Origin of the sequence: Stappia indica, from assembly GCF_020177335.1 — a bacterium.
GTDB classification, from domain to species: Bacteria; Pseudomonadota; Alphaproteobacteria; order Rhizobiales; family Stappiaceae; genus Stappia; species Stappia indica_B.
In genome coordinates, this window is record NZ_JAIVMG010000020.1 from 1 (window position 1) to 53,558 (window position 53,558).

Annotated in this window: 45 protein-coding genes and 1 pseudogene; 28 read left to right on the top strand and 18 right to left on the bottom strand. The window is 63.8% G+C overall.

Features of this window, described 5'->3' with window-relative positions:
* Positions 1-502 precede the first annotated feature (502 nt).
* Genes LC062_RS19850 through LC062_RS19860 form a run of 3 tightly spaced genes read left to right on the top strand, consistent with a single transcriptional unit; the run spans position 503 to position 5,341 of the window.
* Positions 503-1,486 (top strand): HlyD family secretion protein, encoded by a 984-nt coding sequence (locus LC062_RS19850; RefSeq protein WP_224912771.1) that lies wholly within the window; start codon positions 503-505, stop codon positions 1,484-1,486.
* Positions 1,483-4,212, top strand: coding sequence for a ribosome-associated ATPase/putative transporter RbbA (gene rbbA, locus LC062_RS19855; RefSeq protein WP_224912773.1), 2,730 nt, complete (start codon positions 1,483-1,485; stop codon positions 4,210-4,212). The genes LC062_RS19850 and rbbA overlap by 4 nt, the downstream gene beginning before the upstream one ends.
* A 1-nt stretch (position 4,213) precedes the next feature.
* On the top strand, positions 4,214-5,341 hold the full coding sequence (locus tag LC062_RS19860) for an ABC transporter permease (RefSeq protein ID WP_224912775.1): 1,128 nt from the start codon (positions 4,214-4,216) through the stop codon (positions 5,339-5,341).
* A gap of 39 nt (positions 5,342-5,380) precedes the next feature.
* Here LC062_RS19860 and LC062_RS19865 read toward each other — a convergent pair whose 3' ends face one another.
* The gene (locus tag LC062_RS19865) at positions 5,381-6,952 is read right to left on the bottom strand and encodes a phytoene desaturase family protein (protein WP_224912776.1); all 1,572 of its coding nucleotides are present in this window, start codon (positions 6,950-6,952) and stop codon (positions 5,381-5,383) included.
* Positions 6,953-7,063: 111 nt separating this feature from the next.
* Between LC062_RS19865 and LC062_RS19870 the strand changes: the two genes are divergently transcribed.
* Genes LC062_RS19870 through LC062_RS19890 form a run of 5 tightly spaced genes read left to right on the top strand, consistent with a single transcriptional unit; the run spans position 7,064 to position 13,651 of the window.
* The gene (locus LC062_RS19870) at positions 7,064-7,855 is read left to right on the top strand and encodes a cyclase family protein (protein WP_181760626.1); all 792 of its coding nucleotides are present in this window, start codon (positions 7,064-7,066) and stop codon (positions 7,853-7,855) included.
* A 6-nt stretch (positions 7,856-7,861) separates the two neighbouring features.
* Positions 7,862-9,460, top strand: coding sequence for a phytoene desaturase family protein (locus LC062_RS19875; protein ID WP_224912778.1), 1,599 nt, complete (start codon positions 7,862-7,864; stop codon positions 9,458-9,460).
* The gene (locus LC062_RS19880) at positions 9,457-9,945 is read left to right on the top strand and encodes a MarR family winged helix-turn-helix transcriptional regulator (protein ID WP_224912780.1); all 489 of its coding nucleotides are present in this window, start codon (positions 9,457-9,459) and stop codon (positions 9,943-9,945) included. Before LC062_RS19875 ends, LC062_RS19880 begins: the two co-directional genes overlap by 4 nt.
* An 8-nt stretch (positions 9,946-9,953) precedes the next feature.
* Positions 9,954-12,104 (top strand): thiamine pyrophosphate-dependent enzyme, encoded by a 2,151-nt coding sequence (locus tag LC062_RS19885; RefSeq protein WP_224912783.1) that lies wholly within the window; start codon positions 9,954-9,956, stop codon positions 12,102-12,104.
* Positions 12,101-13,651 carry an indolepyruvate oxidoreductase subunit beta family protein gene (locus LC062_RS19890; RefSeq protein WP_224912784.1) on the top strand — a complete coding sequence of 517 codons (1,551 nt, stop codon included), beginning with the start codon at positions 12,101-12,103 and terminating at the stop codon, positions 13,649-13,651. The genes LC062_RS19885 and LC062_RS19890 overlap by 4 nt, the downstream gene beginning before the upstream one ends.
* A 59-nt stretch (positions 13,652-13,710) precedes the next feature.
* On the opposite strand, the gene LC062_RS19895 is transcribed toward LC062_RS19890, so the two are convergent.
* From LC062_RS19895 to LC062_RS19920, 6 genes are all read right to left on the bottom strand, one after another.
* On the bottom strand, positions 13,711-14,484 hold the full coding sequence (locus LC062_RS19895; protein ID WP_224912785.1) for a DeoR/GlpR family DNA-binding transcription regulator: 774 nt from the start codon (positions 14,482-14,484) through the stop codon (positions 13,711-13,713).
* 19 nt (positions 14,485-14,503) lie between these two features.
* Complete coding sequence (locus tag LC062_RS19900; protein WP_224912786.1) at positions 14,504-15,574, bottom strand: ABC transporter ATP-binding protein; 1,071 nt, start codon at positions 15,572-15,574, stop codon at positions 14,504-14,506.
* A gap of 21 nt (positions 15,575-15,595) precedes the next feature.
* Entirely contained in the window at positions 15,596-16,471 is an 876-nt protein-coding gene (locus LC062_RS19905; protein ID WP_224912787.1) for a carbohydrate ABC transporter permease, read from the bottom strand.
* Entirely contained in the window at positions 16,471-17,373 is a 903-nt protein-coding gene (locus LC062_RS19910) for a carbohydrate ABC transporter permease (protein ID WP_224912788.1), read from the bottom strand. The genes LC062_RS19905 and LC062_RS19910 overlap by 1 nt, the downstream gene beginning before the upstream one ends.
* Before the next feature lie 84 nt (positions 17,374-17,457).
* Entirely contained in the window at positions 17,458-18,762 is a 1,305-nt protein-coding gene (locus tag LC062_RS19915; RefSeq protein ID WP_224912789.1) for an ABC transporter substrate-binding protein, read from the bottom strand.
* A 17-nt stretch (positions 18,763-18,779) separates the two neighbouring features.
* Positions 18,780-19,124, bottom strand: coding sequence for a hypothetical protein (locus LC062_RS19920; protein WP_224912791.1), 345 nt, complete (start codon positions 19,122-19,124; stop codon positions 18,780-18,782).
* On the opposite strand from LC062_RS19920, the gene LC062_RS19925 reads away from it, so the two are divergent.
* The 9 genes from LC062_RS19925 (at position 19,095) to LC062_RS19965 (ending at position 29,296) form a co-directional block, all read left to right on the top strand.
* Positions 19,095-19,874, top strand: coding sequence for a phosphodiesterase (locus LC062_RS19925; protein WP_224912793.1), 780 nt, complete (start codon positions 19,095-19,097; stop codon positions 19,872-19,874). The genes LC062_RS19920 and LC062_RS19925 overlap by 30 nt on opposite strands.
* A 622-nt stretch (positions 19,875-20,496) precedes the next feature.
* A complete protein-coding gene (locus LC062_RS19930) occupies positions 20,497-21,783 on the top strand; it encodes a TackOD1 domain-containing metal-binding protein (RefSeq protein WP_224912795.1) in 1,287 nt (428 codons plus the stop codon).
* Positions 21,783-23,084: a glycosyltransferase gene (locus LC062_RS19935; RefSeq protein ID WP_224912796.1), complete on the top strand. Its 1,302-nt coding sequence runs from the start codon at positions 21,783-21,785 to the stop codon at positions 23,082-23,084. The genes LC062_RS19930 and LC062_RS19935 overlap by 1 nt, the downstream gene beginning before the upstream one ends.
* Positions 23,085-23,093: 9 nt before the next feature.
* Positions 23,094-24,221 (top strand): HlyD family secretion protein, encoded by a 1,128-nt coding sequence (locus LC062_RS19940; protein ID WP_224912798.1) that lies wholly within the window; start codon positions 23,094-23,096, stop codon positions 24,219-24,221.
* 89 nt (positions 24,222-24,310) lie between these two features.
* Positions 24,311-25,189 (top strand): hypothetical protein, encoded by an 879-nt coding sequence (locus LC062_RS19945; RefSeq protein WP_224912799.1) that lies wholly within the window; start codon positions 24,311-24,313, stop codon positions 25,187-25,189.
* Positions 25,190-25,477: 288 nt separating this feature from the next.
* On the top strand, positions 25,478-26,527 hold the full coding sequence (locus LC062_RS19950) for a M29 family metallopeptidase (protein ID WP_224912801.1): 1,050 nt from the start codon (positions 25,478-25,480) through the stop codon (positions 26,525-26,527).
* Positions 26,524-27,354 carry an alpha/beta fold hydrolase gene (locus LC062_RS19955; protein ID WP_224912803.1) on the top strand — a complete coding sequence of 277 codons (831 nt, stop codon included), beginning with the start codon at positions 26,524-26,526 and terminating at the stop codon, positions 27,352-27,354. Before LC062_RS19950 ends, LC062_RS19955 begins: the two co-directional genes overlap by 4 nt.
* The gene (locus LC062_RS19960) at positions 27,354-27,647 is read left to right on the top strand and encodes a YciI family protein (RefSeq protein WP_224912805.1); all 294 of its coding nucleotides are present in this window, start codon (positions 27,354-27,356) and stop codon (positions 27,645-27,647) included. The genes LC062_RS19955 and LC062_RS19960 overlap by 1 nt, the downstream gene beginning before the upstream one ends.
* 11 nt (positions 27,648-27,658) lie before the next feature.
* The gene (locus LC062_RS19965) at positions 27,659-29,296 is read left to right on the top strand and encodes an FAD-dependent monooxygenase (RefSeq protein ID WP_224912807.1); all 1,638 of its coding nucleotides are present in this window, start codon (positions 27,659-27,661) and stop codon (positions 29,294-29,296) included.
* A gap of 15 nt (positions 29,297-29,311) precedes the next feature.
* Here LC062_RS19965 and LC062_RS19970 read toward each other — a convergent pair whose 3' ends face one another.
* Positions 29,312-29,770 carry a MarR family winged helix-turn-helix transcriptional regulator gene (locus LC062_RS19970; RefSeq protein ID WP_224912808.1) on the bottom strand — a complete coding sequence of 153 codons (459 nt, stop codon included), beginning with the start codon at positions 29,768-29,770 and terminating at the stop codon, positions 29,312-29,314.
* A gap of 159 nt (positions 29,771-29,929) precedes the next feature.
* On the opposite strand from LC062_RS19970, the gene LC062_RS19975 reads away from it, so the two are divergent.
* The 3 genes from LC062_RS19975 (at position 29,930) to LC062_RS19985 (ending at position 32,729) form a co-directional block, all read left to right on the top strand.
* Entirely contained in the window at positions 29,930-30,931 is a 1,002-nt protein-coding gene (locus tag LC062_RS19975; RefSeq protein ID WP_224912810.1) for a TRAP transporter substrate-binding protein, read from the top strand.
* A gap of 80 nt (positions 30,932-31,011) precedes the next feature.
* Complete coding sequence (locus tag LC062_RS19980; protein WP_224912811.1) at positions 31,012-31,446, top strand: TRAP transporter small permease; 435 nt, start codon at positions 31,012-31,014, stop codon at positions 31,444-31,446.
* Positions 31,443-32,729, top strand: coding sequence for a TRAP transporter large permease (locus LC062_RS19985; RefSeq protein ID WP_224912812.1), 1,287 nt, complete (start codon positions 31,443-31,445; stop codon positions 32,727-32,729). Before LC062_RS19980 ends, LC062_RS19985 begins: the two co-directional genes overlap by 4 nt.
* A 130-nt stretch (positions 32,730-32,859) precedes the next feature.
* Here the strand turns inward: LC062_RS19985 and gdhA are convergent, their stop codons facing one another.
* From gdhA to LC062_RS20000, 3 genes are all read right to left on the bottom strand, one after another.
* Positions 32,860-34,209, bottom strand: a complete 1,350-nt coding sequence (gene gdhA, locus LC062_RS19990) for an NADP-specific glutamate dehydrogenase (RefSeq protein ID WP_224912813.1) — start codon at positions 34,207-34,209, stop codon at positions 32,860-32,862.
* A gap of 572 nt (positions 34,210-34,781) precedes the next feature.
* On the bottom strand, positions 34,782-35,186 hold the full coding sequence (locus LC062_RS19995) for a GFA family protein (RefSeq protein WP_224912815.1): 405 nt from the start codon (positions 35,184-35,186) through the stop codon (positions 34,782-34,784).
* 48 nt (positions 35,187-35,234) lie between these two features.
* Positions 35,235-36,461: a YbfB/YjiJ family MFS transporter gene (locus LC062_RS20000; protein ID WP_224912817.1), complete on the bottom strand. Its 1,227-nt coding sequence runs from the start codon at positions 36,459-36,461 to the stop codon at positions 35,235-35,237.
* 200 nt (positions 36,462-36,661) lie between these two features.
* On the opposite strand from LC062_RS20000, the gene LC062_RS20005 reads away from it, so the two are divergent.
* Together LC062_RS20005 and LC062_RS20010 are read left to right on the top strand one after the other, a co-directional pair.
* Entirely contained in the window at positions 36,662-37,216 is a 555-nt protein-coding gene (locus LC062_RS20005; RefSeq protein WP_224912842.1) for a TetR/AcrR family transcriptional regulator, read from the top strand.
* A 362-nt stretch (positions 37,217-37,578) separates the two neighbouring features.
* Positions 37,579-38,499, top strand: coding sequence for a LysR family transcriptional regulator (locus LC062_RS20010; RefSeq protein WP_224912818.1), 921 nt, complete (start codon positions 37,579-37,581; stop codon positions 38,497-38,499).
* A 282-nt stretch (positions 38,500-38,781) separates the two neighbouring features.
* On the opposite strand, the gene LC062_RS20015 is transcribed toward LC062_RS20010, so the two are convergent.
* A complete protein-coding gene (locus LC062_RS20015; RefSeq protein WP_224912819.1) occupies positions 38,782-39,786 on the bottom strand; it encodes a methyltransferase domain-containing protein in 1,005 nt (334 codons plus the stop codon).
* A 133-nt stretch (positions 39,787-39,919) separates the two neighbouring features.
* Complete coding sequence (locus tag LC062_RS20020) at positions 39,920-40,300, bottom strand: cupin domain-containing protein (protein ID WP_224912821.1); 381 nt, start codon at positions 40,298-40,300, stop codon at positions 39,920-39,922.
* Between the two features lie 220 nt (positions 40,301-40,520).
* Here LC062_RS20020 and LC062_RS20025 point away from each other — a divergent pair, with 220 nt between their 5' ends.
* The 3 genes from LC062_RS20025 to LC062_RS20035 are packed head-to-tail and all read left to right on the top strand — an operon-like array spanning position 40,521 to position 44,618.
* Positions 40,521-41,930: a KamA family radical SAM protein gene (locus LC062_RS20025; protein ID WP_224912823.1), complete on the top strand. Its 1,410-nt coding sequence runs from the start codon at positions 40,521-40,523 to the stop codon at positions 41,928-41,930.
* A 1-nt stretch (position 41,931) separates the two neighbouring features.
* Positions 41,932-43,815, top strand: coding sequence for an FAD/NAD(P)-binding protein (locus LC062_RS20030; RefSeq protein ID WP_224912824.1), 1,884 nt, complete (start codon positions 41,932-41,934; stop codon positions 43,813-43,815).
* Complete coding sequence (locus LC062_RS20035; protein ID WP_224912826.1) at positions 43,812-44,618, top strand: N-acyl homoserine lactonase family protein; 807 nt, start codon at positions 43,812-43,814, stop codon at positions 44,616-44,618. Before LC062_RS20030 ends, LC062_RS20035 begins: the two co-directional genes overlap by 4 nt.
* A gap of 27 nt (positions 44,619-44,645) precedes the next feature.
* Here the strand turns inward: LC062_RS20035 and LC062_RS20040 are convergent, their stop codons facing one another.
* Positions 44,646-45,122, bottom strand: coding sequence for a YaiI/YqxD family protein (locus tag LC062_RS20040; protein ID WP_404829757.1), 477 nt, complete (start codon positions 45,120-45,122; stop codon positions 44,646-44,648).
* A gap of 275 nt (positions 45,123-45,397) precedes the next feature.
* Here LC062_RS20040 and LC062_RS20045 point away from each other — a divergent pair, with 275 nt between their 5' ends.
* The 3 genes from LC062_RS20045 to bioB all read left to right on the top strand — a co-directional run bounded on the left by LC062_RS20045 (position 45,398) and on the right by bioB (position 47,693).
* Positions 45,398-46,066, top strand: a complete 669-nt coding sequence (locus tag LC062_RS20045; protein WP_224912828.1) for a GntR family transcriptional regulator — start codon at positions 45,398-45,400, stop codon at positions 46,064-46,066.
* An 80-nt stretch (positions 46,067-46,146) separates the two neighbouring features.
* Positions 46,147-46,707 carry a biotin transporter BioY gene (locus LC062_RS20050; protein ID WP_224912830.1) on the top strand — a complete coding sequence of 187 codons (561 nt, stop codon included), beginning with the start codon at positions 46,147-46,149 and terminating at the stop codon, positions 46,705-46,707.
* Positions 46,704-47,693: a biotin synthase BioB gene (bioB, locus tag LC062_RS20055; RefSeq protein WP_224912832.1), complete on the top strand. Its 990-nt coding sequence runs from the start codon at positions 46,704-46,706 to the stop codon at positions 47,691-47,693. Before LC062_RS20050 ends, bioB begins: the two co-directional genes overlap by 4 nt.
* Positions 47,694-47,731: 38 nt before the next feature.
* Here bioB and LC062_RS20060 read toward each other — a convergent pair whose 3' ends face one another.
* From LC062_RS20060 to LC062_RS21610, 4 genes and pseudogenes are all read right to left on the bottom strand, one after another.
* Positions 47,732-51,088, bottom strand: a complete 3,357-nt coding sequence (locus LC062_RS20060) for an error-prone DNA polymerase (RefSeq protein ID WP_224912834.1) — start codon at positions 51,086-51,088, stop codon at positions 47,732-47,734.
* The gene (locus tag LC062_RS20065) at positions 51,085-52,569 is read right to left on the bottom strand and encodes a Y-family DNA polymerase (protein WP_224912836.1); all 1,485 of its coding nucleotides are present in this window, start codon (positions 52,567-52,569) and stop codon (positions 51,085-51,087) included. The genes LC062_RS20060 and LC062_RS20065 overlap by 4 nt, the downstream gene beginning before the upstream one ends.
* On the bottom strand, positions 52,484-53,071 hold the full coding sequence (locus LC062_RS20070) for an ImuA family protein (RefSeq protein WP_224912838.1): 588 nt from the start codon (positions 53,069-53,071) through the stop codon (positions 52,484-52,486). The genes LC062_RS20065 and LC062_RS20070 overlap by 86 nt, the downstream gene beginning before the upstream one ends.
* 127 nt (positions 53,072-53,198) lie before the next feature.
* Positions 53,199-53,357 (bottom strand): annotated as a pseudogene (locus tag LC062_RS21610) (SGNH hydrolase domain-containing protein); the annotation flags it as partial.
* Between the last annotated feature and the right edge of the window lie 201 nt (positions 53,358-53,558).

Sequence of the window (53,558 nt, forward strand, 5' to 3'; positions counted from 1 at the left end):
CGACAGCTCAAGGCGCCGGCCAAACCCCGGCGCCGCCGTCGTTGTGGGAGCTATATACCCACCGCCCCCGCAAACCGTCAAGCCCGACACCCAGAAAAAAACGCAAGACCCCAAAAAACACACCAAGCACACCCAACCCCTTGTGAACAACACACCCCGACAAACACAAAAATACAAACAATCTCAACATCTTGAAACTATCAACAGCCGCAAATCCCCAGCCAAACGCCACCGCAACAGCCCCCGCTTCCCCCGCCAAAACCCACCCAAAACACCCAAAACGCACAGCCAAACAAACCACAAACGTCAAACAAACGTCATCGGAAGCCGCCAGGATCAACGATTAAACTCAAGAGAACCGCGACACGTTGCCCACCGCTCCGCCACACGCCGGTGCCCCGTTGACCCAGGTCAACACATGACCGAGGTTTGTTCGCTATTCCCCTGTCCAGGGATGGGCCCCAGCACCGCTGATCGGCGCCCGGTTTTCAGCGAGAGAAGAATGTCCAAGACCCACTGGCTTATATTGCTTGTCCTATCGGCCGCTCTTGGCCTGGCGGGCTTCTTTGCCTGGCAGCACTACGCGGCGCCTTTACTCCCAGAAGGGATCGTCTCATCCAACGGGCGCATCGAGGCAGAGCGCATCGACGTTTCCGCCAAGCTTCCGGGCCGCGTGGCCGAGGTCTTCGTCTCGGAAGGTCAATGGGTGACCGCCGGCACCCTGGTCGCGCGGCTCGACACGCTGGAGGTCGACGCCCAGCTGCATCAGGCTGAAGCCATGGTCAAACAGGCGGAACAGCAGAAGCTCCAGTCAGACGCCCTTCTGAAGCAGCGCGAGGCCGAACTGGAGTTCGTCAAGCTGGAGGTCACGCGGACCGAACAGCTCGCCGCCAAGGGCCACGCCACCCAGCAACAGCTCGACCAGCTCAAGACCGCCCAGGCCAGCGCAGCCGCGGGCGTTGCCGCAGCTGAAGCGGGCATTGACCTCGGTGTCGCCACCATTGCCTCGGCCAAGGCCTCGGTGGAGCGCCTGCAAAGCATCAAGGACGACGCCTCGCTGTTCGCCCCCCGCGACGGCCGGGTTCAGTATATCCTGACGAAGGCCGGCGAAGTCGTGGGAGCCGGCGGCAAGGTGGTGACGCTCACCGACCTCACCGACATCTACATGACCATCTTCCTGCCCGCACGAAATGCCGGGCTGCTGGCGGTCGGCGCCGAGGCCCGGCTGATCCTCGACCCGATCCCGGACTACGTGGTGCCGGCACAGGTGAGCTTCGTCGCCAGCACCGCCCAGTTCACCCCCAAGTCGGTGGAAACCGCCGATGAGCGCGATCAACTGATGTTCCGCGTCAAGCTGAGCATCCCACCGTCCCTTTTGGCGAAATATCAAGAGCAGGCAAAGGCCGGCGTCGCCGGGGTTGGCTATGTCCGGCTCGACGCCAAGACTGACTGGCCGGACTGGCTTCAGGTGAAGCTGCCGCAATGACCCCCGCGCCGATCGTCCACCTGTCATCGGTGAGCCACCGCTATGGGGCGACCTGCGCCCTGGATGACGTGACACTGGACATCCCGGCGGGCTGCATGGCGGGCCTGATCGGCCCGGATGGCGTGGGCAAGTCGACCTTGCTTGCGCTGGCCGCCGGAGTGCGCCGGCTGCAAACCGGCGCAGCCACCGTTCTGGGCGGCGATATCACCATCCGCGCCCATCGGCGGTCCTGCAATCACCGGATCGCCTATATGCCGCAAGGGCTCGGCCGGAACCTCTACCCGACACTCTCGGTCTACGAGAATCTCGACTTCTTCGGCCGGTTGTTCGGCCAGCCGGAGGCCGAACGCCGTGCCCGCATCAACGAGCTGCTGCGCGCCACCGGGCTCGACCCGTTCCCGGACCGGCCCGCCGGCAAGCTGTCCGGCGGCATGAAGCAGAAGCTGTCGCTGTGCTCGGCGCTGATCCACGACCCGGACCTGGTGATCCTTGATGAACCGACCACCGGCGTCGATCCCCTGTCGCGCCAGCAATTCTGGGACCTGATCGACCGGATCCGCGCGGAACGCCCGGCCATGAGCGTGATCGTCGCCACCGCCTATATGGAAGAGGCGGAGCGCTTCGACTGGCTGGCGGCCATGTCCGCCGGCAAGGTCATCGCCACCGGCACCCCGCAGGAGATCCGGGACGCCGCGCACCAGCCGACGCTGGAAAAGGCCTTCATTGCCATGTTGCCCGAGAGCGAACGCCAGGGCCACCGGGAGGTGGTGGTGCCGCCACGCATCGCCTCCGACGGCCCACCGGCCATCGAAGCACGCGGCCTGACCCGCCGTTTCGGCGATTTCGTCGCGGTCGATCACGTCGACTTTAAGATCGGGCGCGGTGAGATTTTCGGTTTCCTCGGCTCGAACGGCTGCGGCAAGACCACGACCATGAAGATGCTGACCGGCTTGCTGCCGGCCAGCGAGGGCGAGGCGCTGCTGTTCGGCGAAAAACTCGACGCAAGAGACATGGAGACCCGCCAGCGGGTCGGCTACATGTCGCAATCCTTCTCACTCTACAGCGAATTGACCGTCCGGCAGAACCTGGAGCTGCACGCTCGGCTCTATCATCTGCCACCGGACCACCACGAGACACGGATCGCCGAGGTTCTGACGAGCTTCGACCTCACCGAGGAAGCCGATCTGCGGCCCGAAGGCCTGCCGCTTGGCATCCGCCAGCGCCTGCAATTGGCCGTCGCCGTGCTGCATTCGCCCGAAGTGCTGATTCTCGACGAGCCGACATCGGGCGTCGATCCGGTCGCCCGCGACGGGTTCTGGCAACACCTGATCAAACTGTCGCGCGAAGACGGGGTGACGATCTTCGTCTCCACCCATTTCATGAGCGAGGCGGAGCGCTGCGACCGCATCTCGCTGATGCATGCCGGCAAGGTGCTGGCCATGGGCGCCCCGCAGGAACTGACCGAGAGCAAGGGCGCGGCAACCCTTGGCGAGGCCTTCGTCGACTATCTGCGTGCGGCCGCCGGCGAGGACAGCACCGACACCGCGCCCGCCGCCCCGGCGCAGCCCGCTACAGCCACCGCCCCGGCAGCGGAACGGCGGTTCGACCTTGCCCGCCTGTGGGCCTTCGCCCGGCGTGAGACCACCGAGATCCTGCGTGACCGGATGCGGCTTGCCTTTGCCTTTCTCGGGCCGATCATCCTGATGCTGACCTTCGGCTACGGCATCTCCTTCGACGTGCAGGATCTGTCCTATGCGGTCTATGACCGGGACCGGACAGCGGAAAGCCGGGAGCTGCTGGAGAGCTTTTCAGGCTCCCGCTACTTCTCCGAAAAACCGGAGGCCAGCAGCGTCAGCGAGCTGGATGCCCGCATGCGCAATGCCGAGCTGGTGTTCGCGGTGGAGATCCCCCCTGGCTTCGGCAAGGCGCTGGTCAGCGGCGAGCGGCCAGAGGTACGGGTTGCGGTGGATGGCGCCATGCCCTTTCGCGCCGAAACGACGCGCGGCTATCTGCAAGGGCTGGCGGGCGCATATCTGAACGACCAGATCGAACGCCGCTACGGACGGACGGTCGATCTCTCCGCCGCCAGCGTCGAAACGCGCTTTCGCTACAACCAGTCCTTCAAGAGCGTCTTTTCCATGGTGCCTTCCGTCATCATGCTGATGCTGGTGCTGATCCCCTCAATGATGGCGGCCATGGGCGTGGTGCGGGAAAAGGAAACCGGTTCGATCGCCAATTTCCGCTCAACCCCGGTGACCCGCGCCGAATTCCTGCTGGGCAAGCAACTGCCCTATGTGGTGATCGCGCTGATCAGCTTCGCCTCACTGGTGCTGGTCTCCTATGCGGTGTTCGGCGTGCCGATCAAGGGATCAGTCGCCGCCCTGCTTGTCGGCACTCTGTTCTATGTCTTCGCCACCACCGGGTTCGGCATTCTGATTTCCACCTTTACCCGGACCCAGGTGGCGGCCACCTTCGCCACCGCCGTGGTGGCGATCATCCCGGCGGTCAATTTCTCCGGCCTGTTGGTGCCGGTCTCCTCGCTCGAAGGCGGCGCCCGGTTCTTCGGGCTGGCCTTCCCGGCGGTCTGGTATCAGCAGATCAGCGTCGGCACCTTCACCAAGAGCCTCAGCTTCGCGGAGCTTTGGCAGGACCACCTTGCCCTTGCCGGCTTTGCGGTGCTGTTCATTGCCATTTCCATCCTGGCCCTCAAGAAGCAGGAGGCATGACATGACCCGATGGCTCTCCAATGTCTTCCGCCTGGGGCTGAAGGAACTGCGCAGCCTGTGGGCCGATCCGGTTCTCATCCTGTTGATCGTCTATGTGTTCAGCATCGCGGTCTATTCGGTCGCGACCGGTGCCAAGCTGGAGGTGACCAACGCGGCAGTCGCCTATGTGGACCAGGACCGCTCGGCCCTGACCGGGCGGATTCTCGGCGCGATCCTGCCGCCGCAATTCAAGGCCGCCGAGGAAATAGCGGCCGATGAAGTCGAAGAAGCGATGGACAACGGCCGCTATGTGTTCGTGCTCTCCTTCCCGCCGAGCTTTGAAGCGGATGTCCTGGCCGGCCGCAAGCCGCAAGTGCAATTGAACGTCGATGCAACAGCCATGGCTCAGGCAGGCAATGGCGCGGTCTTCCTGCAACAGATCATCCGTGCCGAGGTTGCGAAATTCGTCTCCCGTCTCGATGAGACGCCGGAGCTGCCCATCGATCTGGTGGTGACCACCCGCTACAATCCGAACCTGAACTCCGTGTGGTTTTCCTCGGTGATGCAGGTGATCAACAACATCACCATCCTGTCGGTGCTTTTAACCGGTGCCGCGCTGATCCGCGAACGCGAGCACGGCACCATTGAGCATCTGCTGGTCATGCCGGTGACGCCGTCCGAAATCATGGTCGCCAAGATCTGGGCCAACGGACTGGCGATCATCGTTGCCGCCATTTTCTCGCTCTGGCTGGTGGTGCAAACCCTGCTTCAGGTGCCGATCGCCGGATCGATCCCGCTCTTTATCTTCGGCGCGGCGCTCTACCTCGTCTCGGTGACCGGGCTCGGCATCCTGCTGGCGACCTTCACCAGCTCCATGCCGCAATTCGGACTTCTGGCCCTGCCGGTGCTGGTGGTGATGAACCTCCTGTCCGGCAGCACCACACCGATGGAAAGCATTCCGGACTGGCTGCAGTTTCTGATGCAGGCCGCGCCCTCAACCCATTTCGTCTCCTTTGCCCAGGCGATCCTCTATCGCGGCGCCGGATGGAGCACGGTGTGGCCCGACATGTTGGTGATGGTGGGGCTCAGCGGGGTGTTCTTCCTGATTGCCCTGCAGCGGTTCCGCAAGACCATGGCCACCATGCATTAGCGCCGGTTCTGGACGGACCAGGGGCTCGCCACTCCTGAATCACTTGCCCACAAGCTTGCGCGCCAGCAGGTAGCCCGAGCCAGCGCCGGTTCCCGCCCCCGGCCAGACCGCCGCGCCGGTCATGTGCAGATTGCGGATGGGGGTCGACCCATCCGCCGCGCCCACCGCCGGGCGGAAGACGAAATGCTGCGACAGGTGATGGCTGCCGCAGATCTGATCACCGCCGACGAGATTCGGGTTCGCCGCCTCGAACATCGGCGGGGTTACCACATGCCGGGCAAGGATCCTGTCGCGGATCCCCGGCGCATACCCATCGAGAATATCGAGAACACGCTCGGCCATCGGCTCGGCGGCCGTCTCCCAGTCGCGCGCGGCAATCCGGCCGGCGGCATCGCCCTGGATGTCTCCCGGCACCATGCGCACCTGCAGCCAGAGCACATGCTGTCCCACCGGCGCGCGACTGTCGTCGAATACCGTCGGCTGGCCGGCAACGATCACCGGTTCGTCGGGCAGCAGCCCGGCGCGGGCCTGCTGATAAGTGCGCGCCATCTGGTCGAGCGAGGGGGCGAGATGCACATAGGCAAAGCGCCGCAGCACCTCCCCGGCCCGCCAGTTCGGTAGGTCCGACAAGGCCAGGTGCAGCATCATCGTCCCCGGCGCGTGGGAAAACCGCGTCATCTTGCCATCGAAGGCAGGCTTGCCCGTGCCGCCGGTCAGCCGCACCAGAGCGCCGGGCGCGACGCCGGCGATCACCGCCCGCCCCGCCGAAAAGCGCCGCCCGTCGGCCAGCTTTACCCCGGACGCCTTCCCGCTCGAATGCAGGATCCGCGCAACCGGTGCCTCGCACTCGACAACGCCGCCACGGGCACGGATCGCCGAGACCAGGGCGCGGGTCACCGTGTCCGCACCGCCCTTGCCGATCACCATGCCGAAGGCCTGCCCCGCCATGCCTTCCAGATACGGGAACACGGCACCGCCGGAAATGTCCGGCGCATAATCGAGATGCATGCCCCAGGCGCCGAGCAGCGCTTGAACCTTGGGATGTTCGAAGGTCTCCTCCAGCCAGGCACGCGGTGACGACGCCAGGAACCGCGCGAACTCCAGGCTGCCGCGCAGGCCCTTCGCCCTCAAAACCTTGAATAGAAAAGATGCAAATGCATTTATTTTCATCGACGCACCGAGAAGCCGCAGGATATGCTCCGCCTCCCCGTCGAAAGCATCGGAAAGCCTGTCCCAGGTCTGCGCGTCGACCTCCGACAGTTCCGCAATGCGCGCGCGCGTCGCCGCCGTGTCGGTCTCCACGCCCAGCCAGCCGTCGTCAGGGAAGACCGAGGCGAAAGGCCGGTTCACCGGAACGAACTCAAGCCCGTTTCGTGCCAGCTCTTCCGCATAATCTCCGTGAAACTTCGACCCGGCGAACAGGGAGAGGTTCATCGCCGCGAAATCATGGCGAAAGCCCGGAAGGGTGTAGGCGCCGCTGCGCACCGCCCCGCCCGGTTCGGGCGCCTGCTCGAATACTGCGACCCGCCAGCCGCGCGCGCAAAGATGCAGCGCGCAAGCCAGCGCATTGTGTCCCGCCCCGACCAGTATGGCGTCGAATTTACCGTCCATGAGATCCTCCGTCGCCGTCGATAGTTGCAAATGCATATATAATTGTCTAGCGTGCTCAAACGTACGGCCGTTGGAGGCGGCCAGACGGTTTGACCTTGGGAGGAATCTGGAATGGACGCGAATTCGATCGTCGCCAATCTTGGCGCGCAGCTTCTGGCTGGAACGGTGAAGGTGGTGGATTGCTCGGGCACGCTCGGCCCCGACACGCCGATCCTGCAATTGCCGGAAGACTTCGCCAAGAACACGCCAAAGGTCGAGATCCACAAGATCAGCGAATATGACGAGGACGGCCCGTTCTTCGCCTGGAACTGGATGGTTCTGGGCGAGCATTCGGGCACCCACTTCGACGCCCCGCATCACTGGGTGACCGGCAAGGACTATCAGGACGGCTTCACCGACACGCTGGACGTGCAGCGGCTGATCGCACCGGTCAACGTCATCGATTGCTCGAAGGAAAGCGCCGAGAACGAGGATTTTCTGCTGACCGCCGATCTGGTCAAGGCTTGGGAAGCCGAGCATGGCGAGATTGGCAAGGGCGAATGGGTGGTGATGCGCACCGACTGGGACAAACGCGCCGATGACGAGGCGAAGTTCCTGAACGCCGACGAAACCGGCCCGCACAGCCCCGGACCGACGCCCGACTGCATCGAATATCTCCTGTCGAAGGGCATTGTCGGCTGGGGCTCGCAGTGCATTGGCACCGACGCCGGCCAGGCCGGCGGCATGACCCCGCCCTTCCCGGCCCACAATCTCCTGCACCGCGACAATTGCTTCGGGCTCGCCTCGCTGGCCAATCTCGACCAGCTGCCGGCCAAGGGGGCCATCCTGATCGCCGCGCCGCTCAAGATCGCCCATGGCACCGGCAGCCCGATCCGCGCCCTGGCGCTCGTGCCGCAAGGGTAAATCCCGGTGAAGGCGGACCACGTCATTATCGGTTCCGGCATCAACGGCCTTGTCGCCGGCGCGCTGCTTGCGCGCAAGGGCGACAGGGTCGTGGTGCTCGAACGCGCCGAAGTGCCAGGTGGCTGCCTGCGCACCGGGGAAATCACCCTGCCCGGTTTCCACCATGACATCATGGCGGCAACCTTCGTCTTGTTCCTGACCTCCCCGGCCGGGGCCGAACTGGCCGAGGATCTGGAACGGCACGGGCTTTGCTACTGCCACAGCGCCCACCCCACGGCGGTTCTGCGCCCCGATGGGTCGGCGCTGGTGCTGACCACCGACCGGCAGGCCAATATCGCCGCCTTCAACGCCCGCGCGGCTGGCGACGGCGACCGCCATGGCGCGATTGTCGGCCAGATCGAGGCGGATGCCCCGTTCCTCTTTGCCCTTTTGGGCGGTCGCCTCTGGAGCTGGCCGACGCTGAAGCTGCTGTTCGGGCAGATCCGCAAGCGCGGCCTGCGCGGGCTGGCCACCTGGTTCGGCACGGCTCTGGCGCCGGCACGCGGCTGGCTGGAAAGCGACTTTGCCAGCGCCGATATCCAGGCCCTGTGGGCGCCCTGGGTGCTGCACACCGGCTTGACGCCGGAAAGCACCTATTCCAGCCAGATGGCCAAGGTCATCGCCTTCGCGCTGGAAGCTGCCGGCGCGCCGGTGGTCAAGGGCGGAGCAGGTGCTGCCGCACAGGCCTTCGTCCGGTTGATCGAGGCCCATGGCGGCGAGGTCCGCTGCGGCGTCGATGTCAGCCGCATCCTGGTGGAGAACGGGCGCGCCTGCGGCGTCGAGACCACCAGCGGCGAACGGCTGGAGGCGCAAACCGTGCTCGCCTCGGTCGCTCCCGATCAGCTCTATGACCGGCTGCTGCCGCAGGATCCCACAGATACGTCCCCGTCCCCCGACCTGGCGCCCTCCCTGGCGCCCGACCGGGAGGCCAGCCGCCGGTTCCGTCATGGCCGGGGCAATTTCCAGCTCCACTACGCCCTCGATGCCGCGCCCGACTGGTGCGCCGAGGGGCTGGACGATGTCGCCCTCATTCACCTTGCCGACGGCATCGATTCCGTGTCCAAGGCCAGCAACGAGGCAGAGCGTGGCCTCCTGCCGGAAACGCCGACGATCTGCGTCGGCCAGCCGCACCGGCTGGACCCGAGCCGCTGCCCCGAGGGCAAGGCGGTGCTGTGGCTGCAGGTGCCCGATGCGCCGCGTGTCATCAAGGGCGATGCCGCCGGCAAGATCACTGGGCGGGAGTGGGACGAGGCGACGCGCGAGGCCTTCGCCGACCGGCTGGAGGAAATCCTGCGCCGGCATATCCGCAACTTCGACCAGATCAAGCGCGCCCGCAAAGCCTATTCGCCCGCCGATCTGGCGGCGCTCAACATCAATCTTGTCGGCGGCGATCCTTATGGCGGCGCCTGTTCCATCGACCAGTTCTTCATCTGGCGCCCCTTCGCCCATTCGGTGAACGGCAAGACCGGGGTCAAGAACCTCATCCACATCGGCGCCTCCACCCATCCCGGACCGGGACTTGGCGGCGGATCGGGCTATCTGGCGGCGAAAGGACTGGGAGCATGACAGCACCAACGGATGCCGGCGGCCCGCAGGAAGAGGCGCCCCGCCTCGGCGAAATCGGCCTGGGCGGCTTCGCCCCCTACCTGATGAACCGCATCATGGCGCGCTACAATGCCTCCTTGCGCGAAGATGTCGCCGAGCTCGGACTGACCACGCCGAAGATGCGCACCCTGGCGGTGCTCGCCGTGATGGACGGGCTGTTGATCCGCGAGCTTGCGGTCCATGCGGTGGTCGAGCAATCGACGCTGAGCCGGGCGCTCGACCAGCTTGCCGCCGAGGACCTGATCCGCCGCGAGGCCGATGCAAGCGACAGCCGTGCCACCCGGGTCTTTCTGACCGCCGGCGGGCGCGCGGCCTTCGACATCATGTGGCCGCATATGGCGGCGGCGCATGAACGCATGTTCCAGGGCATTGCCGACGACGAACGGCGCGCCTTCGTCGGGACCTTGCAGAAAATGCTCACCAACATTCGCAAACACGAAATCTGAGGTTTCCCATGGCCGAACGTTCCTTCAAGGCGGAAGTCGAACATCTGCGGCTTGGCGCAGGCGAAACCTTCACCGGCGAAGGCATCCTGGCGATCACCAAGGCCCTTCTGGAAAACGGCGTCGGCTATGTCGGCGGCTACCAGGGCGCGCCCATCAGCCACCTGATGGACGTTCTCGCCGATGCCGAAGAGCTCTTGAGCGAACTGGGCGTGCGCTTCGAGGCCAACGCCTCGGAAGCCGCCGCCGCCGCCATGCTCGCCGCCTCGGTCCATTACCCCATCCGCGGCGCGGTGACCTTCAAGGGCTCGGTCGGCGTCAATGTCGCCTCCGACGCGCTGGCCAACCTGGCCTCTTCCGGCGTCACCGGCGGCGCGCTGGTGATCGTCGGCGAGGACTATGGCGAAGGCTCCTCCATCATGCAGGAGCGCAGCCACGCCTTCGCGATGAAATCCCAGTTCTGGCTGCTGGACCCGCGCCCCAACCTGCCCTCCATCGTCAAGGCGGTGGAGCAGGGCTTCGAGCTGTCGGAAGCCTCGAACACCCCCGTGATGCTGATGGTGCGCATCCGCTCCTGCCATGTGACCGGCAGCTTCGAAACCAGGGACAACCAGCGCCCGCCGCTGACCGTGCGCGAGGCCCTGTCAGCGCCGAGGCGCGATTTCAACCGGGTGGTGCTGCCGCCCATGTCCTTTGCCCATGAACAGGACAAGGTGAACAACCGCTGGCCGGCGGCAGAAAAATTCATTGTCGAGAACGGCATCAACGAGCGGTTCGGGCCGGAGGGCGCACGGATCGGCATCGTCTGCCAGGGCGGCATGTACAACGGCGTGATCCGCGCCCTGCAACGGCTTGGCCTGGCCGATATCCTCGGCCAGACCGACGTGCCGCTTTATGTGCTCAACGCCACCTACCCGCTGGTGGAATCGGAATTCATGGCCTTCTGCGAGGGCAAGGAAGCTGTACTTGTGATCGAGGAGGGCCAGCCCGAATTCATCGAGCAGGCCCTGTCGACCATGCTCTACCGCGCCGGCTCGGATGTGCGGCTGCACGGCAAGGACATGCTGCCGATGGCCGGCGAATACACCGGTCAGGTGATGCTCGACGGGGTCACCGCCTTCCTGCGCGCTCATGCACCGGACATGCTGCCCGGCCAGGTGCGCGCGCCGAACAAGCCCGCGCCGGCGACGCCGGACCTCTCCTCCACCGTGCCGATCCGCCCGCCCGGCTTCTGCACCGGCTGTCCAGAGCGGCCGATCTTCGCGGCAATGAAGCTGGTGGAGAAGGAACTGGGCCAGCATCAGATCAGCGCCGACATCGGCTGTCACCTGTTCGCCGCGCTCCCCCCCTTCGAGATCGGCGGCCAGACCATGGGCTATGGCCTCGGCCCGGCCTCGAACGCGGCCTTCGACGGCGGCGGCGAGAAGCGTGCCATCTCGATCATTGGCGATGGCGGCTTCTGGCACAACGGCCTGTCCACCTCCATCGGCAACATGGTGTTCAACAAGTCCGACAGCCTCGCCATCGTCGTCGACAACTACTATTCGGCGGCGACCGGCGGTCAGGACATCCCAAGCTCGCGCGCCGACAATCCGACCAAGGCGACCAACAACCCGATCACCGACGCGGTGAAGGGCATTGGCGTGAAATGGGTGCGGCAGGTCGACCGCACCTATGACGTGGCGCGGATGCGGCAGGTGATCCGCGAGGCGCTGACCACCGGAGAGCAGGGGCCGAAGGTCATCGTTGCCTCCTCCGAATGCATGCTCAACCGGCAGCGCCGGGAGAAGCCGCAACGCGCGAAAGCGATCAAGGACGGCCGCCGGATCGAGGCCCCCCGTTTCGGCGTCGATGAGGACGTGTGCACCGGCGATCATGCCTGCATCCGCCTGTCGGGCTGCCCGTCGCTGTCGCTCAAGCGGCTGGACGATCCCTTGCGCGATGATCCGGTGGTCGCCATCGATCACACCTGCGTCGGCTGCGGCAACTGCGGCGAGGTCGCCGAAGCGGCGGTGCTGTGCCCCAGCTTCTACCGCGCCGATGTGGTGCACAATCCGACCGGCACCGAGCGCTGGTTCGCCCGGTTGCGCACCCGCCTGATCGACTGGCTTCAGACCCGGCGCGCGAACCGGCGCCTGACCTTTGTGGAGACTGCCCGATGAGTGTCGAAACCGCCCTCGCCCCGCGCATTCCCGATGCCCGGATGGGCCAGGTCATCAAACTTGCCGTCCTCGCCGTTGGCGGTCAGGGCGGCGGCGTTCTCAGCGGCTGGATCGAGAAGCTGGCGCGCGCGCAGGGCTATGCCTGCCAGACCACATCGGTGGCCGGCGTCGCGCAGCGGACCGGCGCCACCATCTACTATATCGAGATGGCCCCGGTCGCCCCCGGCGAAACGCCGATCTTCTCGCTGGCCCCGGCCTCCGGCGATGTCGATATCCTGATCGCGGCGGAGATCATGGAGGCGGGACGGGCGATCATGCGCGGCTTCGTCACCCCGGATCGCACCACGCTGATCGCCTCGACCCACCGCGTTCTCGCCGTCAGCGAGAAGATGGTGCCCGGCGACGGCATCGCAGATGCCGATGAGGTGATCGCCGCCGCAGAGACGGCGGCCCAGCGCGCCGTTCTGCTCGACATGGAGCGGCTGGCGGTGGACAACGGCTCGGTGATTTCCGCCTCGCTGTTTGGCGGACTGGCCGGCTCTGGCGCCCTGCCGTTCCCTGAAACCGCCTTCGAGGACGCCATCCGCGCCGGCGGCAAAGGGGTCGACGCCTCCTTGCGCGCGTTCCGCGCCGCAGCCGCTGCCGCCAGGGATGGCGATCAGCCGGTCGCCCCCGCCGCGACGGACCGTCCCGCCGCAGCGATGGTCGGACCGCAGCGGCTGCAAAAGGACTGGGAGGAGCTGGAGAGCCAGTTGCGCAATCTGCCGGGCGCGGTCGCCGAGCTTGCCCTACCCGGCCTGCGCAAGGTGGTCGATTTTCAGGATCTGGCCTATGGGCGGGAGTATCTCGACCGGCTTGAGCGGGTCGTTGCCACCGATGACGCGGAACACGGCTTTGCCCTCTCCCGCGAGGCGGCGAAATACATTGCCAACGCCATGGCCTATGACGATGTGGTCCGCGTGGCGGATCGCAAGACCCGGGCGGCCCGCTTCGACCGCATCCGCCGGGAAATGTTCGTCAAGGACGACAAGGTGATGCAGCTCACCGAGTTTCTGCATCCGCGCGCGGAGGAAATCGCCGGCCTGTTGCCCGCCCGCCTTGGCGCCAAGGTCGAGGCCAGCCCGAAATGGATGGCCCGGCTTGATCGCTGGTTCTCCAAGGGGCGGCGCATTCGCACCGACACCCTGCGCGGCTTTCTGATGCTCTACATGATCGGGGGCTTACGCGGCTGGCGTCGGCGCACCCATCGGCACGCGCTGGAACAGGCCCATCTGGACGACTGGCTCGCCCTGGCGCTGCGCACCAGCGAAAAGGATTACCAGCTCGGCGTCGAGGTCGTGCGTACCCGGCGGCTGGTCAAGGGCTACTCGGACACGCACACGCGGGGTCTGTCCAAGTTCGACCGGGTGCTGGCGATGTTGCCGGCGCTTCAGGGGCGCGAGGATGCCGCCGACTGGCTGCGGCGCCTGCGCGAGGCCGCCCTGCTCGATGAGGAGGGCAAGGCGCTCGACGGCGCGATGCGCACGGTGGAAAGCTTCGCCGCATGAACCGGCCCCGCTTCGCGGAAGTGCCCGGAACCGGTCAGGGCATGTGAGGGGACGCCCCCTCACCCCTCTTCGTCGTGCCTCCCGTCCGCCAGCAGCAGATGCCCGTGTTCAAATTCCGCCGCGATCTCCGGCGGAACCCCATCAGAGACCAGGACGTCGATCGCCGACCAGTCGCAGACGTGAATCAGGCCGGATTTGCCGAATTTGGTCGCATCCATCAACAGGATGGTCTGATCGGCGAGCGGGATCATCGCCCGTTTGAACTCCGCCTCGAACAGATCGAAATCGAGGCACCCCCGCGCCGCGCCGGCCACCACCGAGGTGACGAAATAGCTCGGGGTGAACTGCGACAGGAACTCGATCGTACCGGCGCCGGTGATCGTCCGGTCCTCGGCGCGCAGTTCCCCTGCCGGCAGGATCAAACGGTGCCGGCTGTTGGCAGCCAGGAAGATCTGCGCGATCTCCAGCGAGATCGTCAGGATCGTCATCGGCTCCCGGTGCACCAGCTCGCGGGCGAGAAAACAGGCGGTGGAGCTGTTGTCGAGCAGCACCGTCGCCCCCTCCCGGATGAAGCCGGCCGCCCGCACCGCGATCCGGGTCTTCGCCTCGACCTCCTCGCGCAAGCGCCGGTCGAAGGGTGGTTCGGTGCGCGGGATCGACAGCCGGACGCCGCCGTGGAACTTCTCAACGATCCCGTCCGCCGTCGGCCCCTTGAGATCCCGCCGGATGGTCTCGTCGGACACCTCGAAGGTCTCCGCCAGTTCCGTGATCGCCGCTTTCCCCCTGATCTTCAGCAGTGCGAGGATCTGGGTCTGTCGCACCGTGAGTGCCATGGGGTTCCCTCCTGTCCGCTCAGCCTTGACGATCAATCGCCTGCCCGGTTCCAGCGTGAAAGAGCCGCACGCGCGCCAGGTCGAAGTCAAGACCGACCTGCTCCCCCGGCTCAGGCGCATCGGCGACCGCGCTACGCACGGTGATCCGGTCCTCGCCGAGCGCGACCTCGACCAGCGCCTCGGCGCCGATCAGCTCGCTGCGCTCCACCTGCCCCCGGGCCATGCCCGCCGTCCGGGAGAAGCTCACCTCCTCCGGACGCACACCGAGGATGACGTCGGAAGGAAGCTCCGTGCCGCCTAGCGCCACTCCGGCGGCAAACCCATCGTGGCCGAGCACACCACCGGCATCCGCGCGGCACGGCAGCAGCGCCATCTCCGGCGAACCGATGAAGGTGGCAACGAAGGTGTTGGCCGGCCGCATGTAGACGTCCATCGGCACGCCCACCTGCTGCAATTCGCCCTTCGACATCATCGCCACCCGGCTGCCCAGCGTCATCGCCTCGATCTGGTCATGGGTGACATAGATCACCGTCAGCCCCAGTTCGCGGTGCAGCCGCTTGAGCTCACCGCGCATCCGGTTGCGCAGCTTGGCGTCGAGATTGGACAGCGGCTCGTCGAACAGGAACACCTTGGGCTTGCGCACCAGCGCCCGGCCGATCGCCACCCGCTGCCGCTCGCCACCGGACAGCTCCTTCGGCCGGCGGTCAAGCAGATCGGTGATATGCAGGATCTCCGCCGCCTCGCGGATCCTCCCGTCGATCTCGGCCTTCGACAGCCGCGTGGTCTTGAGCAGGCCGAAGGCCATGTTGCGATAGGCGGTCATATGCGGATAGAGCGCATAGGACTGGAACACCATGGCGATATCGCGCTGTTGCGGCGGCGCGTCAGTGACGTCCCGCCCATCGATCGTCAGCCGCCCGGCGGTGATGTCCTCCAGCCCCGCGACCATGCGCAGCGTGGTGGATTTGCCGCAGCCCGACGGGCCGACCAGCACCATGAATTCCTTGTCCTCGATTGTCAGATTGACGTCATGAACGGTCTTGCGGTTGCCGTAGGACTTGCAGACGTTCTGTAGAATGACGGTGGCCATGAAACGGTCTCCGGATGGGCGTCACTTGACGCCGGTGTGCATGAAGCTGTCGATGAAACGGCGCTGGAAGATCACGAAGGCAAGCAGCAGCGGCGAGACGACGATGACCGTTCCGGCCATCAGCCGGGTCCAGTCGGCGCCGCTGTCCGACTTGGCAAGCAGCCCCAGCCCGATCGGCAGAGTGCGCACGTTGTCGGAATTGGTGACCAGCAGCGGCCACATGTAATCGTTCCAATGGGTCACGACGGAGATGATGCCGAAGGCGATCAGCGTCGGCTGAACCAGCGGCAGGAAGACATGCCACAGGATGCCGAAATGGCCGCAGCCATCGAGCCTTGCGGCATCGGACAGCTCCTGCGGCACCTGCCGGAACGACTGGCGCAACATGAAGGTGCCATAGCCGGAGGCGACGAAGGGCACGATCATCGCCGGCAGCGTGTTGATCAGGCCGAACTCCCGCAAGGTGATGAAATTCGTCAGGAAGATCGCATAGATCGGGAACATCACCTGTAAAAGGAACAGGCTGAACAGCAGCCGTTTCAGCGGAAACTCCAGCCGGGCGAAGGCATAGGCGGCAAGAGTGATGGTGACGAGTTGCGCCGCCAGGATCGAGCCAGTGACAATGATCGAGTTGATCAGATAGGTGCCGAATGGCGCCACCGCGAGCGTTGCCGGGTAGTTGGCGAAGTTCAGCGCCTGCGGCAGAAACCCGGCCTCCGGGTCGAACACCTCGGCCTTGGTCTTCAGCGAGGTCAGGACGATCCAGATCAGCGGGCTCATCCACAACAGCGCGACCGGCAGCATGATGAATTGCAGCCAGTTTCCCTTGAGCCGGGCGAGAACGGACCGGCGGCGCGGCGCATGGGCGGCAGGTTGTGCCTCGGAAATGGCGGTCATCAGCGCTCTCCCAGGTAATGGACGCGGCGGCCAAGGGTCACCGACACCAGACCGATCAGCCCGAGAACGAACACCAGCAGCGTATTGGCCAGGGTCGAGGCATAGCCGATGTCCTGATACTGGAAGCCGTTCTGGTAGATGTAGAAGGTCAGCACGTTGGTCGCGTCGGCGGGACCACCCTGCGTCATGACATAGACGTAGTCGAAGATCTGGTAGCTGTGCAGCAGACCGATCACGATGACGAAATAGAGCGTCGGCGAGATCAGCGGCACGGTGATGTGAATGAGCCGCTGCGGCGCGCTTACCCCGTCGAGCCGTGCCGCCTCGTAGAGGTCCGAAGGCACCAGCTTCAGCGCCGCCAGCAGGATCAGCATGAAATAGCCGGAGTATTTCCAGATGCTCATCAGCATGATCGCCGGCAAGGCCCATTTGCTGCTGTAGAGCCAGTCGAGCCGCGGCAGGCCAAGAAAGGTCAGCGCCTCGTTGATCGGCCCGTATCCCGGTGCATAGAGGAACACCCAGACCATGCCGGCCGCCACCGAGGGGATCATCACCGGATAGAAGAATGCCGAGCGATAAAGCCCGATACCGCGCAACTTGCTGTCGAGCGCCACCGCCAGCAGCAGCGCCACCAGAATCGCCAGGGGAATGGTGATCAGCGTGTAGAGGGCCGTGTTGGCGAACACCTTCCAGAACAATCCGTCATCAAGCAGACGCAGGTAATTCTCCGCGCCCAGCCAGAAGATCTCCGGGTCGCCGAGCACCACGTCATGCAGGCTGAACCAGATCGAACGCAGGATCGGCCAATAGGTAAAGACCGCGAGAAAGACGAGCGAGGGGAAGAGGAAGGCATAGGCCAGCAGCGCCTCGTTCCGGCGTGCCCGCGCCACGTTGAGCGACATGTTCGAAGACCTCGATGCGGATCGGAGAAAGCGAAACGGCGCGGGCCGGAAAGGCCCGCGCCGCAAAGGTTCGAGATGCCGGGATCAGCCCTTCTGACGCCGCAGCAGGCGCTGGATCTCGCGGTTCGAGTTGGTGTTGGCCTCGATCAGCGCCGCATCGGGCTTGATCTCACCGGCCAGGGTCCGGTCGAGCGCGCTCTTCAGGTATTCGCGCACCCGATGATAGCCCGGGACCTGCAGGAAGGCGCCGGCGAAGGCGGCCTGCTCGAGCGCGATCTTGGCCTCCGGCACGTCCTGCAGATAGCTCTGCATCTCGGCCGATTCCCAGGAGGACTTGCGCACGGCGAGATAGCCGGTGGCCTTGCTCCACTTGGCCTGGTTGGCGGTGTTGGTCATCCACCGCGCAAAGGTCCAGCTCGCTTCCTTCTGCGCGTCGGTCTGGTTCTTGGCAATCATCAGCGGACCACCGCCCTGGGCCGCGCCATAGGTCTTGTTCTTCGGCATGAACGCAACGCCAACCTCGAACGGCGCCGAGGTGCGCAGGTTGGTGAGCGAACCGGTCGAGTGGTAGAGCATCGCCGTCTGGCCGGCCATGAAGTCATTGGCGGAGCCCTGCCAGGTGGACGCCGGTGCCATCACCCCGGCATTGACCATCTTGACCCAGAACTCCAGCGCGTCGATCGCCTCGGGCTGATCGAACAGCACCTTGTCCTTGCGCCACGGCACCAGCTCGTTCTGGCGGCAGTAGCATTCGAACATCCAGTCGTGCCAGCCGCCGCCGATGATCAGACCCCAGCGCTTCAACTCGCCGTTTTCACGGATCGTCAGCTCCTTGGCCACTTCGAGAAGCTCGTCCCAGGTGTCCGGCGCCTTGGCGATGCCGGCCGCCCGGAAGGCGTCCTTGTTGTAGTACAGCACCGGCGTCGAGGGCTGGAACGGCAGGCCGTAGAGCCGGTCGTCGGAAACGCAGGTATTGAGGAAGCCCGGCAGGAAATCCTCGTAGATGTCGTCATTGCGGGCCAGATCCGTCACGTCTTCCAGCGCGTCGAGGCCGAGGAAGGTCTGCAGCGCCGAGTTGATCGGCAGCCAGAGGGACGGCGGCGCGCCGACGCCAAGGCTCGTGATCACCTTCTGCTCGGTATTGTCGTAGCTGCCGGCATAGATGGCCTCGACCTCGATGCCCGGATGCTCGGCGTTGAACTGGGCGATCATGCCGGAGACGATCTTGTTGATGTCCCCCGACACACCGACCGGATACATGAACTGCAGCTTGACCGTGTCGCCGGCCATGGCCGGACGGATCAGACCGGGCATCAGGCCGGCAAGCGGTGCCATAGCGCCCATGCCGAGGAGTTGCCGCCGCGAGATGTTGGATTTTGTGGAAGTCATGCCAGAATTCTCCGTATTCATGTGGGAATCCAGTCTTCATCCGCGCCATCCCGTCGGCTGACTGCCAGGAAGGTTTCGCCGAAACCCGGCATCTCCCTCTGAAAACCAGTGACTTTATCGGCATTTTTGCGAGAAATCGGGAGCAACTCCCGATCGCCCCCCATCAGGCCCCCGATGACGGAATAGAAGGATTCGAGGCGCAATTTCGTCACTTTCCAAAACAGTTTTGTGACGCAGCCGTATTTTTTGCCTGTCCACCAACACGCCCCCTTGCCTGCGGCGAATGCGGGCGGATAGATGCAAGCGGCGACGACAACAGGGGCGAACAACGGATGTTGATTGCGCAGATCAGCGATTCTCATTTCCTCGCCGGCGGCAAGCGGCTCGCCGGACGTTTCGACACCGGCGCTGCCTTCGCCCGGCTGATCGACAGCCTGGAGCGCCAGACATCGCGTCCCGACCTGATCCTGTTCTCCGGCGACCTGGGGGAGGATGCGACGGTGGAGGAATATGCCGCCGTCGGCGCCGGACTGCGCCGCCTCGGCATTCCGGTACTTGCCGTGCCCGGCAACCATGACGCCCGCACCCCGATGCGCGCCGAGCTTCCCGACATGCTGGGCGTGACCGACACCGGGCACCTCTGTCTGCTGGAGGAGCGCTTTCCGCTGGCGGTGATCGGCCTCGACACCCTGGTCGAAGGCAAGCCGCATGGTGAGCTCTGCCCCGCGCGCCTTGCCTGGCTGAAGGCGACACTGGAGCGGGTCGCCGGTCGGCCCGTGTTGATCTTCATGCATCATCCGCCGATGACGACCGGGCTCCGGCACATGGATTCCATGGGGCTCCTCGAAGGGCGCGAGGCGCTGGCCGATCTGGTCGCGGACCATGGCGCGGTCGAGGCGATCCTGTGCGGGCACATGCACCGGACCATTCAGGGCCGATGCGGCAGCGTCCCGGTGCGGGTCGCGCCATCGGCCTCGCATCAGATCGCCTTCGACCTCCGGCCGGAGGAACCCTACCGGTTCAGCACCGAGCCGGCGCAGTACATGATGCATCTCTGGCAGGAGGGTGCCGGGCTCGTCAGCCATGCGGTTGCCGTCGCGCCGGCCGAGTAGCGCTATTCCTGTCCCTTCGCAGGCTCCGGCACAACCTCCGGAACCTCTCAGGAAACGACACCGCCGAGCAGCGCACCGCCGCCCGACCTGCCGCATCACGTCCCGATAGGACCGCATCCGCCGCACTGAGACTGGCCGGTCGAAAGCCTCCGCATGCCTCCCCCGATCGGCTCTCCCGGTTCTGTAGCCTGCGGGTTGTGACACCATACGAAGGGGGGTGTCCCTACGTCCAAAGGACAGCAACCTAAACCATTCGAACTACGCCCAGATCGCATCAACAAGAAAATAATAATAAAAAGACTTATTCAACCCATCAATTAAGCCAGAAAACCAAGGAAAATAGGAAATACCATAAGCACCCCCCGACATGACTACACAACCATAGAATAATATTCGACGAAATAATTGAATTAATTAACAAACAGTAAACGAAAATTATTGCGATAAATTCGGATTCATGCGGGAATATCCGAGACCAACGATCCCGAAGAAATTCTCGCATGCTTTCCTCGTGCCTCACCTTCAGAGGGGGAAAGCGGGCACGTCTCGAAGCGCAGACGCCGTTCCGGCGATCTGGACGCTCGATGATTGACTGTAACCGCGTGACATCAGGCAGCGTCCCATGAACACAGTTTTGCGTCTGCGCCCGACCGAGAAATTCCATTGCGTGCTTTTTCCGCGCGACGACAATATTGCCATACCGGACGGATGGACCAAGAGCAGCATCGATAGCGGCGACTGGCCCTTTACCATTGTCATGACGACGCCGCTGGCCGACCCGCTGATCGACCGGCTCCTCAAACGGGTCAACGACCCGCTGGTCCCGTTGATCAGCCTCCTGCCGGATGATCGCGACTGGTTCGATGCCTCCGGCCCGGGCTGCTGGGAGCAGGCCCTTGCGATCACCGAGCGGCTGGAGAAGTTACCCGAGCAAATCCGCAACTCGGCCAATCCTGAAGACATTATCCTGGCCCGGCTGCATTCGCGCGGTGCCGACATGACGGCAAGCTACAATACGACCCAGCAGGGCATGGTCAGCTATGCCGTGCTCGGCGGCCGGCTCGACGCTCCCGCCGAAGCAGCCAACAAGCTGGTACAGCGCGATTACCTCAGCCGCAGCTTCTTCGATCGCCTGCACATCTGCCCCCAGTGTCGTGGTTCGGCGCTGAACGTTCGCGAAGAGTGTCATGCTTGCCGCTCCCCGCAGATCGAAGAGGAGGCGATCGTCCATCACTTCCGCTGCGGCTACGAAGGTCTTGAAAAGACATTCAAGCGCAGCGATGGCGGCCTGCAATGTCCCCAATGCAACGACATGCTGCGTCACATCGGCCTCGACTACGACAAGCCCGGCTCGGCGATCGAATGCCTGTCCTGCAACTGCATCAACGACACACCCGCCATCGGTTTCGTCTGCATGAGTTGCCGGGCGTGGCACGATGCGGCGCAAATGCCGGTGCGCGACTGGTTTTCCTACAAGATAACGCCGGCCGGAACGCGAACCGTTTTCGCCGGCGGCGTCGGCGAACTCGCGCCGCCCAGCCGCTCTGACACCTTCAAGCTGATCCTGCAGCAGGCCCTTCAGCACGAAACCGCCTTCCAGACCCCCTTTCAGGTCTTAAGAGGCGTGTTCGGCGGCGATGCCGCGACACGGACCCACAATCTGCGCCTTGCCAGCCGAACCGAAGACCTGGTCATGGACGTTCTGCGCAGCGCCCTGCGGCCGGTCGACACCGTGGCCCGTCATGACAATGGCGTTCTCATCCTGCTGCCGCATATGGACAGGGACGGTATCGAGCCCGTCCTTACTGAAATCGCCCAGCGCATGTCCGAAGTGGTGCGCACCGATCCGGGCCTGCGCTTCGACATCCTCTCCCGGCGCGAAGCGGAACAATTGCTGGAGGAGTTGTGATGGACGCGCTCCACGGTCCCACAGATGTCCTTGGCGCATTGGACTGGCACACCAGCCTGGCGATGTTCTGGTTCATGGTGCTCCTGGAAATTCCCCGCTTCACCTTCGCCTTCCTTGTGGTCGCCGGACAGAAGCTGGCGCAGGCGCTACGCCCTGGTTCCGGGCGATCCATGGCGGATGAATTGCTGCTGGAAAATCTGAAGGTGAGCATCGTCGTCGCCGGTCACAACGAAGCCCATGCCATGCGTGCCTGCATCCGATCGCTGCGCGAGCAGACCCGGCGGATCGATGAGATCATCTGCGTCGATGATGGATCGACGGACGGCATGCGCGAGGTGCTGGCGCAGCTCCGCGCTGAGGGGCTGATCGACATCGCCCTTTGCAACCAAGACCGCTGCGGCAAGGTCGCCGGCGCCAACCTCGGCATGATGCTCGCCTCCGGCGACATCATCGTCAATCTGGACGCGGATTGTTCTTATGACCGCGATGCAATCGAGCTCTTGATCGCGCCCTTTGTCGATCCGAACGTCGGGGCGACCTGCGGCAGCATCGGCATTCGCAACCACACCGCCTCGGTCGTCGCCTCCTACCAGGCAATCGAGTACATCATCAGCATCGGCCTTGGCAAACGGGTGCAGGAGTTTCTCAACATCGTCACCTGCGCGTCCGGGGCCTTTGGCGCGTTTCGCCGCGAATGCTTTCATCAGATCGGCGGCAACGAGCCAGCGTCCGGCGAAGATTTCGACATGACCATGCGCATTCGCCGGGCAGGCTGGTCCGTGCGTTTCGTCGCCGACGCCTGGTGTTTCACCGATGCCCTTCCCACCTTCGGCGGCCTTGTGCGACAGCGCCGGCGCTGGGACCGCGACACGGTGCGCATCCGCCTGCGCAAATTCCGCAGCTCCTTCCTGCCGACGAGGCGGAGTTGGAGATCGCTGGAGACTGTCGAGCAGTTGGAGTTCCTCATCATGACCCTGGTTCCAACGCTCGTCTTCCCGCTTTACCTCGGCGGAATGCTGCTCTTTCTCGGCTCCGGTCTTGTCTTCATCATCGGCGCCGTGGCGCTCGTCTATATCGCTCTGGAAGTCTGCGCCTTCCTGCTTGCGGTCTTCATTTCCGGCCGTTTCCCGGCAAGAACGGTGCTCGAACTGCTGCCCTTCCTCCTGACCAGCGGCCTCTTCAACGGCGGTGTGATGCGACTGGTCCGGCTCTACGCCTATTTCGAGGAATGGGTGTTCCGCACCTCGAAGGACGATCGCTATTCGCCAAGCCGCGTCCAGCGCATCGCCGCAATCTATTGAGGCCATATCATGATCCGACAGATTAAGACCCGTACCAAGGCCGACCGTTTCGAAAACGACGTGCGTGCCAGCAAGCCGAAATGGGGACGCTACATCTATCTTGCCGGTGTGCTCGCCTTCTTCGCCTATATTGCGAACCTGCTGGTCGGACCGATGATCTGGCTACAGGCCGAAGGGCTCGTCACCGCCGACAAGTTCGTCATCGCCTCTCCTTACGAGACCCAGGTGATCCGCATGGCCGTCCAGCCGGGACAGGTCGTGCGCGAAGGCCAGCTTCTTGGCGTCGTCCATTCGCCGCAGGTGGCCAGCGTGCTCGCCAATCTGGCATCGCAGAATGCGGCGACGATCGCCCGTCAGGCGGAGCTGTCGATCAAGGTCGACATCGCCGACACGGTCATGACCACCGCGAAAGCGCGGCTGGCTGAGGCGGAAGACAGCCTGCGCAAGATGAATGGTGCCCGCGCCCTCGTCACCGGCACCTCTTACAGCAACGCCGTCCAGGAGCATTACGCTGCCGTCGAGGAGCACGCCGTGCGTGAGGTCGAGCGGCGAACCTCGCTGGCGCAACTGGAAAAGCTGGAAGAGGCACAGGCGGAAGCCATGGCGGCGATGAATGACATCCGCTCGCGTTACAATGACGGGAACATCCTTGCGCCGGCCACTGGGGTAATCACCAGCGCCGTGGCACAGCAGGGGGATGTGGTCCGGCCGGGCGAGCCCATCGCCGAGATGTTCGTCGGCGAGAAATTCGTGCTCGCCTATCTGGAAACCGGAACGCTTTACTCGGTCCACCCCGGCGAGCGGGTCACCGTGTCCGGCGGTTTCGCCAGCTCAACCGGGACCATCACCGAGATCCTGCCGCTGACCGTGCCTCTGCCGTCCGAGTTCCAGAAAACCTTCCGGCCGACCGCCCGGGGCCAGGTTGTGCGGGTCTCCCTCGACACGCCCGCCGCCTTCCCCCATTCGGCCGACATCCGCGTGACGGGAGAAAAACTGATACCGGGCAACGACACGATCACCACCAGCCGGATCGTCTCGGCCATCTCCGGCGCTGCCTCCACGCTGGTGGCCTGGTTCCGCCCCGCCCCGACGACCGCCAAGACCGCTCAGGCATCGAAGCCGACCGTGGTCAGGTGAGGCTGGCGGGCGCCCTCCTCCTCGCCCTGCTCTGTGCGTTTACGGTCTCTGCACAGGGCGGGGAGAGCCCCCGCCACCCGCCGCTTGCCATGTGGGTCTGGCGGACGGCCGACCTGCTGTCCGCACGGCACGAAACGGAGCGGTTTCTTGCCACCATCGGCCCTCTCGACCTCAGCGACCTCTATCTCTACCTCACCCCCGAAGACTACCGGATCCAAGACGCTGCCTTGCAGGCACTGCTTGCCCGCCTCAAGGCGCAGGGGACACGGGCCTGGGGCATGGACGGATGGCGTGGCTACTTCCATGACAGCGATGGACCGTCAGGACTGATGGCGGCGCTGGACAGTCTGATCGCCTTCAACGCCCGCCATCCCGACACGGGTTTCACCGGCTTCCATTCCGATCTGGAACCGCAGGACGGTCAGGGCGTCGGACGGGCGCTCTTCCATAATGGACTGGCGGCCAGCCAACTCACCCCCGCGCAGCGGGCCGACCGCGACCGGCTGATGGCCGACTGGGTGGCCCTGCACGACACCTTGCGCCGACGAACCGAGGAGGCCGGCCTCGCCTATGGCGCCGCCCTGCCAAGCTGGCTCGACGACTACTACGGCGAGCCGGTGACCATGCGGGTGGAAGGAGACAGGCGCCCGGTGCTCGGGCAAATCCTCGCCCGCGTCGATGAGGCCGTGATCATGGCCTACAGCACCCGGCCGGCCAGAACCGCCGCCCGCCTGCGCGGTGAACTGGCGTTTGCCCGCGGCTTGCGGCATCCGCCACGCATTCTCTTCGGGGTGGAGACCCATGCGGGGCCGGGACCGGCGGTCAGCTATGCGGACCTGCCGTCAAAAGCGTCCCGCAGGACCGTTCTCAGTGACATCGCGGCCATCGCGACGGAGCTCGCGCCGGTCGGCCCGCTGTCCGGCGCCGCCATTCACGACTGGCAGGGCTGGAAGACCCTGCCGCCATAGACCGCTCCACTCCCTCTTCTCCATCGGCAAGGAGCAGACGCATTTACCGCGGCATCAACCGAACGAAGATCACCCAGAAACCCCAATCCCCCAGCCAGGCGATAGGATCGGTTCACGGCCCCCCATCTTGTCACAGCGGTCGGGCTGCCCCTCGCCATGACCAGGCAGCCTTACGCGGCGGTCAGGTAGCGTAGGTTCTTCTGCGCCCTCCACGCCCCCCTCATTGACAGGACAGGCCCAATATATCATAAACTATATAAATAACGCTACATAATAGGGAGGGGAACCATGGCGCTCGAGGAGCCGCTCGATGAAAAGTGGATCGCCTGTTTTCACGACAGCTTTCGTCTTTCCGGGGTCAAGCAGGGAGACCTGGTGATCGTTCTGTCCGAAACCGCGTCCCGCCCCAGCCTCATTCACCTCGCCGAACTTGGCCTGGCGCGCGCCGGAGCGCGGGTCGCCCAGGTCAAGCTTCAATCCGCCCGGCAGCCGGCGGGACCGGCCATCCGCTCGACCGGAAACACCGAAGCGGCCCAGGACTACAGTGACCTTCTGGCGATGCTCGGAGGCGCCGACCTTGTCGTCGATGTCACTGTCGAGGGCATCCTGCACAGCCCAGCGCGGCAAGCGCTGCTTGAGGCCGGCGGGCGGGTCTACATGATCTCCAACGAGCATCCCGAGGTGTTGGAACGCTGCCGCCCGAGTACGGCACTTGCCGAACGCGTGGCACGCTCGATGCAGCGACTTGGCGCCGCGAAGGAGATGCGCGTGATCTCGCCGGCGGGCACGGACCTGACCGTCGATCTCCGCGGCGCACCGGTGCGCGGCGGGGCCGGCTTCCTGGCCCCGGAACAACCTGTCGCCTATTGGCCGGCAGGTCTGGCGCTGTGCTTTCCGAAGGCAGGAACCGTCCGGGGAACGGTCGTACTGGATGTTGGCGACGTGAACCTGACCTTCAAGCGCTACATTGAAAGCCGGGTGCGGATGACGATCGAAGACGATCGGGTGACGGAGGTTGCCGGAGACGGGCTCGACGCGGTGTCGCTGCGCTCCTACCTGGCCTCGTGGCAGGATCCGGATGCCTATACCGTCAGCCATGTGGGCTGGGGCCTGAACCCCGGTGCCTATTGGGACAGCCTGCATCTTTACGACAAGAACGAGGTGAACGGCACCGAACTGCGGGCCATCGAAGGCAATTTCCTGTTCTCCACCGGCGCCAATGAATTCGCCGGCCGGTTCACCAAATGTCATTTCGACTTCCCCATGCGCAACTGCGATCTGTGGATCGACGACATGCAGGTGCTGAGGGAGGGGGCACTGACCCCGGCCTTCGCATGACCGGCCTGCAACATGTTCCCGGCCGGCCGCGGATCGCCTTCCGGCAGTTGGGCGAAGGCCCCCCGCTCGTGTTCTTGCACGGTATTGGCGGCAACCATGGCCAATGGGCCGACCAACAGGCGGCCCTGTCGCACGGCTTCACGACCATCGCCTGGGACGCCCGAGGCTATGGCGCATCCGATGACTATGACGGCGCGCTGGAATTCTCCGACTTTTCAGGCGATTTATGCCGGCTGCTGGATCACCTGAAGGTTCAGTGCGCCCATCTGGTCGGGCTGTCGATGGGCGCCCGGATCCTGCTGGATTTCGCACCGGACAATCTGGAGCGGATCGGCACGCTGACTCTGTGCGACTTCTTCTTCGGCTTCGACGAAGCGCTGACGCCTGAGAAGAGGGAGGAATTCATCGCCCTGCGGCAAAAGCCCCTGCGCGAGGGCAAGAGCCTCAGCGACATTGCCGGTCCCCTGCTGACCTCCCTGTTTGGCGCGAACCCGTCGCCCGAAGCCTGGGAGCGGATGACCGCCAGCATGGAGGCACTGCATATCGAAAGCTATCTCAAGACCATCGCGGCCACGCTGCGCTACAATCGCGGCGCCAACCTGGAACGAATTTCCGTTCCCGTGCAGATGATCTTTGGCAGCGAAGACCGGCTGACGCCGCCGTCGATCGGCGAACAGGCGAAGTTACGGCTCCCGGATGCGGCCCTGTCGGTGATCCAGGGAGCCGGCCATCTGTCCAATGTCGAGGCACCGCAAGCCTTCAACGAGATCCTGGGCACCTTCCTCAGCACACATCGCGACCGCGCCGAGTGGCAGGAGGGTACGTGATGCTGTTCGCGGTGACCCTTCTGGACCGTCCCGGGGCCGACGCCTTGCGGGACGCCACCAGCGCCGCCCATCGCGATTTCGTCGCCGCCCATGCCGCGCGCATGCTGCTCGGCGGCCCTCTGACCGACGAAAGCGGCACCAGAAACATCGGCTCCCTCATCATCCTGGAGGCCCGGACAGAGGCCGAAGCCCGCGCGCTTCTGACCGAAGAACCCTATTGCAAGGCCGGGGTCTTCGAACAGGTGATCCTGCGCCCCTTCCGCCCGGTCCTCCACAATCCTGAACTCATATAAAGAGACGCCTCATGACCCCTGACGTACCCATTCTCATCGTGGGCGGCGGTTCGGTTGGACTGTCGCTTGCCGGCGAACTTGGTTGGCGTGGCGTTCCCTGCCTGCTGGTGGAGCGGTCGGACCATCTCAACCCACACCCCCGCGCCAATGCGGTGGCCAATCGCACCATGGAATACTACCGCCGCTGGGGGATTGATGAGACGATCGCCAACACCGGCATCCCCTCGGACATGCCCGGCCGCTACTTCTGGGTTTCGACCCTGGCCGGGCACAAGATCCATCAGATCGACCTGCCGCCGGCGGCGAAGATCAAGGAGAATGCCCGCGGCGGCTATGCCAGCGATGAACACAGCTGGTCTCCTTACCTGAAAACCATCACCGGACAGGACGAAGTCGAGAAGATCCTGCTCGACCATGCCCGTGCACAACCGAGCGTCGACCTAAGCTTCGGCGTGGAACTGACAGGCTTCGAAGACAAGGGTGACCACGTGATCACCTCCCTCCGAAACGTGATAACGGGGGAGCAGCGCGAGGTGACCTGCCGCTATCTCGCGGCCTGCGACGGCGGTCGCTCGCCCATCCGGGAAAGCTTCGGGCGACCGATGAGCGGACGCGCGGCGCTGGCGCGCTTCGTCTCGATCTATTTCCGCTCCGAGGGGTTTCTCGATGCTGGAAAGTTCGGCCACGGGAACATCTTCTTTCCGCTGCACCGCGACCATCGCGGCTTCATCCTGAACTGGGATGGCAAGGCAACCTTCACCTACCACCTGATCCTGCCCGAAGACCGCGACTGGACCGACGTCGATCCGATCGCAACCGTTTGCGATGTGGTCAAGGCCCCCGTCGACGTGGAGATCTATTCGGTTCAGCCCTGGAATGCCCATGCACTGACCGCCGATGACTACCGGGTGTCGGAGAATATCTTTCTGGTCGGCGACGCCGCTCATCTGTTCACCCCCACTGGGGGATTCGGCATGAACACGGGCGTGTCGGACGCCATCGACCTCGCCTGGAAGCTAAAGGCCCGGCTTGATGGCTGGGGCGGTGAGACCCTCTTGGCCAGCTACAGCGCCGAACGGCAACCGGTCGGCGTGCGCAACACCCGGGCCGCCGCCGGATCGTTCGATGAGCTTTTCGCCTGTATGCAGAACGGAGACGAACTCGATGCAGAGACCGCCGAGGGCGAGGCCCTGCGCGCCGACCTGCACGCCAGTCTCAAGGAGCAGGAGAAGCTGATTTCCTCCTCCGGCACGCTCCTTGGCTACCGCTATGAAGGTTCGCCGATCATCCAGCCCGACGGCTCGCCCGAGCCCGAAGATCACCCGCGGCACTATCGTCCGACCGCCCGCCCCGGGCACCGGGCACCGCATGTCTGGCTCGCCGACGGCACCGCGCTGATGGATCACTTCGGCAAGGACTTCACCCTGCTCGTGACCGATCCCGCCGCCCTGTCCGCAGCCGAGGAACTCAAGGCATCGTTCGATGAACGGGGCGTGCCGGTCAGACTGCTGCAGGTCAACGAGCGGCGGGTTCGCGACACCTACGAAACCGGGCTGGTGCTGATCCGGCCCGATATGATGGTGGCCTGGCGGGGGAATGACACGCCGGCGCATCCGACAAAGCTGGTCGACCGGGTCACCGGCGCCTGATCCGGGGAGCGGGCGCTACTCCAGGCGCTCGATCGTCTCCTTCAGCCGCGCCGTCAGCTGGCGGCTGAGATCGGCCCCCAGCATGGTTTCCACATGCTCCCGGCCGATGAGCGCCCGCTCCCTGATCCGCGCCACCAGCTCTTCCCCCTCCTCGGTCAGCGTGATGACCGTACGCCGGGCATCATCGGGATCGGAATCCTTGCGCACCAAACCATCCCGGATGGCATTGTCCACCAACTGGGTGACCGAAGGTTGCTTGAGCATCAATCGATCCGTCAGATCGCTGATCGAATAGGGCTGATTCTCGGACAGCCACACCATCATCCGCCACCGGTTCGGGGGAACCTTGCCGAGCTGCAGTTTGCGGTGAAATTCACGGGTCACCAGAAAGCTGGCACGCTGCAGCAGATAGGGCAGAAGGTCCGGCAGGATTTTGTCCTCCGCATCCACGGACTGCGATGTTTTGGCCGGCATGGTGCTTTCCTTACATTTACATTTATATAGAATCTTATATTATTGACCCGTCTGCAGCAAGCAGGCCCCTTGGTTCGCGCCACGTGTCGACACCAGGGAGCCGGCCATAGATAGCAGGAACACCACGGGAGGGGTGATATGGGATTTTGCCGAAAGCTGTTGGTATCGACCATCGCGTCGATGACGCTGTGCGGAGGAGCGGTTGCCCAGGAGGTCACGTTGCGGCTGGCTGGTTTCCTGCCGCCGAGCCATGCGATCGTAAAAGACATGATCAAGCCCTGGGTCGCGGATGTGAAAGAGGCGACTGAAGGCCGGGTCGCGATTCAGATCCTCGACGCCCCGCTGGGGCCGCCACCGCTGCAGATCGACCTTGCCGTCTCCGGCGCCGCTGACATTACCTACGGCGTCAACGACTACACGTCGGGACGCTTTGGCCTGCACGGGATCGTGCAACTTCCCTTCTATGCCGACACCGCCGAGGCCGGCTCCGTCGCCTACTGGCGGATCTACCAAAAGCATCTGGCCGCCGCCGGGGAGTTCAAGGGCGTTCGACCGCTCGGCCTCTTCACCCATGGTCCGGGCGCCCTGTTCATGCGCGACCGCTCCGTCAGCCCGGTTTCCGACCTCGCCGGAGCCAAGGTCCGGGTCGCCGGACCGATGACGAACAGCCTGACTGCCAATCTGGGTATGGCGCCGGTCCAGGCCCCTGCCCCCCAATCCTATGAACTGATGTCCGGCGGCATCATCGACGGCACCTATTTCCCGGTCGAAGCGGTTCCGTTCTTCAAGGTGGACGAAGAAGTCACCACCGCCCTCACCGCCCCGGGCGGCCTGTTTAACATCGCCTTCTTCATGGTGATCAATGAGCGCTCCTTCAATCGGCTGTCCGAAGCCGACCGGCAGGCAATCCTGCGGGTTTCGGGCGAGGCCTTCAGCCGCCGCGCCGGCCAGGCCTGGGATCGCTCCGACGCGAATGCGATGGAGCAAATGCGCGGCCGGGTGAAATTCGTGAAGGCGTCCGATCAAGACATTGCCGCCCTCAAAGAGGCCACGAAGCCGCTGCTGGCCGACATCCGGAATGCCTATGAACAGCATGGGCTGGATTTCGACGCCATCCATGAGGAACTGCAGGCCGAAGTTCAGGCCCTGCAGGCAAAATGAGTCGTCAAGACCACGGGGCGCGCCGACTGGTTCGGTTGCGCCGCCGTCTGCTCTTTGCTGCGTCGCTGTTGAGCGGGATCATGCTGATCGCCCTGACGGCGGTCACGGTGCTGGACGTTGTCGGACGCTACCTGTTCAACAGCCCGTTGAATGGCGCAGCGGAACTGACCGAGTTCCTGCTGATTGGGGTGATCTTTCTCGGCATTCCGGCAATCACCCTCAACGATGAACACCTGACCGTCGAATTGCTGACCGAGCAACTGCGCGGCAAGGCCGAAGTCATACGCAAGGGCGCGGTGCAGATCATCGTGCTGGCCTTCTTCGCACTGGCCGGCTGGCAAGTGCTGCAACACGCCGACCGCCTGGCCCTTTACGGCGAGGCGACGACCTATCTCGGCGTGCCCTATGCGCCGATCGCGCGGGTCGCGGGCGGGTTGCTGTTGCTCAGCGCCCTGGTAATTGCCTGGCAGATGCTCGCACGGATTATCGGCAGGAAAGGTAAGGAGGTCTCATGAGCTGGCCTATCGGCATCGCCTTTCTCTTTGTCCTGGTGTTCTCGGGCGTCCCGGTCGCCGTCGCCATGGGCATTGTCGGACTTGTCGGCACTGCCAGCCTGATCGGCTTCGACCCGGCCGGCTTCCTGTTCGGGGCGGTGTATTTCGATTCCGGACGCAACTACACCCTGTCCGTCGTGCCCTTGTTCATCCTGATGGGAAATCTGGTGATCCAGTCGGGCGTGGCGACCGACCTCTACAAGACGGCGAACGCCTGGATGCGGCACTATCGCGGCGGATTAGCCATGGCCACCATTGTCGCCTCGGGTGGGTTTGCCTCGATCTCCGGCTCCTCGCTGGCGACGACCGCGACCCTTGCCCGGATCGCCTTGCCGGAAATGCGCAGATACGGATATGCCGACCGGCTCGCCGGATCCTCGGTCGCTGCGGGCGGGACCCTTGGCATCTTGATCCCACCGTCGGTAATCCTGGTGCTTTACGGCATCATGACCCAGGAGCATATCGGCAATCTGTTCCTCGCCGGCCTGGTTCCCGGGCTCCTCGGCGTGATCTTTTACCTCGTCGCGGTGCGCCTGTCGTTGCGCGGCTCCGGGCACGCCATGCAACGGCAGGAACGCCTGTCCTTGCAGGAGCGGATCCGCTCGCTCCGCGGCGTGGTGACGACGCTGGCGCTGTTTTCCTTCGTTCTCGGCGGAATTTACCTGCACGTCTTCACCGCCACCGAGGCGGCCGGCATTGGCGCGGCGGGCGCCTTCGTCGTGACCGCGCTTCGCGGCCGCCTGACCTGGCCCGAAACCCTCCGCACGCTGTTCGCCACCACCAAGACCACCGCACTGATGTTTCTCATCCTGTTTGGCGCGATGGCCTTCCTCAACTACGTGAACCTGTCCGGACTGACCAACGACCTGCGGAGTTTCGTGACCGCCTTGGGGGCCCACCCCTATGCGGTGATCTTCGCGATCTTGCTGGTCTATCTGGTGCTGGGCTGCGTGCTGGAAAGCATCTCGATGATCCTGCTCACCGTGCCGATCTTTCATCCGCTGGTGACATCGATGGGATTTGACGGGATCTGGTTCGGGATCGTCGTGGTCATCGCCACCGAACTCAGCTTCATCACGCCGCCGATCGGCATGAACCTGTTCGTCTTGCGGGCAACCGCCCGCGACATCCAGATGAACCAGATCTACCGCGGCATCGTGCCCTTCGTCGGCGTCGACCTGCTGCGGCTCTTGCTGATCGTTGCGATCCCCGGCATCGTCAGCCTGTTCGGATTGCTGTACTGATCGCCAGTCGACGAAAGCCGCCGGAGCTTCAGCTTCCCAAACGTTTCGGCCTGCCTCTTTCCCAAGAGGCAGGCCGTTTCCTTTCCGCAAATGCAAGGCGCCTTCACATGAGGCAGAAGCCGCAAGGGGATCAGATCACCCCTTGCGCCTTCATGGCTTCGGCCACCCGGACAAAGCCGGCAATATTCGCGCCCAGTACATAGTCGCCCGGCGCGCCATACTCATCGGCGGTGGTCGCACAGGTATCATGGATGTTGCGCATGATTTCCGCCAACCGCTCTTCCGTGCGTTCGAAGGTCCAGCTGTCGCGCGAGGCGTTCTGCTGCATCTCCAGCGCCGAGGTCGCGACACCGCCGGCATTGGCCGCCTTGCCCGGAGCGAACAGCACCCCGGCCTCCTGGAAGACCCGCACCGCTTCGGGCGTTGAAGGCATGTTGGCGCCCTCGCCCACGGCGATCACCCCGTTCTTGACGAGGGCAAGCGCATCGCGTCCGGTCAGCTCGTTCTGGGTCGCCGAAGGCATGGCGACATCGCAAGGGACATCCCAGATACCACTACCCTCGATGTAATGCGCGCCGGTTCCCTTGAGACGGGCGTATTCGCTGATCCGCCCGCGCCGCAAAAGCTTGATCTCCTTGACGAGATCGAGATCGATCCCCTGCTCGTCGACGACATAGCCGCCCGAATCCGAACAGGCCATGATCCGTCCGCCGAAGGACAGGATCTTTTCCATCGTGTAGATCGCCACATTGCCCGAGCCGGACACCACGACCTTCTTGCCGTCGAAGCTCTCCCCCTTGGTGCCGAGCATGCTCTGGACGAAATAGGTGTTGCCGTAGCCGGTCGCCTCGGTGCGGGCGCGCGAGCCGCCATATAGCATGCCCTTGCCGGTGAGAACGCCAGCCTCGAACCGGTTGGCGAGACGCTTGTACTGGCCGAACATGTAGCCGATCTCGCGGCCGCCCACGCCGATATCGCCAGCGGGCACGTCGGTCTTGTCGCCGATATGGCAGTAGAGCTCGGTCATGAAGGACTGGCAAAACCGCATGATTTCGCCATCCGAACGGCCGCGCGGGTCGAAATCCGCACCGCCCTTGCCGCCGCCGATCGGCAAGCCGGTCAGCGCGTTCTTGAAGATCTGCTCGAACCCGAGGAACTTGATGATGCTCAGGTTGACCGAGGGGTGGAAGCGGATGCCGCCCTTGTAGGGGCCGAGCGCCGAATTGTACTGGACCCGGAAGCCGCGATTGACCCGCGTTTTCCCGCTGTCATCCACCCAGGGCACCCGGAAGATGATCTGGCGCTCGGGTTCGCAGATGCGCTCGATCAAGGCGTCGTCCGCATAAGCGGGATGCTTGGCAACAACCCGCCCGATGCTCTCGAACACTTCCCGCACGGCCTGATGGAATTCGGGTTCGCCGGCGTTGCGGCTCAAAACTTCCGAAAGGATGGGTTCCAGTCTCTCATCTATATTTGGCAAATAATTTTCTCTTCGTTTTTCACAGGACCAAGACACGAAGGGGCTGCGTTGTCGCGCGCGGCGCAGGGCGGCTTGCGCCGCTCACACCCACACCTGCCGCCCGGTCGCTACGGGCATGCCCCCCGCCAATCACCTGCATCGCGAAGCGCGAGCGCACCCCGATCGTCGTTCGTGACCAGCCACCTCGCGCATCTGCCGCAAGGGTCTGGCAAACTGATCATTTCAGAAGTCGCGTGAGCTTTTCCGCAATGCACTTCATGCAAATACACCCAGTTGGGCCGTCCGGTCCAGTCGCCATCTCGACGCATGCCCGCAGGCGGAGCGTTTCCGCGCCCTTCAACGGCCCCCACTTCCACCCCGACACCAGATACCGTTGCCGCTTCTCAGGATGAGCGAAGTGGGCCCGATTTCCCGGACAGCTCAGCGGCTGCGAAGAATGGATACCTGATGTCCCCCGGTCGATGACGTCATCCAGTCCTGGATTGCAGCACTGAGCCCGCCAGCTAGATCGCAAAAGCGCCGCGGAGTCAGCTTCACCAATGCGCATGGCGCGCTGAGAGGCCATCTGCAGCCTAGATGTGCCGGGAATAGCGCTTCGTCCCGGCAATCGGCTCCAGCCAGTCCACCGCATGCTCGGTATAGATCTCGGTCTGGGGCCTCAGCCCCGCAAGATCGTCCAGAGTGCCTGCCTTGAGCACGATTTTGCCCGGAGCCGCCGCGATGGTCGCATAGATCGGCGAGCCGCAGCTGCCGCAAAAGTGACGCATGACCGGATCGCCGCTGTCGCCCGTATCGACGAAGACCCGGGTCTCGCCCGTTGCCTCGAAGTCGGTGTCCCGCATGACGAGATTGAGGGAAAACACGCTGCCGCTTTGCTTCTGGCAATGGCTGCAGTGACAAGCCGTGATCGCCCGAGGCGCTCCTTTCAGGGTGTAGCGGATGGCCCCGCACAAGCATTGCCCGCTCCGTTCCGTCATTCCGCACTCTCCTCGCTGATGGTTGATCCCTCTGTCCCACGCGCCGGTTCATGCCGCCGCCCGCGCCGGCGCACCGTCGTCGGACGGACGCTGCAATGCGTTGACGCAGGCCGCGAACCCCAGAAAAAGCGGCGAGACCCAGAACCCTGCTGAGATGTCCCCCGTGGCATCGGAGATCACCCCCGCCAGAAGCGGGCCGATCGTCTGGCCGAGTGCGAAACTGAGGGTCAGGAGAGAAATCGCCGCCGTCCAATAGGTCGGCGACAATTGACGCTGGGCGACAATGGTGATGGCCGTCGGTCCGGCGAGAAAGCTGCCGCCGAAGATGATCGCCGACACGAACATGGCCACCGGACCGGACCAGATCAGAACCGCGAGCGTCCCGGCCATCGCCGTCACGAACACGATGCTTGGACCGAGCCCTCCCTTGAGCGTCCCCAGAACCCGCCCCCAAACCAGGGTGGACACCGCCGACACCAGACCAAGAACCATCCAGAACAGGATCATGCGCTCATCGTTCGCGCCCTGGCTCCTGAGAAGGGCGATGACGAAGGTCATGTAGCCGACATAGCCCGCGCCGAAGAGGCCGTAGCCGAAGAAGGTCGGCGCAATCCGCCGGAACTCGCGGAGCTTGAGCAACGGGGTGCTGCCGCCCAGAGGTTCCTGAATACCGTGCACCGCCCAGGCGGCAATCGGCAGCCCCGCCAACCCGAGAACACCGAGCGCGATCCATCCGCCGGTCCACTGCGCCACTCCCCCGTTCGTGGCCATCGGCACGGCAATGCCCGCCAGCAGGATGCCGAGCCCCACACCGGCCACATAGATCCCCACCATCGTCCCTCTGCGCCGTGGGTTCGGCTCCCGGCAGATTGCCGCCGCCAGCGCCGCACCGAGGATGAAGGTATAGGCGGTGGTCACGCCGCCGAAGGTCCGCACCAGGAACAGCATGGTGAAGTCCGGGAAGACGCCCGTGGCCAACAACGCCAGCGCGCTGAGCAGGAAACCGGCGAGAAAGGCGCGTTTCGCGCCCCATCGGCTCGCGGCCCAGGGCGCGGTCACCGCGCCGGCGATGTATCCAAAGCCGTTCGCCGTATTCAGCGCCCCCGCCTCGGCATAGCTCAACGCCAGATCGGCCTGCATCGCCGGAAGCAGCAGAGCATAGGAAAAACGGGACAGGCCAAGGGCGAGCGCGGCGCCGGTGGACAGCGCAACCGCGATCGCGAATTCGATCCCGGCCCCTGCCTTGACATCGTCGACTGCCCCGGTGGTATCCATCCTGCACCTCGGCGAGACCCGAAAATGGCCTCTGTTCAGTTGACATGAACGGCCTTCGAACCGAACCGGCGGGAAGCGACGACATTGTTCAGCGGACCATTCTTGACTATAATGTCAAACATGACACGACTGTCAAGGATGCTGCCAGCGGAGATATGCAACGCATGGTCGGAACAAGGCAATTCGATGAAGACGCGGTGATGCAGCGCGCGTTGAACGTGTTTCGCCAAAAGGGGCTTGCGGCCACGTCGATGATCGATCTGGCCGAGGCCACCGGGGTGCATCGCGGGTCGCTCTACAACGCCTATGGCGGCAAGGAAGCGATCTTCCTGTCGGCGTTCGAAACATACGCGGAAGACTATATGCGCGGGATCCGCTCCGCCCTGGACCAAACGGATGCGCGGCTGGCGCTCGCCGCCTTCGTGGAGACGGTGCTGGCGAGCATGATCGCCGGGTCGCCGGCGCGCGGCTGCCTTTCGACGCGAACCGCGACGGAAGTGGACGAGGCCGCCCCTGCCGTGAGGGAGCGCATCAAGCTCTGGCTGGACGACCTGCAGGAGGCCATCGAGACAAGCCTGGGGCAGCCCCACCTTGCGGACCAACTCACCCTCCCCCCTGAGGACGCGGCGCGGTTTCTGGTGACCTTCACACGCGGACTTGCCGTGATGGAGCGCGTCTATCACGACGAAGCGCAACTGCGCGAAATCTCTGCCTCACTCGTCCGCGTCCTGGTCCGGCAAGCCGGCAAGGACTGACCCCGGCAAGGGCTGCCCCCGGCAAACGCTGGCCAGGGCCATCTGCCCCTTCGTTGCGCCCCGCCGGATCGCGGCAGCCGTGATCTCGCTCGCCTGCCGCGCATCGACACGGCATGAGGCTGAAGACGCACGTCAGGTCACCCAAGCGGTGCGACTTGACGCGCCACGCGCGCCCTTGCCGCACCCCGCCCGAAAAGCAGAGTGTCGCCCCCCCTCCCTCAAAACCGGCGGGTATCCAAGCCATCTTTTTGCCCCTAAGGAATCAATCATAGGAATGCGATACAATAATAACACAACCTATACGTGAATCGAGAGGCAAAGCCATATCAATGGCTACCAAAACGTCAGGTGCGTGACACACCATGGAACAGCAGAGAAACCGGGTTGAAACACTAGAAGCCAGCTACAAGAAAAACAATTTCAGCAACATCGCGCCCATCCTCGGCCACCTCAGAGCCTTCGAGGCAACAGCCCGCTTGGGAAGCATGACGCTGGCGGCCAAAGAGATCAACACGACGGTCAGTTCAATCAGCCGCCACAACAGACTGATAAGCGAATATCTCCATGTCGAACTGTTCGAGAATATAAACAGGAGCTTGAGACTGACCGAAGAGGGGTATTTCTTCTACAAATCCATCTCCTCCTCGCTCAGCGGCATTCTTGAGGCGACAGATTACATCACGCAGCACAACAAGAGCGGATCCATCAAGTTATATTCAAGCTCAATATTCATGTTTAGATGGATCATTCCGAGGATAAGAGCGTTCCTGAACAAGAACAAATTGGAGTCCGTAAGGCTATTCACCCACGACGCATCCGAAGAAAGATGTTCCCATATATTGTTCTCACTCGAGTCCACATCCGAGAACAGTGAGGTCTTTCTGCCCGATGAGATCCTGCCGGTTTCCAATCCGAACCGGCTGGCAGTCGGGTCGGACGCGGAAATTCCGCTCATCTGCACGCATCCGGACATGACGGATTGGGACGACTGGTTTCAGCTCATTCCAAGCCTGCAGTCCCAGAAAACCTCGAAAATCTTCATTGCTGACGAGAATGCAGCGCTGGAAGCCGCGTGCCAGGGACTTGGGGTCGCGATCACCCGGCTTTCCGTGGCCCGTGAGGCCCTGGATACGCAGATCCTGTCCCCATTCGGCAATCGCCAGCAGAAAAAGCCAGCCTTTATCTGGTGCACCCGCCCACAAGGCCGAAGCCTGAACAGAGAGGAGAAACAAATTCTCTCCTTCCTGAAAGCCGAAGCCATTCTGTCCTTCAAGGACCCCTAGGCCCCGCCCCGTGAGGAGCCGACGCCGCGCTATCGGGCTTCTTCAGCGTCTGACGCGAGGCTGTCTTCGCGCTCCCGGGAGCCGCCGCGGACGTCACCGCCGATTTCCGGAGTGCAGCCCAAATGCAGCGCCCGAAGATGCTCCTCGGTAAACGCATTCTCACCGACACTCACATCGCTCAGTCTTCGCCAGACTCTCAGGCATGGGGAAAAGGTCCTGTGAAGCAGAATTCGAAGCATGCGAGTATCCTCCTGCTTCAGAAAAGCGGCGCCCCGGCTCGGCTCAGGCCTTGATCCCGACCGCCACCAAGGCGGTACGCGGAACCGTCGCGACGTAATCGTGCCCATCGCGCTCCACCGCTATCGGCCCCAAGATGCGCTCGGCGAGGGGGGCTAGTACCGGCTCGATCTCGCCCTCGTCCGCCGCGAGCTTGATCAGGTCGTAGCCCTTGTACAGATGCAGGATCGCATGTGTTCTCGCCTCCTCCGGGGAACCGCCGCGCAGTGTGAAGGGATCGGAAATCTCGAAAAAGCGCAGATCGCGGAACCCGGCAGCCGAGAACAGATCCAGGATTTCAGCGCGCGTGTAATGCGCATGCGGATGGCCGGTGCGTGAATAGGGGTGGATGACCTCATCGAAGAAGCGGGCGATCCCACTACCGACCTCGAAGGCATGGAACACCAGACGGCCATTTGGCTTGAGCGTCCGCCAGGCTTCGCGGACCGCAGCTCCCCGCACGTCATTGGGAAGCAGCTGACTGCCGTAGGCGATCAGGACGCCATCGAGGACATTATCGCGAAACAGGCTCCTGGCCGCGGATTGCCGCACATAGGGCAGATGCCTTGCCCGGCATTCGGACATCATATGGTTCGACAAGTCGGCGGTGAACACGGTCGGCGTGTCCGGCCCGAGCGTGGAGGCAAAATGGGCCACGGCCCCGCTGCCGCCCAGAACATCCAGAATCTTGTACTCCGGCCCTGGGATCTCATCGTAGTGCGGAGAGAAACACCTGAGCAGCGATGTCATGCCAACACTGCGATTGTCGGCGTTCTTTTGCACGCCGCTCCAGGCCGGCCCCCGGCCGCCACGGTCATTGCCTTCGAAGACCCATGATGCAGCATTCATTTCCGCGACATAGGGCAGGATCCTGTCATCGGACAGGTTTTCAAGATCCAGAAGATCGTACAGGTCGCGATGCTTTTCCGAAATCTCGTCGAGATACTCGGAGAACGAGCGATGATCGACATAGTCCTCAGTCCGGGTGGTGGTGACAGCCTCGTTCAGCATCGCAGCAAGACCCTTGTTCCATTTCAAGAATTTGGCGCGAGCGCCGGCAGCTCCGCAGGAGCTTCCGACACCGCCGCCGGAGCGGGGATGCGACCACGATACAGCTCGTGGCCACGGCCCGTTGCAGAGAGCCTCAAGCCGATTTGTCGTCGACGGTGGCCAGCGGCTCGCTCTTGTTGACCGCGAAGAAACAGAGAACCTTCAGCGTCTTCTCTCCGCGCACCTTCGCGAAGTGAACCGCATCGACCGGCACCGCATAGGAACCGCCGACCTTCACGCGCTGATCCGGGCGCCCCTCGACCGCGAGGTCGAACTCCCCATCAAGAACGTAACCGGTCTCGATGCCGGGATGGGTATGCGGTGACGCATGCGTGCCGGCCGGCACCTCGATGATGCTGACATTGAGCATGAACTCGTCCGACAACGGCACCTCCTGCAGGAGCGTGCGCTTGATACCACCCTGCACATAGACGGGCTCGGTTGCCGGCAGATCATTCGATTGAGCAAGAGACATGCAAAATTCTCCCAAATAAAGGTCAGCGAACGTCAATCGGGCACAACCAAAAATGACATGCCGCATCAGTGCGGAGGTCGACGCCCGCCATGATGGTTCACCACCATCCGGCAACCCTTGATTTCAAATTCTCGAACGGCATTCAAAATTATAGAAACGAAACCCTATAACCAGATTTTATCCATGTATTTCCTTATTAATTTCAACGTCGGGTGCAGACATGTCTCTGACCATCAAGCCTGTGTCTGAAAAAGAAGAAAATAATATAAATAACAGAAATTTCGGAGATTTTGCAGCTCCGAAAGAAATGAGCCTTCACATTGCCAAGCCGGCGAGTCCCCGCTTCATGTCCTATGACAATCGGCGGATACATCTCATTCCCCAACTGGACTTACTGGACGACCGCACGCGCAGCGGCCTGCTGCGCGCGGCGAAGATCTTCCCACTGAAGGTCAATTCCTACGTTCTGGAGAACCTGATCGATTGGAATGCCGCACCCGACGACCCGATCTATCGGCTTGTTTTCCCGCATCAGGACATGCTCACCGAAGACGCGGACCACGCCTTGGCGGCGCTGGAAACGGGCGCGCTTTCCGCCGAAGACGCCGCTGCCCGCCTGGTCGAGATCCGGGACACAATGAACCCTCACCCCGCCGACCAGGCGAGCAACATTCCCATCCTCGACGGGATGCAGATCGAGGGCATTCAGCACAAGTATCGGGAGACGGTTCTCTACTTCCCGAAACAGGGACAAACTTGCCACGCCTATTGTGCCTTTTGTTTCAGGTGGCCGCAGTTCATCGAAACAAGCGCGCCCAAATTCGAATCCAAGGACACTGCGCGCCTGCTGGCGTATCTGCGCGGCAATCCGCACGTCTCGGATCTCCTGCTGACCGGCGGAGATCCGATGGTCATGAACGCGCGGCGGCTCGCGGCCCTGCTCGATCCTCTTCTCGATCCGTCCCTTGCGCATGTGTCGACCATCCGCATCGGCAGCAAATCGCTCACCTATTGGCCCTATCGCTTCCTGACCGATCCTGACGCGGACGCCCTGCTCGACCTGTTCAAGAGACTGGCCGACGGCGGCAAGCACATCGCCTTCATGGCCCATATCAACCATTGGCGGGAGATCGAGCCGGAACCGGTGCAAGCCGCGATTGCCAGGCTCAGGCAAGCCGGCGTCACCATCCGGTCCCAGGCACCGCTGATCCGGCGGGTGAACGACAATGCAGACACCTGGCGCCGGCTCTGGAGCCGGCAGGTCGAGCTGGGCATTCAGCCGTATTACATGTTCGTGGAGCGCGACACCGGAGCCACTCACTATTTCGGCGTCACGCTTGCCGAAGCGCATCGCATCTACAAAGGGGCGATCTCTTCCGTCAGCGGGCTGGCCCGCACGGCCAGAGGGCCGGTGATGAGTACCAGCGCCGGCAAGGTGCAAATCCTCGGCCCGACCTCCTTGAACGGGCAGAAAGCCCTGGCACTGACGATGCTGCAGTCCCGAAATCCGGACACCGTCCACGACCCGTTCCTGGCCAAATATTCGGAAGAGGCGACCTGGATCGATCAACTGGAGCCGTTCGACCCCGTCGGCGCGTTCCCGTTCGGCCAGAAAAAGGGGGCAGCGTAAGATGGACCAGGTCAACATCTGCCTCATTGGCGGCGGCCCGAGAGCCCTGGTGACGCTCAATGCCTTGCGCCGGCATATTCTCGAATTCGACAATCCCGACGTGCAGTTCGTCATCGCCATCGTCGATCCGAACACCCATGGCAGCGGCTGCCATGACCCGAACCAGCCCTATCATCTGTACACCAACACCCTGGCGTCTCAGCTCACCGCGTTCTATCCCGCCCCGGCTGGTGAGGAGGCGACCAACTGGCTTACCGGCCCTTCCTTCACCGAATGGGCGCGAATGACCGGCATCGAGAACATGTCCGGGCAGTTCGATCAGAGCCTCGACGGGACGCCACTCAAGCTGGTTTCCGAACTCGACTATCTGCCCCGCTCATTGCTCGGGCAGTATCTGGCCTGGGCCTTTCGCCGGCTCCGCGCATCGTTTCCAGACAGGGTCACCGTGCGGCCCTATCACGCGATGGCGCTCGAAGTGGAACAGGATGGCGATGCCCGGTTCACCGTGCAGCTCTCCAACGGTGGATCGCTGACGGCGGACTATCTGTTCGTCTCCACCGGTCACTCCACCAACCAACCTTCGCCTTTTGCGCAAGTGTTGCAATCCTTCGCCGAGGCAGGCGCGAGCCATAATCCCGACCTTTTGTTCCTGCCGCAGTGCTACCCCACCACCCGGTTGGAACGGATCTCGCCGGACGCCCGCGTGGCAATCCAGGGCCTCGGGCTGACCGCATGGGACGCCATCGCCGAGCTTACCGAAGGCCGGGGCGGCCGGTATGACAACCACGGCGGCAAGGTGGTGTACCGACCTTCGGGGTCAGAGCCATCGATCGCCCTGTTCTCGCGCAAAGGGTTGCCGTTCGCGGCGCGGGGGATCAACCAGAAAGGTCTGACCGGCCGTCACCAGGCCCGTTTCTTCACCCCTCAGGCCGTCGAGGCCATCCGCGCGGAGAAACTGGCACGAACGGGCAATCGCCAGCTCGACTTCGAAACCGAGATCCTGCCGCTCCTCTTGCGCGAAATGGCCTTTGCCTATCGGCAGACGCGGCTTGGACGGCCGATAGAGACACGCGGCTTCGCCCCCACGGCCGAGGAAATGGCAGCGCTTCAGCGTGAGTTTGAACCGTTCGGCGAGCATGTGTTCGGCTCGCTGGATGAGTTCCGAAATGCCTTCCTCCACCGTGTGCGGGCTGATCTGGCGGAAGCGGAGAAAGGCAATCTCGGATCGCCGATCAAATCCGCGACCGACGTCATTCGCGATTGCCGGGCGGCGATTTGCGCCGCCGTGGAATATCGGGGTCTCACGCCAGACTCCGAACGCTGGTTCCGGCAGGAACTGGTGCCCACCATGAACCGGATCTCCTTTGGCCCGCCGCTGTTTCGGAATCACCAGCTCTTGGCCTTGTTTCACGCCGGCGTGGTCGATCTGGCCGCTGGCCCGGCCAACAAGGTCAAGCTCGACAAGACCCACTGGCGCTATGTCATCGAGACGGACTTTGCCAGAACCCCCAGCCGCGTTGAAGCCGATGTGCTCATCATCGCCCGCCTCGATCCCTTCGTTCCGGAGGCCGACGCCAATCCTCTTACCGCCGCACTTCTGCAGAACGGGCTGGTGCGCCCGTTGCAAAACGGCAGCTTTCGCCCCGGCGGATATGATGTCACCCCGGACTTCCAGCCGGTCGGCCGCGACGGCAGCCCCACCCGCAACATCTGGATCATGGGCTACCCGACCGAAGGCGCCACGTTCTACACTCACGCAATCCCCCGGGCCGGTCTCGCCTCGCCGCAATACGCGGCGGCCAACACCTGTGTGTCGCAGATGTTCGCCGACCTGGCCGCGTACCGTCCGGCCAGACCTGCGCCCCTTGTGCAGATGACGACATGACCTACGATCTCTTTGCCCTGCGCTATGGACGCCAGCCGGACCTCGCGATCGAGGAAACCGGCGTCTTCCCACAGGACTGGACTCCGGAAGAGGAGCGCCAGCCGTTCTCCTACTACTTCTGGCTTGCAAGGTCGGCTTCGTCCTGCGTGCTGGTGGATTGCGGCTTTTCACCGGAACAGGGGCACGCGCGGGGAAAGGAAACGATCCTGCCGGTGGGCGACCTGCTCGATGAGATCGGCGTCTCTCCGGATCAGATCGAGGACATCGTCCTCAGCCATCTCCACTACGATCACGTCGGCAACCTGGGCCTCTTTCCTCGGGCACGGCTGCATGTTCACGCGCGCGAGTGGGCGTGGGCAACCGGCCTGGCGATGGCCGACGCGGCGGCCAGCCGGTATTATGACCGCAGCGACATGACGGTGCTTCTCGACCGGCTTTTCTCAGGCAAGCTGCGGCTGATCGCGCAAGATCACCTTGAGTTCAAGGGATTAGGTCTCACTCATGTTGGCGGACACAGTCCCGGCCAGATGATCATCGAGGTTCCTACCTCTACCGGACCTGTCGTGCTGGCGAGCGACGCCAGCCACCTTGATCGCAACTGGCAGCAGCGCAATCCGTTTCCGATCATTCACGAGCAGGCGGCCTCTCTCGATGCCTGCGCCCTTCTCGCCCGCAAGGCGGAGGACGGCGCCAGGATCATCGCCGGGCACGAACCATCGGTCTTGCAGAAACATCAGTCGGCAGGCCGCAGCGGCAACGTGGTCGCTCTGCACCGGCCCATCGGAAATGCGGGCATGATTTGAAGGAAGCCCGGGGAGAACCCCGGCGCATCAGCCTTTGTCGCTGCCCTCTTGCCGCTGTTTCCGGGCCTGCCGGACGAGCCTGTCCAATGCCTGCAGGAAACGAGAGCGGTCGGCGTTCGAAAAGGCCCGGCCGCCGCCCTGGTGAAACGGGTCCGCCGCCCGGATATCCTGCATCAGATCCCGGGTCGCGAGCCGGCCGCCGATATTGGCAAGGCTCAGGATCTGACCATCATGCTGCACAACCAGCGCGCCGGCCTTCAGGCACCGATCGGCAAGCGGAATGTCGGCGGTGACCACCACATCGCCCGGCCCGCAACGCTCGGCAATCCATTTGTCGGCCACATCCGGTCCCTCGGCGACGATCTGCAGCGAGATGAGCGGATTGCGTGACGGCCGTATTCCGCCATTGCACACCAGCACCACCGGGACATTCAACCGGGTCGCCACACGCTCCACCTCGGATTTCACCGGACAAGCATCGGCATCGACATAGAGCGTGGTCAAGTCTCGAAATTCCCCTGTTGGCCGCAGCGCTTCGGACGACGAACGGCATCCGGTCTTATACATGGCGAACTGCGCGTTTGAAAAAACCGATTTGCCGCGATTGGTTGGCTGGGCGTCGTCGCAAGCTTGCCGGCAACGGCCAAGCCCACGGACTACGGCATCGTCCCCGCATCGCCGCTCCAGCCGTCCCCTACGGGCCTGAACCGCCTCCACGACCATCCACAGCCCCAAAGGCAACGGTCGACAGAAGCGCGCCAAGAAATTATCTATAATTCATGACATCTCGCACCGAAGAAACCCAGGCCGCACGCATTGCGCGCATTCTTGGCGAGCGGATCATTTCCGGCTCCCTCCCCCCTGGCGCCCACCTCAGGCAGGACCACATCGCCACCGAATTCGGCGCAAGCCACGTCCCCGTGCGCGAAGCCTTCCGGCAGCTTGAAGCCCGAGGTCTGGCGGAATGCCTACCCCGGCGCGGCGTCCGGGTCACCGAATTCGACGTGGCCGAACTGCGGGAGGTCGCGGAAATGCGCGCCAGCCTGGAAGCGCTGGCCCTGCGCCACGCCGCCCCCAATATGACGCGCGCAATCCTGCAGGAAGCTGAAGAGGTTACACGCCGCGGCGATCGCGCCGACACCGTGCAGGACTGGGAAGACGCCAACCGCCGCTTTCACCGGCTGATCCTTACCCCCTGCCACATGCCGCGCCTGCTGAAGACCCTTGACGACCTTCACGCGGCAAGCGCCCGCTTCCTGTTCGCCGCCTGGCAACAGGAATGGGAAACACGCACCGACCACGACCATCGCGCCATCCTCCAGGCCCTGCGACGAGGACAGACCGACCTGGCCTGCGCAACGCTCGCCCGCCACGTGAGCTGGCTCGGGAAACGCAAGCCCGCAAAAAGAAATGCTGAAGAAAGAGAGACTTATGAAATTTTCGGATAATTATCTATAATCTGCCTTGATGGTCGGATTTCCGTTTCGCAATCATGGAGGGAAGCTCTCTATCAGCGAAAGGAAACGCCATGCCTTCACTGGCTCACGGTGCCGCCGTCACCGCCACCCCGCTCTGGCGCGGACTGACACTCACGCTCTGCGGCGCAGCCCTGATCACGCTGGGCGCCAAGATCCAGATTCCCTTCTGGCCCGTACCCATGACTCTGCACACATTGGCCGTTTTTCTCACAGCAGCCGCCTTGGGCCCACGCCTCGGCCTTGCCGCCATGACCGCCTATCTCGGTGCCGGCGCCCTGGGCCTGCCGGTCTTCTCCGGCACGCCGGAGCGCGGGATCGGGCTGGCCTACATGGTTGGCCCGACCGGCGGCTACCTGCTCGGATACTGGCTTGCCGCCAGTCTGATCGGCGCCCTTGCCCACAGGCGCAAGTGGGTCGTCCAGACATTGGCCATGCTGGCGGGCCTTGCCGTTGTCTATGCCGCCGGTCTTGCCTGGCTGGCCAACTTCGTTCCCGCCCGCGATCTTCTTGCTGCCGGTTTCACCCCCTTCGTTCTCGGCGACCTCGTCAAGATCGCGCTGGCCTGCCTGCTGCTTTCGGGCGCCCGCCGGTGGACGGGAGCCGCGCAATGACAGAAGCCGTCATCCGGACCGACTGGACCCTTGAGGAGGCACGGGCGATCCACGCCCTGCCGCTTCCCACCCTGATGGCCCGCGCTCAGGCTGTCCACCGCGCTCATTTCGATCCAACCGTGATCGAAACGGCCAGTCTGCTCAGCATCAAGACCGGCGGCTGCCCGGAGGATTGCGGCTATTGCTCGCAATCCGCTCATCACGCGACCGGCGTCAAGGCAACCAAACTGCTGGACGCTGACACCGTCCTTGCCGCCGCAAGACGCGCAAAGGCGGCGGGCGCCCAGCGCTTTTGCATGGGCGCTGCCTGGCGCAGCCCCAAGAACCGGGACATGGACGCGCTCTGCGACATGGTGAAGGGCGTCGCCGACCTGGGGCTGGAGACATGCATGACGCTGGGGATGCTGACCCCGGACCAGGTTGCGCGGCTCAAGGCCGCCGGCCTCGACTTCTACAATCACAACATCGACACGTCTCCAGCCTATTATTCCGAAATCGCCACCACCCGGACCATGGAAGATCGGCTCGATACGCTGGAGCATGTGCGCGCGGAAGGCATCAAGGTCTGCTGCGGCGGTATCCTCGGCATGGGGGAAGCGGAGGACGACCGCATCGCCCTGCTGGTGACGCTGGCCACCCTGCCCACCCACCCCCAGAGCGTGCCGGTGAACCTGTGGACCGAGATCGAAGGCGTCCCCGTCCAGTCGCGAGCCCGTCCCGTGGAGCCCTTTTCGCTGGTCCGGGCCATCGCCCTCGCCCGCATCCTGATGCCCGCTTCCGTGGTGCGCCTCTCAGCCGGACGGCTGGAAATGGGCGACGAATTGCAGGCCCTCTGCTTTCTTGCCGGAGCCAATTCGATTTTCGTCGGCGACCAGCTTCTGACTACCGACAACCCGGCTCCGGCACGCGACGCCGACCTGCTCGCCCGGCTGGGACTGCGGATAGCCCCTGCCGTGCCGCATGCCCCACCCATCGCCGCGGAGTAGGCCGACAAGCTTCCCTCGCCTGCTCTCGGCCGCCTCCGTCAGTGGAAGTCACGACTCGGGAAGAGCCTCTTGGCCTGTTCGCGCGGGTGGCGGGCGGTTGGGGGATGCCGTCGCGGGCGGGGGGCCTCATCGGCCTGCGGCTGGGTGATCCCGATGGCATCGTTGAGGGGATGGCCCAGATCCGCAAGGCGGTGGGACAGGTCCTCGATATGATCGGCGATGAGGTGCACGACGATACCCTCACGTTCGAGCCGTCCGGTGACCCGCAAGAGGCGGCCTCCCATGACGGCGCGGCGAAAACGTTCATAGACCTTCGGCCAGACGACGATATTGGCAACCCCGGTTTCGTCCTCAAGCGTCAGGAAGATGACGCCGGACGCCGTTCCGGGGCGCTGGCGGGTAATGACCAGCCCGCAAACGCTGGTGCGCCTGAAGGGCGCCTCAATCAACTGGCCATGGGGCGTCAGGCCCGGAATCGAAGGACGCAGCAGCTCCATCGGATGCTTGCGCAGCGTCAGCCGCATCGCAACATAATCCTCGACCACCTCCTCGCCGAGATGCATGGGCGGCAGGCACATCTCCGGCTCCCGGATGCCTTCGCCATCAAGGGGATCGGAGAAGAGCGGCAGGGGTTTCGGTGCGCGGATGGCACGCACTTGCCAAAGCGCATCACGGCGGGTGAGGCCCATTCCGATAAAGGCATCCGCCTCTGCGAGCCGTTCCAGAACGGCTGGAAGGATGCCCGCCCTGAGCCAGACGCTCTCAGGGTCGGGATACCCGTTGCCGCGCGCCGCCACGATCCAGTCTGCGTTCTCCTCGCGGAAACCCTTGATCTGGCGCAAGCCAAGACGCAGGGCCCAGGTTCCATCTGCCCGGCGTTCAAGCGTGTTGTCCCAGGCGCTGCTGTTCACGCAAATGGGGCGCACCTCCACTCCGTGATCGCGCACATCGCGCACGATCTGCGCGGGCGCATAAAAGCCCATCGGCTGGGAGTTCAAAAGCGCGCAGGCGAAGATCGCCGGGTAGTGGCACTTGAGCCATGAGGACACATAGGTGAGCATGGCGAACGCCGCTGCGTGGCTTTCGGGAAAGCCGTAATCGGCAAAGCCCTCGATCTGGGAGAAACAGGCCTCCGCCGTTTCGCGCGAATAGCCGTTTTTCATCATCCCGTTCACGAAGCGCGTGTGGTGTCGCTCGATCGTTCCCATGCGGCGGAAGGAGGCGAGCGAACGGCGGAGCTGGTCGGCCTCCTCGGGAGAATAGCCCGCTCCGACCACGGCGATCTGCATCGCCTGCTCCTGGAACAGCGGCACCCCAAGCGTCTTGTGGGTGACTTCCGCAAGTGCGGGGCCGAAAGGTTCCGGTTTTTCCAGCCCCTGCCGTCGCCGGATATAGGGTTTGACCATGCCGCCCTGGATGGGACCGGGGCGAACGATGGCGACCTCGATAACAAGATCGTAGAAGGTCCTCGGCTTCATCCGGGGGAGGAAGTTCATCTGCGCCCGGCTTTCGACCTGGAACACGCCCACGGCATCGGCGCGGCACAGCATGTCATATGTCGGCTTGTCCTCCTGCGGGACTGTGGCCAGCGTGAGCTGTTTCTTCTCATGCTGCGCCAGGAGCTCGAAGCTTTTGCGCAAACAGGTGAGCATTCCCAGCGACAGGATATCGACCTTCAGAATGCCGAGCGTATCGATGTCGTCCTTGTCCCATTCGATGACCGTGCGCCCTTCCATCGCCGCGTTCTCGATGGGGCAGAGTTCATCGAGCCGGCCGCGGGTGATGACGAACCCGCCCACATGCTGGCTGAGGTGACGGGGAAAGCCGATGATCTCGCTGATAAGACGCAAGGTCTGGGCAAGGCGCCGGTTTTGCAGATCGAGGCCCAGTTGGCGCGCATGATCCAGATCGGCGCCCTTGTTCGAAAGCCCCCAGATCTGACCCGAGAGGTTCGCGGTCACGTCTTGACTGAGGCCCATCACCTTCCCCACCTCGCGGATCGCGGCACGGGTCCGGAAATGGATCACGGTGGCGCACAGCCCCGCGCGATCGCGGCCGTATTTCTCATAGATCCATTGAATCACTTCCTCGCGGCGCTCATGCTCGAAATCCACGTCGATATCGGGCGGCTCCTTGCGATGACGGGAGATGAAGCGCTCGACAACCATACCGATCATATCCGGTGATACGCCGGTGATCTCAAGCAGGTAGCACAGGATGGAATTGGCGGCCGACCCACGCCCCTGGCAAAGAATGCCTCGGGATCGCGCCTCCTGCACGATGTCGCGCACGGTCAGGAAATAAGCTGCGTAGCCAAGCTCCTCGACGAGGCAAAGCTCCTTCTCCAGCAACGTGTGAACCCGCTCCGGGGCGCCATTGGGATACCGGCGCTCGACCCCAGCGCGCGCAAGCCGGTCGAGCCGGGCCTGAGGTGTTTCACCTTGCGATACCTCATCGGGATATTCGTAGCTGAGCTCGGAGAGATCGAAACTGCAACGCACGGCGATCTCAAGCGTGCGGCGCAAGGCTGCCGGGTGGTGGCGATAAAGCCGCGCCATGTCGGAGGCGCCCTTGAGGCGGCGCTCCGCATTGGGCAGCGCGCGGGTGCCGATCCGATCGATGGTGACATTCTCCCGCATGCATGTCAGCACATCTGCGAGTTGCCGCCGCCCTCCATGATGCATGAGCACATCCCCGACCGCCACCATGGGCGCGGATGTTCGCAATGCGAGGGCCGCACAGACGTTGAACCATGGCGGGTCCGAACCGTCATACCGGGGCGCCGCACCGAGGAAGACATTCCCGGGAAAGCGCCGCGACAGCGTTTGTATGGGCGCCTGCGGGCAGAAGGGCCCGCGCGGCGGCAGCGCGATGAGGATCATCCCCTGGCAGCCCTCCTCCAGATCGGCCAGATAGAGGTGACAGTCCCCTTTCCCCGTGCGTTGCTTGCCAACGGTGAGAAGGCGGGCGAGACGGTGATAGGCCGGGCGATCGGTCGGCAGGGCGACCCAGTCGATCGGGCAATCGCGCAGCACGAGGCGGGCGCCGACGATGAGCTTCGGAAGCTTGACGATTGCCGGGCGGGGCAAATCGAGCCTTGGATTGCTCCTTTGGCGCGAGCTGTGGTCGACCTGATCCTGGGAGCGGATGTGCAGGATCGCATTCACCTCTTCACGCAGCGTTTTCAAGGCGGAGTAAGCTCTGACCACGCCTGCCAGCGTGTTGCGGTCGGTAATGGCAATCGCCTCAAGCCCGAGCTCCGCGGCGCGTAGCACCAATTCCTCCGGATGGGACGCACCGGTGAGAAAGGTGAAGTTCGAGGTCACGCACAGCTCGGCGTAGCAGCGCGGACCGATTGGCAAACCTTCAGCATCCGGACAAAAATGCAGGGTCATGGAAATTCTCCCTGCACGAACCAGCCGGGATGCTGCGGTGTATGAAAGAGCCAGAGCCGGCGGCCCTGCCGTGTGCTGACCTTCCAGTAGTCGCGCAGACCGGTGCGCCAGTTGTCGTCCTCAAGCCACCATTCCGGCGCGATCCGTTCCGGTCCGGCGGCATGGGCGGTGGTGAAGGGCATGCGCCGCCAGCGGAAACGGTCCGGGGGAAGACTGCCCGAACCGGTGATCGGCTCGGGAGAGAACAGATGAATCGGGCGCGGACGCGGACTGGCCCAGCCGCCCTTCGGGTCATTGGCAAACGCCGGCGAGAGCGAGAAGGCCCGTTCCGGGATATGGCTGTCGGCGGGAAGAAAGCGCTGAACGTTCTCGATCCCGATCCTGGTACCGATGCGGTTGATGAGGTCATCGAGCCGCGTCGTTCGCTCAGTGGCAATGGCACTGATCTGTTCGGAAGGCAGGGCGGCAACCTCGACCGCCTCAAGCCGGATCAGATCAATGCCGAAGCCGGCATCCACATCCCCGACCTCGCGTTCGAACAAGGGGAGAATGCGCGTGGCGTCGCGCAAAGGACGGGCCAGGCGCAGTTCGACCGTCTGCGCCGCCCGATCGACACGATAAAGGGTCAGCAAGAGGATGCGTGCCCCCGCTTCATTCTCGGCCAGTCTGGAGCAAAGCCGGTCGAGCAGTCGGGCGGTAGATTCCATGACGTCGGCAACCAAACCGATCGGCTCGGGGAACGTCATGCGCAGCCCATAGTGGGGAGGCTCGATCAAGGCAGAAATCTGCTCTGGTTGCCGCCCCATGGCCTGATCGAGGCGGCGCAAAAGAGCGGGACCGAAGCGGCGTGCGAGTGAAGCGCGATTTGCGGCCTCAAGTGTTTCGATGGTGCGCAAACCGAGACGCTGGAGCGCGGTCTCCGTCCCCGCGTCCAGTCGCAGGGCGGCGACTGGCAAGCCGCCAAGCACGGCAAGCGGATTGCCCGGCTCGCAGCGATCGCTCCCCTCGCCATGATGGGCGAGCGCCCAGGCCGCCGCCCGGGTATCGGCCAGTCCGAGACGAACGGACAGCCCCGCCCGCCCGAGCCGCTGACGCATGTCGGCGAGCATCGGCTCCTCGCCGGAGAAGAGATGCGCAGAGCCGGTGATATCGAGCACAAGACCGTCGCGCCCCTCGATCCCGACCCAGGGGCAGTAGCGCAAGGCCCATCGGCGCAGGGCATGGAGGAAGCGTGCATCGAGCGCGGGATCGGCAGGGGCGCTTTGCAGCTCGGGACAAAAGATGCGGGCATCGGAATAGGACATGCCGCAGGAAAGCCCCTGGCGTTCGGCTTTCGCGTTCAGGCAATAGATGCGGTTCGCATTGTTGGTGTTGAGCGTGAGTGCAAAAGGGCCGTCAACCGGGCGCGCCCTCAGAGCCCGGTCGCTTGCCAACCGGGGGAACCACATGGAGACAACGCGTTTCCGGATCCCATCGAACATCCCAGGCCTCCAATGTTCCTGTTTTGTTCTTGATAATTTCCCAGCGCATGAGAGTCGAGTCCTCTCGTTCCAGATCCAGAACCGGCGCGGCGTGCCAGCGCGTCTCCGCCGCGTTCGACCCCATGCCTTCGGGAATGATGCAAAGCCCCGTCGTCTGCCCCGTCCTGGCCGCCAGTTGCAAACGCCGTCCTTCGCGCAGGTCCAGCGGCTGGGTGATGTCAATCACCACGAAGGACAACGCGCCGCTCCTGAGCGCCTCTTCGGCAACGGCGAGGCCATCCGCTTGCGTATCCGCCTGGGCAAGGAGAACGCGCGAAGGATCGAGAAAAGGCGCAAGACCAAGGGGGTATACCGTTCCCCCGAGCCTGGTCCTGCGCACCCACAAGACCTGGTCTCCCGCCGAGGCGGCGGCAATCGCGGCAAAAGTCAGGGCCGCCGGGCCGCAAACCTCATGGACCCGCGCCTTGCGCAAGGGGAAAGCTGGAATGCTGTTTTCGGACATGCGCCTAGAATGCCAGCGAAGGATGCGCTTTTCAAACCCATGCGGAGCGCCAATGTGCGAAGATGCCCTCTGGAGAGCAGAACAAACATGCCGGGAGTCCCAGATCCAAAGACGGAGCACATCTCCGCTAACGGCGCAGCCCAATCGCCTCAATCAATGGACCGACAACAAGATCGGCGCCTTCGACGGTTAAGTGATCACTATTCCAGTACAGCGCAATCCCATCGCGGAAGATGGCACAGGTTTCAGTATTGCATAGCAACACCGTGGGATCGAAGAACCGAACCGCAGGCGCACGAGCGAGCTACCCCCCGAAATTCGGACACTGACATAAGCTACGATTTGCAGTCTGCTGATCTTCGATGAGGAGGAGATCAGAGATGTCGAAACGCAAGCAGCACGCGCCTGAGTTCAAGGCGAAGGTCGCGCTGGAAGCCCTGAAGGGTGAAGAGACGGCGGCCGAGCTGGCGAGCCGGTTCGGGGTGCA

Excerpts from the sequence above, each read along its gene's own strand:
- LC062_RS19945 (WP_224912799.1), top strand. The coding sequence starts at position 24,311 with ATGTGGGTCTGGCGGACGGCCGACCTGCTGTCCGCACGGCACGAAACG.
- LC062_RS20035 (WP_224912826.1), top strand. The coding sequence starts at position 43,812 with ATGACCTACGATCTCTTTGCCCTGCGCTATGGACGCCAGCCGGACCTC.
- LC062_RS19900 (WP_224912786.1), bottom strand. The coding sequence starts at position 15,574 with ATGGCCACCGTCATTCTACAGAACGTCTGCAAGTCCTACGGCAACCGC.
- LC062_RS19940 (WP_224912798.1), top strand. The coding sequence starts at position 23,094 with ATGATCCGACAGATTAAGACCCGTACCAAGGCCGACCGTTTCGAAAAC.
- rbbA (WP_224912773.1), top strand. The coding sequence starts at position 1,483 with ATGACCCCCGCGCCGATCGTCCACCTGTCATCGGTGAGCCACCGCTAT.
- LC062_RS20015 (WP_224912819.1), bottom strand. The coding sequence starts at position 39,786 with ATGCTGAACGAGGCTGTCACCACCACCCGGACTGAGGACTATGTCGAT.
- LC062_RS19980 (WP_224912811.1), top strand. The coding sequence starts at position 31,012 with ATGCTGATCGCCCTGACGGCGGTCACGGTGCTGGACGTTGTCGGACGC.
- LC062_RS19850 (WP_224912771.1), top strand. The coding sequence starts at position 503 with ATGTCCAAGACCCACTGGCTTATATTGCTTGTCCTATCGGCCGCTCTT.
- LC062_RS20000 (WP_224912817.1), bottom strand. The coding sequence starts at position 36,461 with ATGGATACCACCGGGGCAGTCGACGATGTCAAGGCAGGGGCCGGGATC.
- bioB (WP_224912832.1), top strand. The coding sequence starts at position 46,704 with ATGACAGAAGCCGTCATCCGGACCGACTGGACCCTTGAGGAGGCACGG.
- LC062_RS20025 (WP_224912823.1), top strand. The coding sequence starts at position 40,521 with ATGTCTCTGACCATCAAGCCTGTGTCTGAAAAAGAAGAAAATAATATA.
- LC062_RS19960 (WP_224912805.1), top strand. The coding sequence starts at position 27,354 with ATGCTGTTCGCGGTGACCCTTCTGGACCGTCCCGGGGCCGACGCCTTG.
- LC062_RS20065 (WP_224912836.1), bottom strand. The coding sequence starts at position 52,569 with ATGTTCGATGGGATCCGGAAACGCGTTGTCTCCATGTGGTTCCCCCGG.
- LC062_RS19870 (WP_181760626.1), top strand. The coding sequence starts at position 7,064 with ATGGACGCGAATTCGATCGTCGCCAATCTTGGCGCGCAGCTTCTGGCT.
- LC062_RS19915 (WP_224912789.1), bottom strand. The coding sequence starts at position 18,762 with ATGACTTCCACAAAATCCAACATCTCGCGGCGGCAACTCCTCGGCATG.
- LC062_RS20020 (WP_224912821.1), bottom strand. The coding sequence starts at position 40,300 with ATGTCTCTTGCTCAATCGAATGATCTGCCGGCAACCGAGCCCGTCTAT.
- LC062_RS19950 (WP_224912801.1), top strand. The coding sequence starts at position 25,478 with ATGGCGCTCGAGGAGCCGCTCGATGAAAAGTGGATCGCCTGTTTTCAC.
- LC062_RS19890 (WP_224912784.1), top strand. The coding sequence starts at position 12,101 with ATGAGTGTCGAAACCGCCCTCGCCCCGCGCATTCCCGATGCCCGGATG.
- LC062_RS19965 (WP_224912807.1), top strand. The coding sequence starts at position 27,659 with ATGACCCCTGACGTACCCATTCTCATCGTGGGCGGCGGTTCGGTTGGA.
- LC062_RS19985 (WP_224912812.1), top strand. The coding sequence starts at position 31,443 with ATGAGCTGGCCTATCGGCATCGCCTTTCTCTTTGTCCTGGTGTTCTCG.
- LC062_RS19920 (WP_224912791.1), bottom strand. The coding sequence starts at position 19,124 with ATGAGAATCGCTGATCTGCGCAATCAACATCCGTTGTTCGCCCCTGTT.
- LC062_RS20060 (WP_224912834.1), bottom strand. The coding sequence starts at position 51,088 with ATGACCCTGCATTTTTGTCCGGATGCTGAAGGTTTGCCAATCGGTCCG.
- LC062_RS20050 (WP_224912830.1), top strand. The coding sequence starts at position 46,147 with ATGCCTTCACTGGCTCACGGTGCCGCCGTCACCGCCACCCCGCTCTGG.
- LC062_RS20045 (WP_224912828.1), top strand. The coding sequence starts at position 45,398 with ATGACATCTCGCACCGAAGAAACCCAGGCCGCACGCATTGCGCGCATT.
- LC062_RS19925 (WP_224912793.1), top strand. The coding sequence starts at position 19,095 with ATGTTGATTGCGCAGATCAGCGATTCTCATTTCCTCGCCGGCGGCAAG.
- LC062_RS19935 (WP_224912796.1), top strand. The coding sequence starts at position 21,783 with ATGGACGCGCTCCACGGTCCCACAGATGTCCTTGGCGCATTGGACTGG.
- LC062_RS20070 (WP_224912838.1), bottom strand. The coding sequence starts at position 53,071 with ATGTCCGAAAACAGCATTCCAGCTTTCCCCTTGCGCAAGGCGCGGGTC.
- LC062_RS19895 (WP_224912785.1), bottom strand. The coding sequence starts at position 14,484 with ATGGCACTCACGGTGCGACAGACCCAGATCCTCGCACTGCTGAAGATC.
- LC062_RS19860 (WP_224912775.1), top strand. The coding sequence starts at position 4,214 with ATGACCCGATGGCTCTCCAATGTCTTCCGCCTGGGGCTGAAGGAACTG.
- LC062_RS19910 (WP_224912788.1), bottom strand. The coding sequence starts at position 17,373 with ATGTCGCTCAACGTGGCGCGGGCACGCCGGAACGAGGCGCTGCTGGCC.
- LC062_RS19905 (WP_224912787.1), bottom strand. The coding sequence starts at position 16,471 with ATGACCGCCATTTCCGAGGCACAACCTGCCGCCCATGCGCCGCGCCGC.
- LC062_RS19995 (WP_224912815.1), bottom strand. The coding sequence starts at position 35,186 with ATGACGGAACGGAGCGGGCAATGCTTGTGCGGGGCCATCCGCTACACC.
- LC062_RS19955 (WP_224912803.1), top strand. The coding sequence starts at position 26,524 with ATGACCGGCCTGCAACATGTTCCCGGCCGGCCGCGGATCGCCTTCCGG.
- LC062_RS20005 (WP_224912842.1), top strand. The coding sequence starts at position 36,662 with ATGCAGCGCGCGTTGAACGTGTTTCGCCAAAAGGGGCTTGCGGCCACG.
- LC062_RS19885 (WP_224912783.1), top strand. The coding sequence starts at position 9,954 with ATGGCCGAACGTTCCTTCAAGGCGGAAGTCGAACATCTGCGGCTTGGC.
- LC062_RS19865 (WP_224912776.1), bottom strand. The coding sequence starts at position 6,952 with ATGGACGGTAAATTCGACGCCATACTGGTCGGGGCGGGACACAATGCG.
- LC062_RS20010 (WP_224912818.1), top strand. The coding sequence starts at position 37,579 with ATGGAACAGCAGAGAAACCGGGTTGAAACACTAGAAGCCAGCTACAAG.
- LC062_RS19880 (WP_224912780.1), top strand. The coding sequence starts at position 9,457 with ATGACAGCACCAACGGATGCCGGCGGCCCGCAGGAAGAGGCGCCCCGC.
- LC062_RS19970 (WP_224912808.1), bottom strand. The coding sequence starts at position 29,770 with ATGCCGGCCAAAACATCGCAGTCCGTGGATGCGGAGGACAAAATCCTG.
- LC062_RS19930 (WP_224912795.1), top strand. The coding sequence starts at position 20,497 with ATGAACACAGTTTTGCGTCTGCGCCCGACCGAGAAATTCCATTGCGTG.
- LC062_RS20030 (WP_224912824.1), top strand. The coding sequence starts at position 41,932 with ATGGACCAGGTCAACATCTGCCTCATTGGCGGCGGCCCGAGAGCCCTG.